The organism is Phycicoccus flavus (assembly GCF_004025965.2).
GTDB lineage: Bacteria > Actinomycetota > Actinomycetes > Actinomycetales > Dermatophilaceae > Phycicoccus > Phycicoccus flavus.
Window position 1 is genome coordinate 1 of sequence record NZ_SAYU02000010.1, and the last position, 55723, is coordinate 55723.

Below are 55723 nucleotides of genomic sequence, written 5' to 3' on the forward strand. Positions count from 1 at the left end.
TTCGACCCCGGACACACCTCCAGCGCGACCCCCGCCCCGACGACCCGCTCCAGCACCCGCGGGTCCTCGACGGACCGCACCCCGTGCCCGAGGCGGTCCGGCGCCGTCGCGTCGAGGGTCGCGGCCACGGCCGGCGCCCCCAGCAGCTCGCCGGCGTGCGGCACCGACGCCAGCCCCGCCCGGTGCGCGATCCGGAACGCGGTACCGAACTCCGCCGTGTCGCCGCGCCGCTCGTCGTTGGACAGCCCGAACCCGACGACCGTCCCCGCCCCCTCGCCCGCGTGGCGCGCCGCCAGCCGGGCCAGGGTCCGCGCCTCCAGCGGGTGGCGCATCCGCGAGGCCGCGACGACGACGGCCACCGACGCCGCCTCCGGCAGGGCCGACACCGCGGCGGCCTCGTCGAGGACGATCTCCAGCGCCGGCGTGATCCCGCCGACGAAGGGCGCGTACGACGTGGGGTCGACCTGGATCTCCAGCCAGCGCGAGCCCTCCGCGCCGTCGTCCAGCGCCGCCTCGCGTACGATCCGCCGCATGTCGGCCTCGCCCCGCACGCACGCCCGCGCCGCGTCGTAGAGGCGCTGGAAGCGGAACCAGCCGCGCTCGTCGGCGGCCGCGAACCGGGGCGGGTAGTCGCCCCGTAGCGACGCGGGCAGCCGCAGACCGTGCTCGTCCGCGAGCTCGCGGACCGTCCCGACCCGCATCGAGCCGGTGAAGTGCAGGTGCAGGTGCGCCTTCGGCAGCGTCGTCAGCGCGCGCCCATCGGCCCCCGCCGACGACCCCGGACCGGCCCCGCTCACTCCTCGGCGGTCTCCTCGTCGACGACGTGCACGGCGGCCTCCTCGGCCGACGCGCCCGCACCGTCGACGCCGACGTCCTCGCTGACCAGGTCCTTCTCGACGTCCGTGCCGGCGCCCTCGTCCGGGGCGACGAGGCGGCCGGAGCGGTCGTCGCCGACCTCGGCGTCGCCGAGCCAGTCCTCGCCGGCGTCGATCGAGTCGGGGTCGTCGCCGCCGACCCGCTCCTCGTCGGGCTCCTCGAGCTCCTCCTCGGGACGGCCGTACGCCGTGCCGTCCTCGGGCTGCTCCTGGAGGACCCGGTCCTCGATGGTCTCGCCCTCGAGCTGCTCCTCGACCGTGGGGCCGTGCAGCTCGGAGCGGTCGACGTCCGGCGGGGAGTAGCCGCGATCGAGGACGTCGTCGACGTCCTCCTGGACGAGGGTGTCCTCGGGCTGCAGCTGGCTCTGGTCGAGCGGGGCGGGGGAGTCGTGGTGCTGGGGGGTCTCCGACATGTCCGTCACCCTACGTCGCCCACCAGCTGCTCGGCCGCGGCGAGGGCGACGCAGGTGGCGACCCCGGCCATCGCGGTCTCGACCTCCTCGAGCACCGGGAACGACGGGGCCAGGCGGATGTTCCGGTCACGCGGGTCGGTGCCGTACGGGAAGGACGCGCCGGCGGGCGTCAGCGCGATCCCGGCCTCCTTGGCCAGCCCCACGACGCGGCCCGCGCAGCCGTCGGGGACGTCGAGGCTCACGAAGTAGCCCCCGCGCGGACGCGTCCACTCGGCGACGCCGAGGCCGTCCAGCTCGGCGGTCAGCGCGGCGTCGACGGCCGCGAACTTCGGCGCGAGGATCTCGCGGTGGCGGCCCATGTGCTCCCGGACGCCGTCGGGGGAGCCGAAGAACTGGACGTGCCGCAGGTGGTTCACCTTGTCCGGCCCGATGGAGGCGTACTTCAGGTGCCCGAGGTACCAGCGGACCGTCTCGCGCGAGCCGGCGAGGAAGGCGACCCCGGCGCCGGCCAGGGTGATCTTGCTCGTCGAGGCGAAGACGACCGGCCGGTGCGGGTGCCCGGCGGCCGAGCCCAGGGACAGCACGTCCGCCGACTTCGCCTCGTCCTCGGTGAGGTGGTGCAGCGCGTAGGCGTTGTCCCAGAAGATCCGGAAGTCGGGGGCCGCGGTGGGCATGGCCGCGAGCCGGGCGGCGACCTCCTGGGTGACGACCGACCCCGCCGGGTTCGCGTACGTCGGGACGATCCACATCCCCTTGACGCTCGGGTCGTCCCGCACGAGCGCCTCGACGGCGTCGACGTCCGGCCCGTCCTCGAGCATCGGCACCGTCACCATGTCGATGCCGTAGTGCTCGAGCATCGTGTAGTGCCGGTCGTAGCCGGGGACCGGGCAGACGAAGGTGACCTTCTCCTCGTCCTTCCACGGCCGGGGCGAGTCCACGCCGCCGTGGAGCAGGTGGAAGACGAGGACGTCGTGCATCATCGTCAGGCTCGCGTTGCCCCCGGCCACGATCTGGTCGGCGTCGACGCCCAGCAGCTCGGCGAACATCTCGCGCAGCTCGGGCATGCCCTCCAGCCCCCCGTAGTTGCGGACGTCGGCGCCCGCGCGGTCGCGGTGGCCCTCGGGCAGGGTGAGCAGCCGCTCGGAGAGGTCCAGCTGCTCGGCGCTGGGCTTGCCGCGGGTGAGGTCCAGCGAGAGCCCGCGCCCGACGAGCTCGTCGTAGTCGGCCCGCCGCGCCTCGAGGAACGAGCGCAGCTCGTCGGGGGAGCGGTCGGCCAGGGGGGTGCGTGCGGTGACGTCGGTGCTCACCCGTCCATCGTCGCAGAGCGCCCGCGGCCCCGGCCGCCCCCGTTCGCGGATCGGCCACCGCCGTCGGACGCCGGCCGGTGGGTCCTCGGGCACCGCGCGGTTCGCGCCCGCCCCGGGGCGTCCCGTATGCTGACCGTTCGGCGTCCACGATCTCGGCGTGCCCGCGATCGGCCGGCGCCGGGGTCCCGACCCAACAGGGGCCCACAGGGCAGTGGCTCAATTGGTAGAGCACCGGTCTCCAAAACCGGCGGTTGGGGGTTCGAGTCCCTCCTGCCCTGCGTCGCACGTGTGGTACGTCCACGATCCGCGGTCCTCCCCGGGCTGCCGTCGCCGGTCGTGCCGCGCGCGGCACCGACCAGCAGCACGAGGTGAAGAGGAACCGTGACCGACGTAGGGCAGACCAGGACCCCCTCCACGCCCGCCAAGGGCAAGGAGAAGGCCGGCAACCCCGTGTCCCGGCGGTTCCGTGCCCTCGCGCTGTTCGTCAGCCAGATCCTCGACGAGCTCCGCAAGGTCGTGCGACCTACGCGCGCCGAGCTGTGGCAGTACACGATCGTCGTCATCGTGTTCGTCACGGTGATGATGGCGCTCGTGTCCGGCATGGACTTCGGCTTCAGCAAGCTCGTCGGGCTCGTCCTCGGCTCCTGACGCCGACCCGCGCCCCGCCCGACGTCCCGGGCCACCCCCGCACCACGAAGGAAGAGGTCATCCGTGTCCGAGCAGTGGACCGACACCCCCGAGCAGGCGTCCGACGCCGACGCTCCGGTCGGCGACACCACCGTGCAGGAGGCCGACCTCGCGGCCGCCGAGTCCTACGACGAGCAGGTCGAGGCCGGCAACGCGCCCGAGGAGCAGGAGGCGTCCGCGCCGGAGACCTCGCTCCTCGCTGATCCCGAGACGCCCGTCGACGACGACGGGGCCGAGTCCGACGAGGTCGCGGTCGGCGAGGACGCCGAGCCCGCCCCCACCGTCGACGAGGACGGCGACTCGCTGGCCGCCGTCGACCCCGTCCAGGCGTTCAAGGACGACCTGGCCGGCAAGTTCGGCGACTGGTACGTCATCCACTCCTACGCGGGCTACGAGAACCGCGTGAAGGCCAACCTCGAGAACCGGACCCAGTCCCTCAACATGGAGGACTACATCTTCGAGGTCCAGGTCCCGATGGAGGAGGTCGCCGAGATCAAGGGCGGCCAGCGCAAGATGGTGCGCCGCGTCCGGATGCCCGGCTACGTCCTCGTCCGCATGGACCTCACCGACGAGTCCTGGGGCGCCGTGCGGCACACCCCAGGCGTCACCGGCTTCGTCGGCAACGCCCACCAGCCGGTGCCGCTCACCCTCGACGAGGTCTTCACGATGCTCAAGCCCGCCGACCTGGAGTCCCCGGCGCCCGCCGCGGCCTCCGGGGGCGGCACGGGCGGCGGCTCGGGCTCGGCCACGGAGACGACGGTCGTCGACTTCGAGGTCGGCGAGTCCGTCACCGTCATGTCGGGCCCCTTCGAGACGCTCCCGGCGACGATCTCCGAGATCAACGCCGAGACCCAGAAGCTCAAGGTGCTCGTCTCCATCTTCGGCCGGGAGACCCCGGTCGAGCTCTCCTTCGGCGACGTCGCGAAGATCTGACCCGCCAGGAGCCCTGCCCCGGGGTCCCGGGGCTGCAAAGGGGTCATCGCCCACGGCGTCGGCCCACCACCACCCACTGAAGGACAGTCATGCCCCCCAAGAAGAAGGTCTCCGGGTTCATCAACCTGCAGATCCAGGCCGGTGCCGCGACGCCGGCGCCGCCCGTCGGCCCCGCGCTCGGTCAGCACGGCGTCAACATCATGGAGTTCGTCAAGGCGTACAACGCGGCGACCGAGCACCAGCGCGGCAGCATCATCCCCGTCGTCATCACGGTCTACGAGGACCGCTCGTTCACCTTCATCACGAAGACCCCGCCGGCCAGCGAGCTCATCAAGAAGGCCGCGGGCGTGCAGAAGGGCTCCGGCGAGCCGCACAAGACCAAGGCCGGCAAGCTCAGCAAGGACCAGCTCCGCGAGATCGCGGAGACCAAGATGCCCGACCTCAACGCCAACGACGTCGACGCCGCGATGAAGATCATCGCCGGCACGGCCCGGCAGATGGGCATCGAGACCGAGCTCTGAGCCGGTCCGCGCCCGGGCCACCGGCCTCGGCGCAAACCCCCCAGTGGCAGGGCCGGCGCTGGCCCGACGACCACGACTCCACCACCACTCCCCAGGAGCAGCACATGAAGCGCAGCAAGGCCTACCGCGCCGCGTCGGCCACGGTCGACCCGGAGAAGGTCTACACCCCGATGGAGGCCGTCCGGCTCGCCAAGGGCACGGCGTCGGCCAAGTACGACGAGACCGTCGAGGTCGCCATGCGGCTCGGCGTCGACCCCCGCAAGGCCGACCAGATGGTCCGCGGCACCGTCAACCTCCCGCACGGCACGGGCAAGACCGCCCGCGTCCTCGTCTTCGCCAACGGCGACAAGGCGGCGGCGGCCGAGGCGGCCGGTGCGGACTACGTCGGCTCCGACGACCTGCTCGAGCGGGTGGCCGGCGGCTGGCTCGACTTCGACGCCGTCGTCGCGACGCCCGACCTCATGGGCAAGGTCGGCCGGCTCGGCAAGGTCCTCGGTCCCCGCGGTCTCATGCCGAACCCGAAGACCGGCACCGTGACGATGGACACCGGCAAGGCCGTGTCCGACATCAAGGGCGGCAAGATCGAGTTCCGCGTCGACAAGCACGCGAACCTCCACTTCATCATCGGCAAGGTCTCCTTCGACGAGAAGGCGCTCGTCGAGAACTTCGCCACCGCGCTCGAGGAGGTGCTGCGGCTCAAGCCGTCGTCCTCCAAGGGCCGGTACATCACGAAGGCGACCCTGTCGACGACGATGGGCCCGGGCATCCCGCTGGACGCCAGCAAGACCCGCGGCCTCACCGAGGAGACCGTCGACGCCTGAGCGTCCGCGAACGCCGCACGCGAGCCCGCCGTCCCGCCCGGGGCGGCGGGCTCCGTCGTGCCCGAGGACGTCACCGACCGGTGACCGCGCGGCCCCGGCACCCGTACCCTGGCGGCCAGGACGGTGACATCCGGCCGTCCACGAACCACCCACCGGGGGAGCACCGTGAAGCGCGCAGTCCTCAGCACCGTCGCCCTGTGCGGCGCCCTGGCCCTCGGGGCCTGCGGCAGCACGGGGTCCACGGCCACCACCGGCGGCGACACCGCCGCCTCGTCCTCGCCCAGCGCCGCCGCGAGCGCGCAGGACGCGGCCGCCGTCGCCGAGGGCGACACCGTCCCGGTCTCCGAGCTCGGGAAGCGCAGCACCGCCGCCGTCGAGGCCGAGGGCACCGCGCACCTGACGATGACCGCGGGCGACGCCCAGGACATGGAGGCCCGGCTCGATTACAGCGGCAAGGCCCCGAAGATGTCGATGACCATGACCAATCAGGGCGAGACCGTCGACATGGTCTACCTCGGCAACGTCATGTACCTCGGCAGTGAGTCCTTCGCCGAGATGACCGGCGGCAAGCGGTGGATCAAGATCGACCCCGACGGGACGGACATGATGTCCAGGATGATGGGGCCGCTCCTGGACGAGATGGCCTCCTCGATGGGCAACCCGGCGACGCAGCTGGAGACCTACGGGGACTCCGACGCCACCGTCGTGTCCGTCGAGGACGGGGTGACCACCTACGAGATCACCGTCACCAAGGCGCAGATGAAGAAGGCGCTGAAGAACAGCGAGGCGACGATGCCCGGGGTCACCGAGGAGACCCTCGAGCACATCCCGGCCGAGGGCCTGACGTACACGATGTCCTTCGACGAGCAGGACCTGCCCGTGACGATGAGCATGGAGGTCCAAAGCCAGTCCTTCGAGATGACGTACTCGAAGTGGGGAGAGCCGGTGGACATCGCCGCCCCGCCCGCGAAGGACGTCGGCACCCTCGAGCTGCCGACCGACGCCGGCTGATCCCCGCGGGCCCGGCCCGGGCCACGACGCGTGCGGCGGTCTCCCCGACGGGAGGCCGCCGCCCGCGATTTGGGGCCCGGCCGGGCGTCCCGTACGATCGAGCCTGACCGAAGACCGCCGGTTGTCGCGTGCACCCGCACGAGACCGAAGGCTCCGCGACGAGCGGGCGACCAGCGCAGGCCACGACGTACCGGACCACGGGCGCCATCGCGCGCCGCCGTGCCACCCGAGCCCCGTGCCCTGCGCCGGGGCTCGTGCTCTGTCCCGGGCCCTCCGCCGACGGTCCCGACCCGACGGAAGGAGGCCCGGATGTCACGTGCCGACAAGGCCGCGGCCGTCGCCGAGATCTCGGAGAAGCTCCAGAGCTCGCAGGCGGCCGTCCTCACGGAGTACCGGGGACTCTCGGTGGCCCAGCTCACCGAGCTGCGCAACTCCCTGCGTGGCAACGCGACCTACGCCGTGGTCAAGAACACGCTCACCGAGCTCGCCGCGAAGGACGCCGGTGTCACGGCGTTCGACGGCCAGCTCGTCGGCCCCACCGCCATCGCCTTCGTCGAGGGCGACCCGGTGGAGGCCGCCAAGGGTCTGCGTGACTTCGCCAAGGCGAACCCCCTCCTCGTGATCAAGGGTGGCGTCATGGAGGGCCGTGCGCTCTCCGCCGCCGAGATCACGAAGCTCGCGGACCTCGAGTCCCGCGAGGTGCTCCTCGCGAGGCTGGCGGGCGCCATGAACGCCTCGCTCAGCAACGCCGTCTCCCTCTTCGCCGCTCCGCTCTCGCAGGCCGCTCGCGCGGTCGAGGCGCTGCGCGCGAAGGTCGAGGCCGAGGGGCCGGCGGCCGCCGACGCCCCGGCCGAGGCCGCGGAGACCCCTGCCGAGGCGACCGCCGAGGCCACCGACGTCGCCGAGGGTGGCGACGAGAGCTGACCCTCCGGGTCGGCTCACCCCCGATAACCGCCACTCACGGCACGAAACAGCACCAGAAAGGACGCCAGACATGGCCAAGCTCAGCACCGACGAGCTCCTTGACGCCTTCAAGGAGATGACCCTCATCGAGCTCTCCGAGTTCGTCAAGCAGTTCGAGGACACCTTCAACGTCACCGCGGCCGCCCCGGTCGCGGTCGCCGCGGCCGCCCCGGCCGGTGGCGACGGTGGCGCCGAGGCCCCCGCCGAGCAGGACGAGTTCGACGTGGTCCTCGAGGCCGCGGGCGACAAGAAGATCGCCGTCATCAAGGAGGTCCGCGCGCTGACCTCCCTCGGTCTCAAGGAGGCCAAGGACCTCGTCGACGGCGCCCCCAAGGCCGTCCTCGAGAAGGTCGACAAGGCCGCGGCCGAGAAGGCCAAGGAGCAGCTCGAGGGCGCCGGCGCCACCGTCACCCTCAAGTGATCCCGTCCCCCGCTGGGGGATGATCTGCGCCCGGTGGGGCCCGACCGCACGGTCGGGCCCCACCGGCGTGTCCGGGCCCGGCCGCAGCCCGTCCCGGGCCGCCGACGGGGTGGCTTCGGGCCGTGCGACGCGCGCGGAAATCCGGTTCTGCTTGACGGGGCGCGGTCCGGGGGCCATTCTGTTCGCGTCGCCCGCTCCGGTGGGCGGCCGCACCGGGAGTCGGGGGACTTGACCCGGTTGGACGGTGCTGCCTTCTTCGGGTATGCTAGCCCTTTGCGCTGCCCTCTTCCTGTCTCCGCTCGTCGCCGAGCCGTCTCGTCGCCATGCTCCCGGCTGTCCCGGGAGACCCGCGCCGGAGCGGCCGTCGTCGTCGAGCAGGGCGGGAGCAGCCGAACCGCAACGCCCACCAGGCCCGTGGAAGGAAGTCTCCTTGGCTGCCTCGCGCACCACTGCGAACACCGTGAACTCCGCTCGGACGGCTTCGGGCCGTCTGTCCTTCGCCAAGATCCGGGAGCCTCTCGAGGTTCCCGACCTCCTGGCCCTCCAGACCGAGAGCTTCGACTGGCTGCTCGGCAACGAGCGCTGGCAGGAGCGCGTCGCCCAGGCCCTCGAGGCCGGTCGTGACGACGTCCCCGAGCGCTCCGGCCTCGAGGAGATCTTCGAGGAGATCTCGCCCATCGAGGACTTCAGCGGCTCGATGTCGCTGAGCTTCCGCGACCACCGCTTCGAGGAGGTCAAGTACTCCATCGAGGAGTGCAAGGAGCGGGACCAGACCTACTCCGCCCCGCTGTTCGTCACCGCGGAGTTCATGAACAACACCACCGGCGAGATCAAGAGCCAGACGGTGTTCATGGGCGACTTCCCGCTGATGACCGAGCGCGGGACGTTCATCATCAACGGCACCGAGCGCGTCGTCGTCTCCCAGCTCGTCCGCAGCCCGGGCGTCTACTTCGAGCGCACCCCGGACAAGACCTCCGACAAGGACGTCTACTCGGCCAAGGTCATCCCGAGCCGCGGCGCGTGGCTCGAGTTCGAGGTCGACAAGCGCGACATGGTCGGCGTCCGCGTCGACCGCAAGCGCAAGCAGTCGGTCACCGTCCTCCTGAAGGCCCTCGGCATGAGCGAGGCCGAGATCCTCGAGCAGTTCGGCCAGTACGAGTCGATGCGCGTCACCCTGGAGAAGGACAACACCACCGACCAGGACGACGCCCTGCTCGACATCTACCGCAAGCTGCGTCCGGGCGAGCCGCCGACCAAGGAGGCCGCGCAGACGCTGCTGGAGAACCTCTACTTCAACGGCAAGCGCTACGACCTGGCCAAGGTCGGCCGCTACAAGATCGACAAGAAGCTCGGCGTCGACGCCGACCTGTCGCAGTCGACCCTCTCCCTCGACGACATCGTGGCGACGATCCACTACATCGTCGCGCTGCACGCCGGCGAGGAGACGATGACGGGCCACCGCCGCGGCGAGGAGGTCGAGGTCCGCGTCGAGACCGACGACATCGACCACTTCGGCAACCGCCGCCTGCGCAACGTCGGCGAGCTCATCCAGAACCAGGTCCGCACCGGCCTGTCCCGGATGGAGCGCGTCGTCCGCGAGCGGATGACGACCCAGGACGTCGAGGCCATCACGCCGCAGACGCTCATCAACATCCGGCCGGTCGTCGCCTCCATCAAGGAGTTCTTCGGCACCAGCCAGCTCTCGCAGTTCATGGACCAGAACAACCCGCTCGCGGGCCTGACGCACAAGCGGCGTCTGTCGGCCCTCGGCCCGGGTGGTCTCTCCCGGGACCGCGCCGGCATGGAGGTCCGCGACGTCCACCCGAGCCACTACGGCCGGATGTGCCCGATCGAGACCCCGGAAGGCCCGAACATCGGCCTCATCGGCTCGCTCGCGTCCTACGGGCGGATCAACTCCTTCGGGTTCATCGAGACCCCGTACCGCAAGGTCGACAAGGGCGTCATCACCGACGACGTCCACTACCTCTCGGCCGACGAGGAGGACGAGCACGTCATCGCGCAGGCGAACGCCACGCTGAGCGAGGACGGCCGCACCTTCGGCGACGAGCGCGTGCTCGTGCGGGTCAAGGGCGGCGAGGTCGAGAACGTCCCGGCCGACGAGGTCGACTACATCGACGTCTCGCCGCGCCAGATGGTCTCGGCGGCCACCGCGCTCATCCCGTTCCTCGAGCACGACGACGCCAACCGCGCCCTCATGGGCTCGAACATGCAGCGTCAGGCCGTGCCGCTGGTGCGTGCTGAGGCGCCGCTCGTCGGCACCGGCATGGAGTTCCGCGCCGCGGTCGACTCCGGTGACGTCGTCGTCGCCGAGAAGGCCGGGGCGGTCACCGAGGTCTCCGCGGACCTCGTGACGGTCGCCGCCGACGACGGCACCCAGCGCACCTACCGGATCGCGAAGTTCGACCGGTCCAACCAGGGCAACAGCTACAACCAGGTCGTCCGGGTCGAGGAGGGCCAGCGGGTCGAGGCCGGCCAGCTCATCGCCGACGGTCCCGCCACCGAGGGTGGCGAGATGGCGCTCGGGCGCAACCTGCTCGTGGCGTTCATGCCGTGGGAGGGCCACAACTACGAGGACGCGATCATCCTCAGCCAGCGCCTGGTCCAGGACGACGTCCTGTCCTCGATCCACATCGAGGAGCACGAGGTCGACGCCCGCGACACCAAGCTCGGCCCGGAGGAGATCACCCGCGACATCCCGAACGTCAGCGAGGACGTCCTCGCCGACCTCGACGAGCGCGGCATCATCCGGATCGGCGCCGAGGTCCGCGACGGCGACCTCCTCGTCGGCAAGGTCACGCCCAAGGGCGAGACCGAGCTCACCCCCGAGGAGCGGCTGCTCCGCGCGATCTTCGGCGAGAAGGCGCGCGAGGTCCGCGACACCTCCCTCAAGGTCCCCCACGGCGAGACCGGCACCGTCATCGGCGTCAAGGTCTTCGACAAGGACGAGGGCGACGAGCTCCCGCCGGGCGTCAACCAGCTGGTCCGCGTCTACGTCGCGAACAAGCGGAAGATCACCGACGGCGACAAGCTCGCCGGCCGCCACGGCAACAAGGGCGTCATCTCCAAGATCCTCCCGGTCGAGGACATGCCCTTCCTCGAGGACGGCACCCCGGTCGACATCGTGCTCAACCCGCTCGGTGTCCCCGGCCGCATGAACGTCGGCCAGATCCTCGAGCTGCACCTCGGCTGGGCCGCCAGCCGCGGCTGGAAGATCGAGGGCGAGCCGGAGTGGGCCCAGCTCATCCCGCAGGACGCCCGCGAGGCGCCCGCCGGGACGCGCGTGGCCTCCCCGGTGTTCGACGGTGTCCGCGAGAACGAGATCGTCGGGCTGCTCGACAGCACGCTGCCGACCCGCGACGACGTCCGCCTCATCGACGGCTCCGGCAAGGCCCGGCTCTTCGACGGCCGCTCCGGCGAGCCGTTCCCCGAGCCGGTGTCCGTCGGCTACATGTACATCCTCAAGCTGCACCACCTCGTGGACGACAAGATCCACGCGCGCAGCACGGGTCCGTACTCGATGATCACCCAGCAGCCGCTCGGCGGTAAGGCCCAGTTCGGCGGCCAGCGCTTCGGTGAGATGGAGGTCTGGGCCCTCGAGGCGTACGGCGCGGCCTACGCGCTGCAGGAGCTGCTCACCATCAAGTCCGACGACGTCAACGGCCGCGTCAAGGTGTACGAGGCCATCGTCAAGGGCGACAACATCCCCGAGCCCGGCATCCCCGAGTCCTTCAAGGTGCTCATCAAGGAGATGCAGAGCCTCTGCCTCAACGTCGAGGTGCTGTCCAGCGACGGCTCCACGATCGAGATGCACGACGCGGAGGACGACGTCTTCCGCGCCGCCGAGGAGCTCGGTATCGACCTGTCCCGGCGGGAGCCGAGCAGCGTCGAAGAGGTCTGACAGGTGACCCCGGCCCGGGCGCCCACCAGCGCCCGGGCCGGGGAGCCCGCCCGACTGCCAGTCAGACCACAGATTTCGTATCACTGAGAGAAGGAACCACGTGCTCGACGTCAACTTCTTCGACGAGCTCCGGATCGGTCTCGCGACGGCCGACTCCATCCGTGCCTGGAGCCACGGTGAGGTCAAGAAGCCCGAGACGATCAACTACCGCACCCTGAAGCCCGAGAAGGACGGCCTCTTCTGCGAGAAGATCTTCGGCCCGACCCGGGACTGGGAGTGCGCCTGCGGCAAGTACAAGCGGGTCCGCTTCAAGGGCATCATCTGCGAGCGCTGCGGCGTCGAGGTCACCCGCGCCGCCGTCCGGCGTGAGCGGATGGGCCACATCGAGCTCGCCGCGCCCGTCACCCACATCTGGTACTTCAAGGGCGTCCCGAGCCGGCTCGGCTACCTCCTGGACCTGGCCCCGAAGGACCTCGAGAAGGTCATCTACTTCGCGGCGTACATGATCACCTCCGTCGACGAGGACCAGCGGCACGCCGACCTGCCCTCGCTCGAGGCGCAGATCCAGGTCGAGAAGAAGGAGATCGAGAACCGGCGCGACGCCGACGTCGAGACCCGGGCCAAGAAGCTCGAGGCCGACATCGCGGCGCTCGAGGCCGAGGGCGCCAAGTCCGACGCCAAGCGCAAGGTCCGCGACTCCGCCGAGCGCGAGATGAACGCCATCCGCCGCCGGGCCGACCAGCAGGTCGAGCGGCTCGAGCAGGTCTGGGACCGCTTCAAGAACCTCAAGGTCCAGGACCTCGAGGGCGACGAGGTCCTCTACCGCGAGATGCGCGACCGGTTCGGCCTCTACTTCGAGGGCGGCATGGGCGCCGCGGCGATCCAGAAGCGTCTCGGCACCTTCGATCTCGAGGCCGAGGCCGAGTCCCTCCGCGAGACGATCGCCACGGGCAAGGGCCAGCGCAAGACCCGGGCCCTGAAGCGCCTCAAGGTCGTCTCGGCCTTCCAGACGACGACGAACCAGCCGGCCGGCATGGTCCTCGACGCGATCCCGGTCATTCCGCCGGACCTGCGTCCGATGGTCCAGCTCGACGGTGGCCGCTTCGCGACGTCCGACCTCAACGACCTCTACCGCCGGGTCATCAACCGGAACAACCGCCTCAAGCGGCTCCTGGACCTCGGTGCGCCGGAGATCATCGTCAACAACGAGAAGCGGATGCTCCAGGAGGCCGTCGACAGCCTCTTCGACAACGGCCGTCGCGGCCGCCCCGTCACGGGCCCGGGCAACCGTCCGCTGAAGTCGCTGTCCGACATGCTCAAGGGCAAGCAGGGCCGGTTCCGCCAGAACCTGCTCGGCAAGCGCGTCGACTACTCCGGCCGTTCGGTCATCGTCGTCGGCCCGCAGCTGAAGCTGCACCAGTGCGGCCTGCCCAAGCAGATGGCGCTCGAGCTGTTCAAGCCGTTCGTCATGAAGCGGCTCGTCGACCTCGACCACGCCCAGAACATCAAGTCGGCCAAGCGCATGGTCGAGCGCCAGCGCCCGGTCGTCTGGGACGTGCTCGAGGAGGTCATCACCGAGCACCCGGTGCTGCTCAACCGCGCACCCACGCTGCACCGCCTCGGCATCCAGGCCTTCGAGCCGCAGCTCGTCGAGGGCAAGGCCATCCAGATCCACCCGCTCGTCTGCACCGCGTTCAACGCGGACTTCGACGGTGACCAGATGGCCGTGCACGTGCCGCTGTCGGCGGAGGCGCAGGCCGAGGCCCGCATCCTCATGCTGTCCTCGAACAACATCCTCAAGCCGGCCGACGGCCGGCCGGTGACGATGCCGACCCAGGACATGATCATCGGCCTGTACCACCTCACCTCCCAGGTCGAGGACGGCAAGGGCGCCGGGCGCAGCTTCAACAGCCCGGCCGAGGCGCGGATGGCGTTCGACGCCGGCGAGATCGAGCTCGGCTCCACCGTGCGGATCCGGCTCCAGCACCTGGTGCCGACCCCGGCGACCGACCTGCCCGAGGGCGTCAGCCTCGACGACGACGGCTTCGTCGCGTCGATGACGCTCGAGACGACGCTGGGCCGGGCGCTCTTCAACGAGACGCTCCCGGAGAACTACCCCTACGTCAACGACCAGGTCGACAAGAAGCGCCTCTCGACGATCGTCAACGACCTCGCCGAGCGGTACTCGAAGGTGGAGGTCGCGGCGAGCCTGGACGCGCTCAAGGAGTACGGCTTCCACTGGGCCACCCGGTCCGGCACCACGGTCGCCATCTCCGACGTCGTCACCCCGCCGCGCAAGATCGAGATCCTCGAGGGCTACGAGAGCAAGGCGACGAAGGTCCAGGCGCAGTACGAGCGCGGTCTCATCACCGACGACGAGCGCCGTCAGGAGCTCATCGAGATCTGGACCCAGGCGACGAACGAGGTCGCCAAGGAGATGGAGGCGAACATCCCGCGCACGAACACCATCTACCGGATGGTGAGCTCGGGTGCTCGCGGTAACTGGATGCAGCTCCGGCAGATCGCCGGCATGCGTGGCCTGGTGTCCAACCCGAAGGGCGACATCATCCCGCGGCCGATCCGCGCGAACTTCCGCGAGGGCCTCACGGTGCTGGAGTTCTTCATCTCCACGCACGGCTCGCGCAAGGGTCTCGCGGACACCGCCCTGCGGACCGCGGACTCCGGGTACCTCACCCGGCGTCTCGTCGACGTCTCGCAGGACGTCATCATCCGCGAGGACGACTGCGGCACCGTCCGCGGCCTCACGATGCCGATCGCGTCGACCGACGAGCGCACGGGCAGCCGGACGCTCCACGACGACGTCGAGACCTCGGTCTACGCCCGGTCGCTGGCCCAGGACGTCGCCCACGACGGCGAGACCCTGGCCGAGGCCGGCATCGACCTCGGGGACGTCGTCATCGGCTCGCTGTTCGCGGCGGGCGTCGACGAGGTCAAGGTGCGCTCCGTGCTCACCTGCGACTCCAAGGTCGGGACCTGCGCGAAGTGCTACGGCCGCTCGCTGGCCACCGGCAAGCTCGTCGACATCGGCGAGGCCGTCGGGATCATCGCGGCCCAGTCCATCGGCGAGCCCGGCACCCAGCTGACGATGCGCACCTTCCACACCGGTGGTGTGGCCGGTGACGACATCACCCAGGGTCTGCCGCGTGTCGTCGAGCTCTTCGAGGCGCGCACCCCGAAGGGTGTCTCGCCGATCGCCGAGGCCTCCGGCCGGGTGACCATCGAGGAGACGGACAAGGCGCGACGCATCCTCGTCACGCCGGACGACGGCTCCGACGACCACGCCTACCCGGTGACCAAGCGGGCCCGCCTGCTCGTCTCCGACGGCGAGCACGTCGAGGTCGGCACGCAGCTGACGCAGGGGTCGATCGACCCCAAGCAGGTGCTGCGCATCCTCGGCCCGCGCAAGACCCAGGAGCACCTCGTCGACGAGGTGCAGCGGGTCTACCGCCAGCAGGGTGTGTCGATCCACGACAAGCACATCGAGGTCATCGTGCGGCAGATGCTGCGCCGGATCACGATCATCGAGGCCGGCGACGCCGAGCTGCTCCCGGGCATGCTCGCCGAGCGTGGCCGCTTCGAGGCCGAGAACCGTCGCGTCGTCTCCGAGGGCGGCAAGCCGGCCTCGGGTCGTCCGGAGCTCATGGGCATCACCAAGGCCTCGCTGGCCACCGAGTCGTGGCTGTCGGCCGCGTCCTTCCAGGAGACGACCCGCGTCCTCACGGAGGCGGCGATGGAGGGCAAGTCCGACCCGCTGCTCGGCCTCAAGGAGAACGTCATCCTCGGCAAGCTCATCCCGGCGGGCACCGGCCTGCCGCGGTACCGCAACATTGCGGTCGAGCCCACCGAGGAGGCCAAGGCGGCGATGTACTCGATGCCGAACTACGAGGACTACGCGTTCTCGTTCGGCCCGGGGTCCGGCGAGGCCGTGCGCCTCGACGACTCCGAGCTCGGTCTCGACCGGCTCTGAGCGGCAGGTCCCGCTGACGGCGGGCGTCCCGGTGGTCTGCACCGGGGCGCCCGCCGTCGCCGTTCCGGGGGCAGGATGGGCGGATGCGGGCACGGTGGGTCATGGGCGTCGGGGTGCTCCTCGCCCTCGCGGCCGCCGTCCTGCTGCTGCGGCTGCCGATGTACGACGTCGCCGCCGGGGGGACGGTCGGCGGGGTGGTGACCGACTCGGCGCGGCGGGCGACGATGGTCGAGGTGGAGGGGCTGTCGGTGCTGCCGCCGATGCTCCTGCCGGTGCTCGTCGCGCTCGTCGCCTGGGCCTCGCCGTGGACCTGGCTGCGCTGGACCCTCGTGGCGCTGCTCGCCCTGTTCTGCCTCCTGGGGCTGCTCACCGTCGGGCTGTTCTACCTCCCGGCCGCGGTCGCGCTCGCCGCGGGCGCGGCGCTGGCGCAGGCCGGCCCGCGCACCGGGCCACGGACGGCCGAGGGGTCGGCGTGGACGGCCCCCTGACCCTCGCGCACGAGAGCGACGAGGGCGGCGAGGTCGCGCTGCGCCGCCGCGGCGAGATCCTCGAGCTCGTCGTCGACGGTGTCTTCGCGATGGACAGCCTCGACCCCAGCACCGAGCGGGACCTCGCGACGCAGGCCCTCGCCCGCCACGACCGGCCCCGCACCGTGCTCGTCGGCGGCCTCGGCCTGGGGTTCACGACGCGGGCCGTCCTCGCCGACCCGCGCGTGGAGCACGTCGACGTCGTCGAGCTGTCGGCGCCGCTGGTCCGCTGGGCCCGTGCGGGGCTCGTGGCCGAGCTCGCCGGGCTCGAGGAGGAGCGCTGCCGGCTGCACGTCGCCGACGTCGCCGACGTCCTCACGGGCGGGCACGAGCCGCCCGGGCCGTGGGACCTGGTCCTCCTCGACGTCGACAACGGTCCGGGGTTCCTCGTCCACGCCGAGAACGCCGACCTGTACCGCGTCCCGGGACTGGCGCGGGCCCGCGACGCCCTCGAGCCCGGCGGCGTGCTCGTCGTGTGGTCCTCGCACGTCGCACCGGACCTGCACGCCCACCTGCAGGACGTCGCCGCGCCGGGCGAGACGGTCGCGGAGGTCCCCATCCGGGTCCGGCGCGACGGGCGGTCCTTCACCTACGCGCTCTACGTCCTGCACCGCGGCGCCGCGGCCTGACGGGCCGCCGGGCGGAACATCCGGCCCGGGCCCGGCGTTGACCCCCAGTGCCGCCGTCCCGCGGCCTGCGCAGCGCACCGATTTGGAGCGCCCGCGCGCGGGCCGGTATTCTCGACTGCTGTGTCTGGCTAGGTCCGGACCAGGAGCCGGGACCGTCGCCGGGAGGCGACGGACACGGCACACGCCCACCTCTTGCCGGGCGCCCCGTCACCACCGTCCTCACGAGGATGACGCATGGGGAGTGCAGGGAGGAGCAGCCGGTGCGACACACCCGAGCGCGGGGGTCGCGGCGGCCATGACAAGGAGCCGGGGCACCGACGCCCCCGGCTTGACCAGACGACACGAAGGACTCAGGTTGCCTACCATCAACCAGCTGGTGCGCAAGGGCCGGCAGGACAAGACCACCAAGGTCAAGACTCCTGCCCTCAAGGGCTCCCCGCAGCGCCGCGGCGTGTGCACGCGCGTGTACACGACCACCCCGAAGAAGCCGAACTCCGCCCTCCGCAAGGTCGCCCGCGTGCGCCTCACGAGCGGCATCGAGGTCACCGCCTACATCCCCGGCGTCGGCCACAACCTCCAGGAGCACTCGATGGTGCTCGTGCGCGGTGGCCGGGTGAAGGACCTCCCCGGCGTCCGCTACAAGATCATCCGCGGCGCCCTGGACACCCAGGGTGTGCGCGACCGCAAGCAGGCACGCAGCCGCTATGGCGCGAAGAAGGTGAAGGGCTGATGCCGCGCAAGGGTCCCGCCCCGAAGCGACCGCTCGTCGTCGACCCGGTCTACGCGAGCCCGCTCGTGACCGCGCTCGTCAACAAGGTCCTCCTCGACGGCAAGAAGTCCACCGCCGAGCGCATCGTCTACGGCGCGCTCGAGGGCTGCCGCGACAAGACCGGCACCGACCCGGTGCAGACGCTCAAGCGCGCGCTCGACAACATCAAGCCGACCCTGGAGGTCAAGCCCCGCCGCGTCGGTGGTGCCACCTACCAGGTCCCCATCGAGGTCAAGCCGAACCGCGCGACGACGCTGTCGCTGCGCTGGCTCGTCGGCTACTCGCGCCAGCGTCGCGAGAAGACCATGACCGAGCGGCTCATGAACGAGATCCTCGACGCCTCCAACGGCCTCGGCGCCGCTGTCAAGCGCCGCGAGGACACGCACAAGATGGCCGAGTCCAACAAGGCCTTCGCCCACTACCGCTGGTGACCACCACCCGGGAGCCGGCCGCACCACCCCCGCGGCCGGCCCCGGGGCACCGGTGACACCACCGCGCACCGACACCGCACCCGAAGCGACGAGACGAGAGCACCGAACGTGGCACAGGACGTCCTGACCGACCTCACGAAGGTCCGCAACATCGGCATCATGGCGCACATCGACGCCGGCAAGACGACGGCGACGGAGCGCATCCTCTTCTACACCGGCGTCAACCGGAAGATGGGCGAGACGCACGACGGCGCCTCGACCACCGACTGGATGGAGCAGGAGAAGGAGCGGGGGATCACCATCACCTCCGCGGCGGTCACCTCCTTCTGGGAGGGCCACCAGATCAACATCATCGACACCCCCGGGCACGTCGACTTCACGGTCGAGGTCGAGCGCTCGCTGCGCGTCCTCGACGGTGCCGTCGCCGTGTTCGACGGCAAGGAGGGCGTCGAGCCGCAGTCCGAGACGGTGTGGCGCCAGGCCGACAAGTACAACGTGCCGCGCATCTGCTTCGTCAACAAGATGGACAAGCTCGGCGCGGACTTCTACTTCACCGTCGACACCATCAAGGACCGCCTCGGCGCGGAGCCGCTCGTGCTCCAGCTGCCGATCGGCGCCGAGAACGACTTCGTCGGGGTCGTCGACCTCATCTACAAGCGCGCGCTCGTCTGGGAGGGCGACGCCAAGGGTGACGTGACCCTCGGCGCGAAGTACGAGATCCAGGACATCCCGGCCGACATGGTCGAGAAGGTCGAGGAGTACCGCCACCACCTCATCGAGCGGGTGGCCGAGTCCGACGACGCGCTCATGGAGAAGTACCTCGAGGGCGAGGAGCTCACGCCCGAGGAGATCAAGGCCGGCATCCGCAAGCTCACGATCGCCTCCGAGCTCTACCCGGTGCTGTGCGGCTCCGCGTTCAAGAACCGCGGCGTGCAGCCGATGCTCGACGCCGTCGTCGACTACCTGCCGGCGCCGGTCGACGTCCCCGCGATGCACGGGCACGCCCCGGGCAACGAGGAGGAGGAGATCACCCGCAAGCCGAGCAAGGACGAGCCGTTCTCCGCGCTCGCCTTCAAGGTCGCCGCGCACCCGTTCTTCGGCACGCTCACCTTCATCCGCGTGTACTCGGGCCACATCAGCTCGGGCACCCAGGTCATCAACAGCACGAAGATGAAGAAGGAGCGCATCGGGAAGCTCTTCCAGATGCACGCCAACAAGGAGAACCCGGTCGAGGAGGCCATGGCGGGCCACATCTACGCCGCCATCGGCCTGAAGTCCACGACGACGGGTGACACCCTCTCCAACATCGACCACCCGGTCGTGCTGGAGTCGATGACCTTCCCCGAGCCGGTCATCCAGGTGGCCATCGAGCCCAAGACCAAGGGCGACCAGGAGAAGCTGTCGACGGCCATCCAGCGTCTCGCCGAGGAGGACCCGACCTTCCAGGTCACCCTCGACGACGAGACCGGCCAGACGATCATCGCCGGCATGGGCGAGCTCCACCTCGACATCCTCGTGGACCGGATGAAGCGCGAGTTCAAGGTCGAGGCCAACGTCGGCAAGCCGCAGGTCGCCTACCGCGAGACCATCAAGCGCGGCATCGACCGCTACGACTACACCCACAAGAAGCAGACGGGTGGGTCGGGCCAGTTCGCGAAGGTCCAGATCGCGCTGGCGCCGCTGGACACCGCCGAGGGCGAGCTCTACGAGTTCGACAACAAGGTCACCGGTGGCCGCGTCCCGCGCGAGTACATCCCGTCGGTCGACGCCGGCATCCAGGACGCCATGCAGTACGGCATCCTCGCCGGCTACCCGATGGTCGGGGTCAAGGCGACGCTCCTCGACGGTGCGGCGCACGACGTCGACTCCTCGGAGATGGCGTTCAAGATCGCCGGGTCGATGGCGTTCAAGGAGGCCGTCCGCAAGTGCGAGCCGGTCCTCCTCGAGCCGATGATGGCCGTCGAGGTGCGCACGCCCGAGGACTACATGGGCGACGTCATCGGCGACATCAACGCCCGGCGCGGCCAGATCCAGGCGATGGAGGACATCAGCGGCGCGAAGATCGTCCGCGGTGTCGTCCCGCTGTCGGAGATGTTCGGGTACGTCGGCGACCTGCGGTCCAAGACCCAGGGTCGGGCGAACTACTCGATGGAGTTCGACTCCTACGCCGAGGTCCCCAAGTCGGTGGCCGAGGAGATCATCAAGAAGGTCAGGGGCGAGTGACCGCTAGAGTGGTCGCCGGTCCCGGCTGAGAAGCACAGCACCACCCCCATAGACGACGCCACGTCCTGCTGGTCGTAACGGCGTTCCCTGAAGAGAAGTCCTGAGGAGGACAAGCAAGTGGCGAAGGCAAAGTTCGAGCGGTCCAAGCCGCACGTCAACATCGGAACCATCGGTCACATCGACCATGGCAAGACGACGCTGACGGCCGCGATCTCCAAGGTCCTGCACGACAAGTACCCGGACCTCAACGAGGCGTCGCCGTTCGACCAGATCGACAAGGCGCCCGAGGAGAAGCAGCGCGGCATCACGATCTCGATCGCGCACATCGAGTACCAGACCGAGCAGCGCCACTACGCGCACGTCGACTGCCCGGGTCACGCCGACTACGTGAAGAACATGATCACGGGTGCGGCGCAGATGGACGGCGCGATCCTCGTGGTCGCGGCGACCGACGGTCCGATGCCGCAGACGAAGGAGCACGTCCTCCTGGCCCGCCAGGTCGGCGTCCCCTACATCGTCGTGGCCCTCAACAAGGCCGACATGGTCGACGACGAGGAGATCCTCGAGCTCGTCGAGATGGAGGTCCGCGAGCTGCTGACCTCCTACGAGTTCCCGGGCGACGACCTGCCGGTCGTCAAGGTCTCGGCGCTCAAGGCGCTCGAGGGCGACGCCGAGTGGGGCCAGTCGGTCCTCGAGCTCATGGACGCCGTGGACACCTACATCCCGGAGCCGGAGCGCGAGACGGACAAGCCGTTCCTCATGCCCGTCGAGGACGTCTTCACGATCACCGGTCGTGGCACCGTCGTCACCGGCCGTGTCGAGCGCGGCATCCTCAAGGTCAACGAGGAGGTCGAGATCGTCGGCATCCACACCGGCCCGGCCACCAAGACCACGGCCACCGGCATCGAGATGTTCCGCAAGCTCCTCGACGAGGGCCGTGCGGGCGAGAACGTCGGTCTGCTCCTGCGCGGTGTGAAGCGCGAGGACGTCGAGCGTGGCCAGGTCGTCGTCAAGCCGGGGTCGATCACCCCGCACACCGACTTCGAGGCCAACGTCTACATCCTGTCCAAGGACGAGGGTGGCCGGCACACGCCGTTCTACGACAACTACCGTCCCCAGTTCTACTTCCGGACCACGGACGTGACGGGCGTCGTGCACCTGCCCGAGGGCACCGAGATGGTCATGCCGGGTGACAACACCGAGATGTCGGTCGAGCTCATCCAGCCGATCGCCATGGAGGAGGGCCTGCGCTTCGCCATCCGCGAGGGCGGCCGCACCGTCGGCGCCGGCCGGGTCACCAAGATCAACAAGTGACCCCTCGCCGGTCCTGACCGGCAGCGTCTCCAAGGGCCCCGTTCCACCGCTCGGTGGGGCGGGGCCCTTCGCGTGCCCGGCGGCCGCGCACGGTTACGGTCGACCGGACCGGGGTAGGGACGGGGGCAGGCCGGCGCACGGCGTGCTGCGACGTGCCCGTGGCCCGACCGACCCGAGCCCGGTGAGGAGACCCGTGACGGAGCCCGACGCCCTCGTCGCCGGTCGCTACCGCCTCGTGCGCCGCATCGGCACCGGGGGGATGGGCACGGTCTGGCTCGCCCATGACGAGCGGCTGGACCGGGACGTCGCCGTCAAGCGGCTGCACCCGGACCGGACGGCCGACGAGGAGGAGGCCGCGCTCGGCGCCCGGCGCGCGATGCGCGAGGCGCGGATCACCGCCCGGCTGCACCACCCGCACGCCGTCACCGTCTACGACGTCGTCGAGCACGAGGGCCGGCCCTGCCTGGTGATGCAGCACTTCCCGTCGGTGAGCCTCGCCGAGCTGAGCGCGAGGGAGCAGCCGCTCGGCCTCGAGGCCGTCGCCGCCATCGGCGGGGAGGTGGCGTCGGCGCTCGCCGCGGCCCACGAGGAGGGCATCGTCCACCGGGACGTCAAGCCCGGGAACGTCCTCGTCGGACCGGACGGGACGGCCAAGATCAGCGACTTCGGCATCGCCCACGCCCTCGACGACGTCTCGCTGACGAGCACCGGGCTGGTCAGCGGCACCCCGGCCTACCTGGCACCCGAGGTGGCGCGCGGGGAGGTGTCGACGCCGGCGTCCGACGTGTTCTCGCTCGGCTCGACGCTGTACACGGTCCTCGAGGGCCGGTCGCCGTTCGGCACGGACGAGAACCCGATGGCGCTGCTGTACCGGGTGGCCTCGGGGGAGGTCGAGCCGCCCGTCCGGTCCGGCAGCCTGACCCCGCTGCTGCTCTCGATGCTCGCGCTCGACCCCGCCGACCGGCCGCCGATGGCGCAGGTGGCGGCCCGGCTGTCCTCGCGCGGCGGCCCGGTGGCGTCGACCCCGGCCGTCGCGGCGGCGACCGCCGCGCTGCCGCAGGGCGCCGCCGGGTCCGAGGGCGCACCGGACGACGACCCGCTCTCGTCGTTCTGGGCGGAGCCGTCCGCACCGCCGGCCGGAGCGGGCACCGGCCGGGGACGGGGCGGTGGGCGGCGCGTGCTGCCGGCGCTCGCCGTCGTGGCGGTCGTCGCCGGCCTGGTCGCCCTCGTGCTCACGCAGCGGTCGGACGACCCGAGCACGGCGTCGCCGCCGTCGTCGACGTCCTCGGCCACGCCCAGCCCGACGCCGTCGACCACGGCGAGCCCGTCGGCCACGCCGAGCCCGTCGGCCACCCGGCGTCCGTCGGCCACGCCGAGCCCGTCGGCCACGTCGAGCCCGTCACCGACGCCGACACCGGCGCCGTCCACCCCGCCCCCGAGCGCGTCGTCCGGCACCCCGACGGCGGCGGAGCTGTCCCAGGCGGTGGCGGGGTACTACGGGCTGCTCCCGGGCGACCTCGACGCCGGCTGGCAGCGGCTCACCCCGCGCTACCAGCGCACGACGGCCGCGAACCGGGACACCTACGACCGGTTCTGGGGCGCCATCGACCGTGTGGGTGTCGCCGACGTCGAAGCGCAGGCGCCCTCCTCGGTCACCGCGACGATCACCTACGACTACGCCGACGGCCGCACCTACGTCGAGCGCACCGCCTACCGGCTCGTGCGGGACGACGGCCTGCTGAAGATCGACGGCTCCGAGGTGCTCAGCAGCACCCAGCGGTGACCCGCAGGCGACCGAGGGCCTCCTCCAGGCCCCCGGCTGTGCCGGGCTCGTGGAGTGGCGGAGGACCCGGACCCCGAGGCAGGGCTGCGCGACGCCGGGCTCACCGACGAGGGGCTGACCGCGGTGCTCGGCCTGGCCCGGCCGTCCGTGCTCCTGGCCCCCCGGCCGGAGGGTCCCTCCCGCGTCGGGGGGAGCCGCATCGGTGGCCTCCCGGACCTGCCGACGGGGACGTCCTGGCCGCAGCGCCCGACGGTGGAGCTCGATCGCGGGAGCGACGAGGACCGGCCGCCGCTGTCCTTCGTCGCCCAGGTCGACCTGGCCGAGGTGGCCGCGGCGGGGAGGCCCTCCCCGAGCTGCCGTCCACCGGTCGCCTGCTGCTGTTCTACGACGTCCAGGAGATGCCCTGGGGCTTCGACCCGGCCGACCGGGTGGGATGGCTGCTCCTCCACGACGACACCCCGGAGGACGACCTGGCCCCCGTCGAGCCCCCCGCGGTGCTGCGCACGCCGGACCCCGACGGTGTCCTGCCCGAGCTGCCGCTGACCGCGACGGCGGCGAGGACCCTCCCCGAGGGCTTCACGCCCGCCGTGGAGGACGCCCTCGGCGCGTCGGACCGCGATGCGTACCGGGAGTGGTGGGTCGAGAGCATGGACCGGGCGTTCTTCGACACCCACCGGGTCGGCGGCCGGCCGAGCCAGGTCCAGGGGGAGATGACCGTGGAGTGCGCGCTGGGCTCCGCCGGGCATTCGACCGGCGACAGCAGCGCCTACGACGACGAGGAGGTGCTGGCCGCCGCACAGGCCGAGGCGCCGGAGTGGCGGCTGGTCCTCCAGGTCGCCTCCGACGACGACCGCGGGTTCATGTGGGGCGACTCCGGGTTCCTCTTCGTGTGAATGAGGCGCGCGGACCTGGTCGCGCGTCGATTCGACCGCGCGCACCTGGTCCTCCAGTGCTGCTGACCCGCGCTCCCGGCCGGCCCGGGTGGCCTCGGGCTCAGACCGTCGCCGGCTCCGGCTGCGCGACCCGGGGGAGGGTGCGCACCGACCGGGCGGCGAGCAGCCCGAGGGCGACCGCGAGGTAGAGGACGCCGGCCGCCGTGACGACGGGGGCGAGACCGAACCGGTCCCCGAGGGGGCCGAAGAGCAGCTGGCCGACCGGCACCGCGACCATCGACCCCAGTGCGTCGTAGGAGTAGGCCCGGGAGAGATGCTGCTCGGGCAGGTGCTCCTGCATGGCGAGGTTCCACCCCATCCCGAAGACCTCCAGCCCGACGCCGGCGACGGCCGCGGCCGCGACGAGCAGGACCACGTGGGGTGCCGCGCCGAGGACGACGAGGGGGACGCCGAGCAGCGACACGGCGACCACCCCGAGGAGCAGCGGGCGCGGCAGCCGCACCCGCAGCAGCACCGCGGTCGCCACGAGGGCGCCGACCGCCTCGGCGGAGATCACCCACCCCCACTCCTGGCGGCCGATCGTCCGCTCCGCGAGGGCGGGGCCCAGGGTGAGCCAGGCGCCGCCGGTGATGGCGTTGAGGACCCCGAACGCGGCGACGACGAGCCAGAGCCACGTCGTGGAGCGGAACAGGTCCCACCCCTCGCGCAGCTCGGTGACGACGCCGGCCCGCGGGGCGGCCGGTCGCGCCGTGACGTCGGCGAGCCGGCGCACGGGGACGAGCAGCAGCGCGGCCACGCCCCAGGTGGCGGCGTCCGCGAGGACCGCCCAGCCGGAGCCGGCGGTGACGACGAGCAGTGTGCCGAGGCTCGGGCCGGCGATGGCCGTGAGGCCGCGCGACATGCTCACCAGGGCGTTGGCCCGCTGCAGCTCGGCGGCCGGGACGAGAGCGGGGACCATCGCGGCCATGGCCGGGAAGCCGACGCCGTTGGCCGCACCGAGCAGGGCCTGGAGGACGACGACCCCCCAGAGGGGCGCGTGCCCGGTGAGCAGGAGCACCGCCGTCACCCCCTGCAGCAGGGCGCTCGCGACGTTCGAGGCCTGGAGGACGAGCGCCCGGGGCAGCCGGTCGGCGAGGACCCCGCCGAAGAGGAGGAGGAGGACCATCGGCAGGGTGCGGGCCGCGAGCACCTGGCCGAGCGCCGTCGCCGAGCCCCCGAGGTCGAGCACCGCGAAGGCCAGCGCGACCGTGGCGGCCGTGGACCCGAGCAGGCCGACGGTCCGCGACCCGAGGTACCAGCGGAAGGCGGCGTACCGGAGCGGGGCGAGCGACGGGGACGACGTCACGCCCGTTCGCCCATCTCGAAGGCGAAGAGCGAGACCCCGACGCGCCGGGCGCCCTCGGTCCGCGGCGGCAGGGCCCGGTCGTGGACGAGGGCGGAGGCCTCCTCGAGCAGCGCCCGGGCCCGGGCCCAGGTGTCGTCGTCGACCCACAGCTCGGCGTCGGTGACGAGGCCGCCGCTGTCGGGGACCCGCTCGGCGTAGCGGCGCTGGACCTCGCCCGCCGCCGCTCGCACGAACAGGTCCGCGGCCTCGCGACGCTCGCCCGGCGTCGCCCCGGGCGCCCGGGCGGACCCGGCCGACCCCTCCACGCCACGCCAGTGGTGGCGGTAGCGCTTGGCGCGGCCGCCGCGGATCGTCTCCTCGCCGCTGACGACGACCTCGCCCGCGTTCTCGAGGAAGCGCAGGTGGTAGGAGGCGTTGGCGTGCGTCGTGCCGAGCTCGCGGGCGACGTCGGCCGCGGTGAGGTCGGCGCCGGTCAGCAGCGAGAGGATGCGCAGCCGGAGGGGATGGGCCAGGGCCCGGAGCCGGTCGCGGTCGTCGGGGGCCACGTCTACCTCCAAAGAAGTGTTGGACTGTCGCCGGCAGCCTGCCACGGCCGACGGCGACCGTCAAGCACATGTTGGGGGGTGACCGACGCGCCACGGTGGCGGGGCTGCCGGGGGAGGGGCGCGGCCTGATGTATCGGCCGATTTGGACACCCCCGCCGCGCTCTGGCACACTGACCAGGTTGCTTGGCGCGCGTGAGTGACCCTGCTGGGTCCTCCACGCCCACCGCCTCGAGAAGACGAACCGCCCTCGGGCGGGGCGGCTCGGGCGAAGAGCCAGGCCCCGGTCCCACCGGGCAGACGATCCCACGGACGTGGTGCGGGTTCCCGCACGCCGCTCGTGAGCGGAGCGAGGGCGACACGCCCGACCTCGGGGGTCGGAGGCGCGAGGGACCGGCACACAGACCAGTTGGACGGCGAGAGAGAGACGGAACATCAGATGGCGGGACAGAAGATCCGCATCCGGTTGAAGTCGTACGACCACGAGGTCATCGACAGCTCGGCGCGCAAGATCGTCGACACCGTGACCCGGGCCGGCGCGACCGTTGTCGGCCCGGTGCCGCTGCCGACCGAGAAGAACGTGTTCTGCGTCATCCGGTCGCCGCACAAGTACAAGGACAGCCGCGAGCACTTCGAGATGCGCACGCACAAGCGCCTCATCGACATCGTCGACCCGACGCCCAAGGCCGTCGACTCGCTGATGCGCCTCGACCTCCCGGCCGACGTCAACATCGAGATCAAGCTCTGAGGCTCGCGATGACCACCACTGCCACGAAGACCCAGAAGGGTCTGCTGGGCACCAAGCTCGGCATGACCCAGGTGTGGGACGAGGACAACCGCCTCGTGCCCGTCACCGTGATCCAGGCCGGCCCGAACGTCGTGACCCAGGTCCGCGCCGCCGACACCGACGGCTACGCCGCCGTGCAGCTCGGCTTCGGCGCCATCGACCCGCGCAAGGTCACCAAGCCGCTGGCCGGTCACTTCGACAAGGCCGGCGTCACGCCGCGCCGCTACCTCATCGAGATCCGCACCGCGGACGCCGCCGAGTACACCCTCGGCCAGGAGCTCGGTGCCGACACCTTCGAGCCCGGCTCGTCCGTCGACGTCAGCGCGACGACGAAGGGCAAGGGGTTCGCCGGCGTCATGAAGCGCCACGGCTTCCACGGCGTGTCGGCCTCGCACGGTGCCCACCGCAACCACCGCAAGCCCGGCTCGATCGGCGGGTGCGCCACCCCCGGTCGCGTCTTCAAGGGCATGCGCATGGCCGGCCGGATGGGCGGGGTGCGGCACACGACGCAGAACCTCACGATCCACGCCGTCGACGCCGACAAGGGCCTGCTGCTCGTCAAGGGCGCCGTCCCCGGTCCCCGCGGTGCGGTCGTCCTCGTCCGCTCGGCCGCGAAGGGGGCCTGACCCACATGGCTACCAAGACCCTCGACGTCACCCTCCCCTCGGAGATCTTCGACGTCCAGACCAACGTCCCGCTGATCCACCAGGTCGTCGTCGCCCAGCTCGCGGCCGCCCGCCAAGGCACGCACGCGACGAAGACGCGTGGTGAGGTCCGCGGTGGCGGTCGCAAGCCGTACCGGCAGAAGGGCACCGGCCGCGCCCGCCAGGGCTCGACCCGCGCGCCGCAGTTCGCCGGCGGTGGCACCGTCCACGGCCCGCAGCCGCGCGACTACGCCCAGCGGACCCCGAAGAAGATGAAGGCCGCCGCCCTCCGCGGCGCCCTCTCGGACCGGGCCCGTCACGGCCGCATCCACGTCGTCGAGGCCATCGCCTCGGGTGACGCCCCCTCGACCAAGGCCGCGCGCGAGCTGTTCGCCGGCCTCACCGAGCGGCCGAACGTGCTCGTCGTCCTCGACCGGGCCGACGTCGTGTCGCTGAAGTCCGTGCGCAACCTCGCCGAGGTCCACGTGCTCGCGGTCGACCAGCTCAACACCTACGACGTGCTGTGCGCCGACGACGTCGTCTTCACCCAGGCCGCCTACGAGGCGTTCACGGGCCAGACGGTCGCCGGCAGCGGCAACGGGGAGGACCAGAAGTGAGCCAGACCAAGAACCCCCGCGACATCCTCATCGCGCCGGTCGTGTCGGAGAAGTCCTACGGGCTGCTCGACGAGGGCAAGTACACCTTCCTCGTCGACCCGCGCTCGAACAAGACGGAGATCAAGATCGCCGTCGAGCAGGTCTTCGGCGTCAAGGTCGACTCGGTCCACACGATGAACCGGCAGGGCAAGTCCCGCCGCACCCGCTTCGGGGCCGGCAAGCGCAAGGACACCAAGCGCGCCATCGTCACCCTCCGCGAGGGCTCGATCGACATCTTCGGCAGCGCGGTCTGAGAAGCGACAAAGGACTGAACAGACATGGCAATCCGTAAGTACAAGCCGACGACGCCCGGGCGTCGCGGGTCGAGCGTGGCCGACTTCGTCGAGGTCACCCGCACGACCCCCGAGAAGTCCCTCGTCCGCCCGCTGTCCAAGAGCGGCGGTCGCAACAGCAGCGGTCGCATCACGACCCGCCACATCGGTGGGGGCCACAAGCGCGCCTACCGCGTGGTCGACTTCCGTCGCCACGACAAGGACGGCATCCCCGCGAAGGTCGCGCACATCGAGTACGACCCGAACCGCACCGCGCGGATCGCGCTCCTGCACTACGCTGACGGCGAGAAGCGCTACATCCTCGCGCCGCGCGGGCTCGAGCAGGGCATGGCGATCGAGAACGGCCCCGGCGCCGACATCAAGCCCGGCAACAGCCTCCCGCTGCGCAACATCCCCACGGGTACGGTCGTCCACGCGGTCGAGCTCAAGCCCGGTGGCGGCGCGAAGATCGCCCGCTCGGCCGGGGTGCGCGTGCAGCTCGTCGCCAAGGACGGCCCGTACGCCCAGCTGCGGATGCCCTCGGGCGAAATCCGCAACGTCGACGCGCGCTGCCGCGCCACCGTCGGCGAGGTCGGCAACGCCGAGCAGTCCAACATCAACTGGGGCAAGGCCGGCCGCATGCGGTGGAAGGGCAAGCGCCCGACCGTCCGCGGTGTCGTCATGAACCCCGTCGACCACCCGCACGGTGGTGGTGAGGGCCGCACCTCCGGTGGACGCCACCCGGTGTCGCCGTGGGGCCAGCCCGAGGGCCGCACCCGTCGTCCTGGCAAGCCCAGCGACAAGCTCATCGTCCGTCGCCGCCGTACCGGCAAGAAGCGCTGAGGAGCCTGACCCATGCCTCGTAGCCTGAAGAAGGGCCCCTTCATCGACGACCACCTCCAGAAGAAGGTGGACGCCCAGAACGAAGCGGGCACGAAGAACGTCATCAAGACCTGGTCGCGCCGGTCGGTGGTCTCCCCCGACATGCTCGGCCACACCCTCGCCGTCCACGACGGCCGCAAGCACGTCCCGGTGTTCGTCACCGAGGCGATGGTCGGCCACAAGCTCGGCGAGTTCGCACCGACGCGGACCTTCAAGGGTCACGTCAAGGACGACAAGAAGGGGCGTCGTCGCTGATGGCCACCGAGACCACCACCGTCGAGTCGCGGGCGGTCGCCCGCCACGTGCGGATCACGCCGATGAAGGCGCGCCGGGTCGTCGACCTCATCCGCGGCAAGAACGCCGCCGAGGCCGTGTCGGTCCTGCGCTTCGCCCCCCAGGGCGCGAGCGAGCAGGTCCGCAAGGTCCTCGAGTCCGCGATCGCCAACGCCCGCGTCCGCGCCGACGCCACGGCCGAGCGGTTCGACGAGCGCGAGCTCGTCGTCGCCAAGGCCTTCGTCGACGAGGGTCCCACGATGAAGCGGTTCCGCCCCCGGGCGCAGGGCCGCGCCAGCCGGATCAACAAGCGCACGAGCCACATCACCGTGGTCGTCGCCCCCAAGCCCACGACCCAGAACGGAGGCACTCGCTGATGGGCCAGAAGGTCAACCCGCACGGCTTCCGTCTCGGGATCACCACGGACCACAAGAGCCGCTGGTTCGCCGACTCCACCAAGGAGGGTCAGCGCTACCGCGACTACGTCAAGGAGGACGTGGCGATCCGCAAGCTCATGTCCACGGGCATGGACCGCGCCGGCATCGCCCGCGTCGACATCGAGCGCACCCGGGACCGGGTCCGCGTCGACATCCACACCGCGCGTCCGGGCATCGTCATCGGCCGCCGCGGCGCCGAGGCCGACCGCCTGCGCGGCGAGCTCGAGAAGCTCACCGGCAAGCAGGTCCAGCTGAACATCCTCGAGGTCAAGAACCCCGAGCAGGAGGCCCAGCTCGTCGCGCAGGGCATCGCCGAGCAGCTGTCGGCCCGTGTCTCCTTCCGCCGCGCCATGCGCAAGGGCATGCAGTCCGCCACCCGCGCCGGCGCCAAGGGCATCCGGGTCCAGGTCTCCGGCCGTCTCGGCGGCGCCGAGATGAGCCGCACCGAGTTCTACCGCGAGGGCCGGGTGCCGCTGCACACGCTCCGCGCGCAGATCGACTACGGCCTGTACGAGGCCAAGACCACCTTCGGGCGCATCGGCGTCAAGGTGTGGATCTACAAGGGCGACATGACCGCGCGCGAGCTCGCGGCCCAGCAGGCCACCGCGCCGCGCCAGGGTCGTGGACCGCGTCGTGACGGCGCCGACCGCCCCGCCCGGGCCCGCCGGAACGCCCCCGCCGCCGCGGAGGGCCAGACCGAGCAGGCCCCGGCCGCGAAGACCGAGGAGTCCTGACCATGCTGATTCCCCGACGGGTGAAGCACCGCAAGCAGCACCACCCCGGACGCTCCGGGATGGCCAAGGGCGGCACGACCCTCGCGTTCGGTGACTACGGGATCCAGGCGCTCTCGCCGGCCTACGTCACGAACCGGCAGATCGAGTCCGCCCGTATCGCCATGACGCGGTACATCAAGCGTGGCGGAAAGGTCTGGATCAACATCTACCCGGACCGTCCGCTGACCAAGAAGCCGGCCGAGACCCGCATGGGCTCCGGCAAGGGCTCGCCCGAGTGGTGGGTGGCCAACGTCAAGCCCGGCCGGATCATGTTCGAGCTCTCCGGTGTCCCGGAGGACGTCGCGCGCGAGGCCATGCGCCTCGCCATGCACAAGCTGCCGATGAAGTGCCGCTTCGTCCAGCGTGAGGGTGGTGAGTACTGATGGCAGTCGGTTCCAAGGACCTGAGCCCGAAGGAGCTGCGCGGCTTCGAGGACGACCGGTTGGTCGACGAGCTGCGCAAGGCCAAGGAGGAGCTGTTCAACCTCCGGTTCCAGTCGGCCACCGGCCAGCTGGACAACCACGGCCGGCTGCGCGCCGTCCGGAAGGACATCGCCCGCATCTACACCGAGATGCGGGAGCGCGAGCTCGGCATCGGCGTGAAGGGTGGAGCGAAGTGAGCGAGACGACGAAGGACGAGATGACCGGCACCGACCGCAGCTACCGCAAGACCCGTCAGGGCTACGTGGTGAGCGACAAGATGGACAAGACCGTCGTCGTCGAGGTCGAGGACCGCGTCAAGCACGCCCTCTACGGCAAGGTGCTGCGCCGCTCGAGCAAGGTGAAGGCGCACGACGAGGGCAACAGCGCCGGCGTCGGCGACCGCGTCCTCATCATGGAGACCCGACCGCTGTCCGCCACCAAGCGCTGGCGCGTCGTCGAGGTCCTCGAGAAGGCCAAGTAATGCCCTGCGGGGGCGCGTGCGCCCCCGCAACCCCAAGGCCCCCGTTCGGCCAGGCTCCGCCCCCGCGGGCGGAGAACCAGCACGACATCTAGGAGATAACAGTGATCCAGCAGGAGTCGCGACTGCGAGTCGCCGACAACACCGGTGCGAAGGAGATCCTCTGCATCCGTGTTCTCGGTGGCTCCGGTCGTCGGTACGCCGGTATCGGCGACACGATCGTCGCCACCGTCAAGGACGCGATCCCGGGCGGCAACGTCAAGAAGGGCGACGTCGTCAAGGCGGTCGTCGTGCGGACCAAGAAGGAGCGCCGTCGCGCCGACGGGTCCTACATCCGCTTCGACGAGAACGCCGCGGTGATCCTCCGAGGCGATGGCGACCCGCGCGGCACGCGCATCTTCGGCCCCGTCGGCCGCGAGCTGCGCGAGAAGCGCTTCATGAAGATCATCAGCCTGGCGCCGGAGGTGCTCTGACCATGGCCACGAAGATCAAGAAGGGCGACACCGTCCAGGTGCTCGCCGGCAAGGACAAGGGCAGCACCGGCAAGGTCATCGCCGTCGACCGGGAGCGCGGACGCGTCACCGTCGAGGGCGTCAACCGGGTGACCCGGCACACCAAGGCCGGCGAGTCCAGCCGCGGCAGCCGCACCGGTGGCCTCGTCGTCCAGGAGGCGCCGGTCCACGTGAGCAACGTGGCCGTCGTCGACCCGTCGGACAAGAAGCCCACCCGCGTCAAGACCCGCGTCGAGACCGTCGAGCGCGACGGCCGCCAGAAGGCGAGCCGCGTCCGCGTCGGCGTGCGCTCGGGCAAGGACCTGTGAGAGAGATGGCAGACACCGCGACCAAGCCCCGCCTCAAGGCGCGCTACCAGGACGAGATCAAGTCCACGCTCCGGGACCAGTTCGGCTACCCGAACGTCATGCAGGTCCCCGGCGTGACCAAGGTCGTCGTCAACATGGGTGTCGGCGACGCCGCCAAGGACAGCAAGCTCATCGAGGGTGCCGTCCGTGACCTCACGGCGATCACCGGCCAGAAGCCGGTCGTCACCCGGGCCCGCAAGTCCATCGCCCAGTTCAAGCTGCGGGAGGGCATGCCCATCGGCACGCACACGACCCTGCGCGGCGACCGGATGTGGGAGTTCCTCGACCGGCTCGTCACCATCGCCCTGCCGCGCATCCGCGACTTCCGCGGGCTGTCGCCCAAGCAGTTCGACGGACGCGGCAACTACACCTTCGGTCTCACCGAGCAGTCGATGTTCCACGAGATCGACCAGGACAGGATCGACCGCGTCCGCGGCATGGACATCACGGTCGTCACGACCGCGACGAACGACGACGAGGGTCGTGCGCTGCTCAAGGCGCTCGGCTTCCCGTTCAAGGAGAACTGAGATGGCCAAGACCGCGCTGGTCAACAAGTCCAACAAGAAGCAGAAGTTCGGGGTCCGGGCCTACACGCGCTGCCAGCGCTGCGGCCGCCCGCACTCGGTCTACCGCAAGTTCGGCCTGTGCCGGATCTGCCTGCGGGAGATGGCCCACCGCGGCGAGCTCCCCGGCGTGACCAAGAGCAGCTGGTAACAGACCCCCGCCGCACTCCCGCGGCACCCCCACGACCACACCATCTACATCGCAGGTCCGCCCGGCCGCACGGCCGGGAGGAAACCGCGGTGAGAGAGGGCGGAGAAGCCCAATGACCATGACAGACCCGATCGCGGACATGTTGACCCGCGTCCGGAACGCCAACTCGGCGCACAAGGACACCGTCTCCATGCCGTTCTCGAAGCTCAAGAGCCACATCGCCGAGATCCTCGAGGCCGAGGGCTACATCGCCGGCTGGACCGTCGAGGACGCCGAGGTGGGCAAGACCCTCACGGTGAACCTCAAGTACGGCCCCAACCGGGAGCGCTCCATCGCCGGCCTGCGCCGCGTGAGCAAGCCCGGCCTGCGCGTGTACGCCAAGTCCACGAACCTGCCGAGGGTGCTCGGCGGGCTCGGCGTCGCGATCATCTCGACGTCCTCCGGCCTGCTCACCGACAAGCAGGCCGCCAACAAGGGTGTGGGTGGGGAAGTCCTCGCCTACGTCTGGTAAGGGGTAGCAGCCATGTCGCGAATCGGACGTCTCCCCGTCACCGTCCCCTCCGGTGTCGACGTGACCATCGACGGTCAGCACGTCACCGTGAAGGGCCCCAAGGGCGAGCTCTCCCACCTCGTCGCCACGCCGATCACGGTCGAGCAGGCCGACGGCACCGTCGAGGTCAAGCGGCCGGACGACGAGCGCGAGTCGCGCTCGCTCCACGGCCTCACCCGCTCGCTCATCAACAACATGGTGCTCGGCGTCACCCAGGGCTACGAGAAGAAGCTGGAGATCCACGGCACCGGGTACCGCGTGCTCGCCCGGGGCTCCAACCTCGAGTTCGCCCTCGGCTACTCGCACTCGATCACCGTCGAGCCGCCGGCCGGGATCACCTTCACCGTCGAGAACCCCACCCGGTTCACGGTCCAGGGGATCGACAAGCAGCTCGTCGGCGAGGTCGCCGCGAACATCCGCAAGCTCCGCAAGCCCGACCCGTACAAGGGCAAGGGCGTCCGCTACGCGGACGAGCGCATCCGCCGCAAGGTCGGGAAGGCTGGTAAGTAACCGATGGCACTCATCACCAAGCGCGCCAAGGGCAAGACGGCCGCCCGCACCCGTCGGCACGTCCGCGTCCGCAAGCAGGTCACCGGCACCGCGGTCCGTCCGCGCCTCGTCGTGACCCGCTCCGCCCGCCACGTCTTCGTCCAGGTCGTCGACGACACCGCCGGCACCACCGTCGCGTCCGCGTCGACGATGGAGGCCGACCTGCGCTCCTTCGACGGTGACAAGGTCGCCAAGGCCAAGAAGGTCGGCGAGCTCGTCGCCGAGCGGGCCAAGGCCGCCGGCGTCGAGGCCGTCGTGTTCGACCGCGGGGGCAACAAGTACCACGGCCGCGTCGCCGCCATCGCGGACGGCGCTCGGGACGGAGGGCTGTCGCTGTGATCGCTCCCCGGACCACCACGAACGTCGAGAAGAGGAACATCTGATGCCAGGACCCCAGCGTCGAGGCACCCAGACCGGTCCCAACGACCGCAACAACGACCGTCGCGGCGGCCGCGACGACCGTCGCGGCGGGCGTGACGGTCGGGACGCCGAGAAGAACCAGTACCTCGAGCGCGTCGTGACCATCAACCGCGTCGCCAAGGTCGTCAAGGGCGGCCGGCGGTTCAGCTTCACCGCGCTCGTCGTCGTCGGTGACGGCGACGGCACCGTGGGCGTCGGCTACGGCAAGGCCAAGGAGGTGCCCGCGGCGATCGCCAAGGGTGTCGAGGAGGCGAAGAAGAACTTCTTCCGCGTCCCCCGCATCCAGGGCACCATCCCCCACCCCGTCCAGGGTGAGGCCGCCGCCGGTGTCGTCATGCTCCGCCCCGCCAGCCCCGGTACCGGTGTCATCGCCGGTGGCCCGGTCCGTGCGGTGCTCGAGTGCGCCGGCATCCACGACGTGCTGTCCAAGAGCCTCGGCTCGGACAACGCGATCAACATCGTCCACGCGACCGTCGAGGCCCTGCGCGGCCTGGAGCGCCCGGAGGCCGTCGCGGCCCGCCGCGGGCTCCCCGTCGACCAGGTCGCCCCGGCCGCCATGCTGCGGGCCCAGGCCGCCGGTCTGGCCGAGGCGAAGGCGGGTGCGTGATGGGTCGTCTCAAGGTCACCCAGACCCGGTCCGGCATCGGAGGGAAGCAGAACCAGCGGAACACGCTGCGCTCCCTCGGCCTGAAGCGGATCGGTGACGTCGTCGTCAAGGAGGACCGCCCCGAGATCCGCGGCATGGTCCGCACGGTCACGCACCTCGTGGCCGTCGAGGAGGTTGAGTGAGCATGGCCGACACCACGGCCGACACCACGTCGGACAAGGTCGCGACGCGTCAGGCGTCCGCGCTGAAGGTCCACCACCTGCGCCCGGCCCCGGGTGCCAAGTCCGCCAAGGTCCGCGTGGGCCGTGGTGAGGGTGGCAAGCGCGGCAAGACCGCCGGTCGCGGCACCAAGGGCACCAAGGCCCGCTACCAGGTGCCCGCGGGCTTCCAGGGCGGCACGACGCCGCTGCACATGCGGTTCCCGAAGCTCCGCGGCTTCAAGAACCCGTTCAAGACCGAGTACCAGGTCGTGAACCTCGACAAGCTGTCCGCGCTCTACCCCGACGGTGGGGACGTGACGGTCGAGGACCTCGTGGCCAAGGGCGCCGTCCGCGACGGTCACCCGGTCAAGGTCCTCGGCACGGGCGAGATCGGCGTCAAGGTCGCCGTGACCGCCCACGCGTTCTCGGCCAGCGCCAAGGACAAGATCGAGGCGGCGGGCGGTTCGGCGACCACCGCCTGAGCCCCCACCATGACCGCGGGTCGCAGGGCCTGCTCCGACCGACCGGTCGGAGCCGGCCCTGCGCCGCGTTCACCCCGCCGCTGCGTTCCGGGTGTCCCGGGACCGGCAGGTATGTTGTGACGGATCGCTGACGACGCGGTCACCGACGACGTTCGGGACCGCACTCCTGGAGGACCCTGTGCTCACCGCTTTCGGCCGCGCGTTCCGGACGCCGGACCTGCGCAGGAAGCTGCTCTTCACGCTGTTCATCATCGTGATCTTTCGGCTGGGCTCGCACGTGCCGACCCCGGGCGTCAGCTACCCGCTGATCCAGCGGTGCATCGACGGCGCGGACAACAGCAACCAGCTGCTCGGGCTCATCAACCTCTTCAGCGGCGGCGCGCTGCTGCAGCTGTCGATCTTCGCGCTCGGGATCATGCCGTACATCACGGCGAGCATCATCGTGCAGCTCCTCACCGTCGTCATCCCGCGGTTCGAGGCCCTGAAGAAGGAGGGGCAGGCCGGTCAGGCGAAGATGACGCAGTACACGCGCTACCTGACCATCGGGCTCGCCGTCCTGCAGAGCTCGACGCTCATCACCTTCGCCCAGAACCCGGCGACGCTGTTCAACAACCCGTCGTGCACGAACATCCTCACCGACGACTCCATCGTCACCGTCCTCATCATGGTGCTGACGATGACCGCCGGCACCGGCATGATCATGTGGCTCGGCGAGCTCATCACCGACAAGGGCGTCGGCAACGGGATGTCGCTCCTGATCTTCACCTCGATCGCTGCCCAGTTCCCGGTCTCCCTCTGGGGCATCCAGCAGCGCTCGGGCTGGGGCATCTTCCTCGCCGTCATCCTCCTCGGCTTCGTCGTCATCGCCCTCGTCGTCTTCGTCGAGCAGAGCCAGCGCCGCATCCCGGTGCAGTACGCGAAGCGGATGGTCGGGCGCCGGGTCTACGGCGGCACCTCGACGTACATCCCGCTCAAGGTCAACATGGCCGGCGTCATCCCCGTGATCTTCGCCAGCTCGCTGCTGACCCTGCCGACGCTGCTCGCGCAGTTCAACCAGAGCTCGACCGGCGTCAACTCCGGGTGGGTGGACTGGATCAACGCCCACCTCGTGCGCGGGGACCACCCGTACTACATGGCGCTCTACACCGCGCTCATCCTCTTCTTCACGTTCTTCTACGTGAGCATCACGTTCAACCCCACCGAGGTCGCCGACAACATGAAGAAGTACGGCGGCTTCATCCCGGGTATCCGGGCCGGGCGACCCACGGCCGAGTACCTGCAGTACGTCCTCACCCGGATCACCGTGCCGGGCGCGATCTACCTCGCGCTCATCTCCCTCCTCCCGCTCATCGCGCTGGTCCTCATCGAGGCCAACCAGAACTTCCCCTTCGGCGGCACCTCGATCCTCATCATCGTCGGTGTCGGCCTGGAGACGGTGAAGCAGATCGAGGCCCAGCTGCAGCAGCGTCACTACGAAGGGTTCCTCCGTTGACGACTCCGCTCCCGCCCCGTCCCGCCCGTCGCGGAGGTGCCGCCTGATGCGTCTCATCATCCTCGGCCCGCCCGGGGCGGGTAAGGGCACGCAGGCCTCGCGGATCGCCGAGCACTACGGCATCCCCGCGATCTCCACCGGCGACATCTTCCGCGCCAACATCAAGGACGAGACCGACCTGGGCAAGCAGGTCAAGGAGATCCTCTCCAGCGGCGGCTACGTCTCGGACGACATCACGAACGCGATCGTCGCCGACCGCCTCGCGCAGGACGACTGCGAGCCCGGGTTCCTCCTGGACGGCTACCCGCGCACCCTCGCGCAGGTCGACGCCCTCGACGCCGTACTCGCCGGACAGGGCCACGCCCTGGACCGGGTGCTCGAGCTCGTCGTCGACGACGAGGTCGTCGTCGACCGGCTCATGAAGCGCGCGGAGACCGAGGGGCGCGAGGACGACACCGAGGAGGTCGTCCGCGAGCGGATGGCCATCTATCACCGCGAGACCCGGCCGCTGTCGGACACCTACCGCGAGCGGGGGCTCCTCGTCGACGTCGACGGCGACGGCCCGGTGGACGAGGTCTTCGGGCGGATCACCACCGCCCTGGGCTGAGCCCGCTCAGGCGTCGCCCGCCGGCGGCCGGCGCGCCACGTAGACGGTGTTCGCGGCCTCGCCCCCGGCGAGGTGGTTGCGGAAGGTCACGACGTGGGCCTCGGCGGGCCCGAGGGCCGCACCGAGCAGGTCGACGACGTCCGGCTCCGGCGGCTCGTCCGACCACAGCGCGAAGACCCCGCCCGGCGTGAGCAGGTCGGCGAGGCGGGCCAGGCCCGGGGCCGTGTACAGGTCGGCGTGGTCCGGGCGCAGCAGCCAGTCGGGGGCGTGGTCGATGTCGAGCAGCACGGCGTCGTAGCGCCCGTCGCCCCGCCCCGTGCGCACGAGGTCGAAGAAGTCGTCGAGCACGAGGGCGACCCGTGGGTCGGCGGCGAGCCCCCGGGTGTCCTCGAACAGGTCGCGCTCGTGCCACGAGACCACCGGGGCCAGCGCCTCGACCACGGTGAGGCTCGTGACCCGGGGGTCCTCCAGGGCGGCGCGGGCGGTGTAGCCGAGCCCGAGGCCGCCGACGAGCACCCGCAGGGAGTCCCCGTCGTGCGCGGCCAGGCCGATCCGGGCCAGCTCCTCCTCGCCGACGGTGAACTGGCTGGACATGAGGTAGTCCTCGCCGAGCCGCACCTCGTGGACGAGGCGCCGAGTCACCGGGTCGGTGCGGCGGCGCAGGGTGACCGTGCCCCAGTCGGTGTCCGCCCGGTCCAGCTCCTCGATCCTCATCCGGCGAGGCTAGCCCGCGCCCCGACGGCCCCGGGGGAGCGGCGCCGGCCGGCGGGTATCGTGCGCGCCATGGGACTGTTCACGCGTGACCGCTGCGAGGGCAAGACGGCCGTGCAGCTGGCCGGCATGCGCACCGCCGGGCTGCTCGTCGGCCGGACGCTCGCGCTGCTCGCCGACGCGGTGCGCCCCGGCATGACGACCCTCGAGCTCGACACCCTGGCCGAGACCCACATCCGCGACCACGGCGGCGTCCCGAACTTCCAGCTCGTGCCCGGCTACCGGCACACCCTGTGCACGTCGGTCAACGACGAGATCGTCCACGGCATCCCGGGCAGCCGGGTCCTCCAGGAGGGCGACCTGCTCTCGATCGACTGCGGCGCCCAGGTCGGCCGGTGGAACGGCGACGCGGCGATCAGCCTCGTCGTCGGCGGCCGGGAGCACGGCCGCCCCGAGGACCTCGAGCTCGTCGACGACACCGAGGCCTCGCTGTGGGCCGGCATCGGCGCCCTGCGCACCGGCGGCGCGCTCTACGACGTCGGCGCGGCGGTCGAGGACTCGCTCACCGCGTCCGGGTCCCGCCGCGGGCGGCAGTACGGCATCGTCGAGGACTACGTCGGCCACGGCATCGGCACCTCGATGCACATGGACCCGCAGGTCCCGAACTACCGGGTGTCCGGGCGCAGCCCGAGGGTCGTCGACGGCACGACGATCTGCATCGAGCCGATGGTCACCCTCGGCGACCAGGACAACACCGTGCTGGACGACGACTGGACCATCGTCACCAAGGACGGCTCGCGGGCCGCGCACTGGGAGCACTCGGTGGCGGTCACCGACGCCGGGCTGCACGTCCTCACGGCGCTCGACGGCGGGGCCGAGCGGCTGGGGGCGATGGGGCTCCCCTTCGCCGCCATCGACCCCGCGTAGGCCCGGCGCCGCGGCGGGTGACCCATCTCTCGCCGGCGTCCGCACCGGGCGTGGCTAGGGTGACAGGCGGACACCACGCCGACGAGGAGGCTGCGATGACGCGCTCGCCCGACGGAGGGCTCCTCGCCCTCGCCGACGGCTTCGAGCCCCGCACCCGGGCCGACTGGCAGCGTCTCGTCGCGGAGGTCCTCGACCGCCGGCGGACCGACGACGGGCACACCGCGCCGGAGGACGCCGAGCGGGCCCTCGTCACCGCCCTCGACGGTGGCCTGACGACCGACGGCCTCTACCTGCGCACCGACCGCGCCCTCGGCCGGCCCGGCGCCATGCCCTTCGTGCGCGGGCGGGTCGTGCGCGACGGCGCGGCGCCGTGGGACGTCCGGGCGCTGCACGACGACCCCGACGCCGCCCGCAGCCGTGCGCACGTCCTCGACGACCTCGAGCACGGCGTGACCTCGGTCTGGGTGCACGTGGGGGAGGACGGCGTGGCCGCCGCCGACCTGCCCGAGGTGCTCGCCGACGTCCGGCTCGACCTCGCACCAGTGCACGTGTCGTCCGTCACCGACCAGCCGGGTGCGGCCCGGGCCCTGCTGGACCACGTCGGGGACGCCCCGAGCGCCGGCGGCGGGCTCGGGCTGGACCCGCTCGGCGCCGCGTTGCGCACCGGCGCCGCCCCCGACCTCGACCCGCTCGCCGACCTGGCCCGCGCACTGGACGGGCGGACGGGGTGGAGCGCGCTCACCGTCGACGCGCGCGTCCTGCACGACGCCGGGGCCGCCGAGGTCGACGCCCTCGCGGCCGGTGTCGCCACCGCCGCCGTCTACGTCCGGCACCTGGCGGACGCCGGACTGGACCTCGCGCGGGCGTTCACGCTCGTCGACCTGCGGCTGCCGGCGACCGCCGACCAGTTCCTCACCGCCGCCGTGCTGCGGGCCGCGCGCCGGCTCTGGGCGCGCGTGGGCGAGGTCGCGGGCGTCCCGGAGGAGGTCCGCGGGCTGCGGACCCACGCCGTGACGAGCCTGCGGATGGCGACCCGCGAGGACCCGTTCGTCAACGTCCTGCGCAGCACCCTGGCCGTCATGGGCGCCTCGGTCGGGGGCGCCGACGCCGTCACCGTCCTGCCGCACGACACCGTGGCGGGCCTGCCCGAGCGGTTCTCGCGCCGGCTGGCCCGCAACACCCAGATCCTCCTGGCCGCCGAGTCCAACGTCGGTCGGGTCACCGACCCCGGCGGCGGGTCCTGGTACCTCGAGACCCTCACCGACGACGTCGCCCGCCGGGCCTGGGCCCGGGTGCAGGAGGTCGAGCGGGCCGGTGGGGCCCTCGCGGCCGCCGGCGACGGGGTGTTCCACCGCTGGGCCGAGGACGCGCGCTCGGACCGCGACCGGCTGCTCGCCACCCGGGCCCGCCCCCTCACCGGCGTCTCGATGTTCCCGAACCTCCAGGACACCGCCGCCCCGCGCCGCCCCCGGCGGGAGCCGCGGACCGGCGACGGCGCGCTCGTGCCGCACCGCGACGCCGCCGCCTACGAGGCGCTGCGCGACCGGGCCCGGGCCCTCGACCACCCGGTCGTCACCGTCCGCACCCTCGGCGAGCAGCGCGACTCCGGCCCGCGCCAGGGCTTCGTGCTCAACCTGCTCGCGGCGGGCGGGATCGCGGCCACCGAGGACCCCACCCCCGTCGCGGTCCTCGCCTCGAGCGGCCGGCAGTACGCCGAGCACGGCCGCGCCGCCGTCCAGGAGTTGCGGGCGGCCGGCGCGAGGCACGTCCTCGTCGCGGGTCGGGCCACCGAGCTGGGCGAGGCCGCGGACGCCGTCGACGGCGAGGTCCACGACGGCATGGACGTCGTCGCCCTCCTCGGCGGGCTGCTCGACCGCCTCGGCGCCCCGGCGGACGGACCGGAGCCGGCCGCCCCCGACCCCGCCGAGACGGCCGTCCCCGGCGGGACGGACGGCGCCGGCGAGGAGGACCCGCGATGAGCGGCGTGCCCGACCTGTCGGACGTCGACCTCGGCGACGCCGCCCCGGCGCCCCCACCCGAGCACGCCGAGCGCCCCGCGCCGTGGCTCACCCCCGAGCAGATCCCGGTGGACGCCGTCCACACCGAGGCCGACCTCGAGGGCCTGGACTTCCTCGACACCGTGCCCGGTGCGCCGCCGTACCTGCGCGGGCCGTACCCGACGATGTACACCACCCAGCCGTGGACCATCCGCCAGTACGCCGGCTTCAGCACGGCCGAGGAGTCCAACGCCTTCTACCGTCGCAACCTCGCGGCCGGGCAGAAGGGCCTGTCGGTGGCCTTCGACCTCGCGACCCACCGCGGCTACGACTCCGACCACCCGCGCGTCGCCGGCGACGTCGGGATGGCCGGGGTGGCCATCGACTCCATCGCCGACATGCGCGTCCTCTTCGACGGCATCCCGCTGGACCGGATGTCGGTGTCGATGACGATGAACGGCGCCGTCGTGCCCGTGCTCGCGCTCTACGTCGTCGCGGCCGAGGAGCAGGGGGTGAGCCCGGACCGCCTCACGGGGACCATCCAGAACGACATCCTCAAGGAGTTCATGGTCCGCAACACCTACATCTACCCGCCCGAGCCCTCGATGCGGATCATCAGCGACATCTTCGCCTACACGAGCCAGGAGATGCCGCGCTTCAACTCCATCTCCATCTCCGGCTACCACATGCAGGAGGCCGGGGCGACGCAGGACCTCGAGCTCGCCTACACCCTCGCCGACGGCGTCGAGTACATCCGGGCGGGCAAGGCCGTCGGCCTGGACGTCGACCGCTTCGCCCCCCGGCTGTCGTTCTTCTGGGCCGTCGGGATGAACTTCTACATGGAGGTCGCGAAGCTGCGCGCGGCCCGGCTGCTGTGGGCGCGGCTCGTGCGCGACCAGGGCGGCACCCACCCGAAGTCGCTGTCGCTGCGCACGCACTGCCAGACCTCCGGCTGGTCCCTCACCGCGCAGGACGTCTTCAACAACGTCGTGCGCACCTGCGTCGAGGCGATGGCCGCCACCCAGGGCCACACCCAGAGCCTGCACACCAACGCCCTCGACGAGGCCATCGCGCTCCCGACGGACTTCTCGGCCCGGATCGCCCGCAACACCCAGCTGGTCCTCCAGCACGAGTCGGGGACGACGCGGACCATCGACCCGTGGGGCGGGTCGGCGTTCGTCGAACGGCTCACCCACGACCTCGCCCGCCGGGCCTGGCAGCACATCGAGGAGGTCGAGGCGGCCGGCGGCATGGCCAGCGCCATCGGGGCCGGCATCCCCAAGATGCGCATCGAGGAGGCCGCCGCCCGCACCCAGGCCCGGATCGACGCCGGCCTGCAGTCGGTCATCGGCGTCAACACCTACCCGGTCGACGAGGACGAGCCCATCGAGGTGCTGAAGGTCGCGGGCGACGAGGTGCGCCGCGGCCAGGTCGCCCGGCTGGAGCGGCTGCGGGCCGAGCGCGACGAGGAGGCCTGCCGGGCCGCGCTGGCGCGGATGACCGAGGCCGCCCGGGCGGGGTCGGACGGCTCGCTCGGGACCAACCTGCTGGCGCTCGCCGTCGACGCCGCCCGGGCGCAGGCGACCGTGGGGGAGATGTCGGCCGCCATGGAGGAGGCCTTCGGCCGCTACACCGCCCAGATCCGTACGATCGGGGGCGTGTACGGCGCCGAGGCGGGGGAGGACGAGGCGGTCCGCGAGGCGCAGGCCGCGGTCGAGGCGTTCGAGGAGGCCGAGGGGCGGCGTCCGCGCATCCTCGTCGCGAAGATGGGCCAGGACGGGCACGACCGCGGGCAGAAGGTCATCGCCACCGCCTTCGCCGACCTCGGCTTCGACGTCGACGTCGGCCCGCTGTTCCAGACCCCCGAGGAGGTGGCCCGGCAGGCGGTGGAGGCCGACGTCCACGTCGTCGGGGTCAGCTCGCTGGCGGCGGGCCACCTCACCCTCGTCCCCGCCCTCCGGCAGGCGCTGGACGACCTCGGCCGCGAGGACCTCGTCATCGTCGTCGGCGGCGTCATCCCCGACCAGGACCACGACGCGCTGCGGGCGGCCGGCGCGGACGCGATCTACCCTCCCGGCACGGTCATCAGCCGGGCGGCCCTCGCCCTCGTCGCCGACCTGCGCGAGCGGCTCGGGTGAGGCCGGTCCCGACCTCGGACCTCGTCTCGGGGGTGCGCGACGGCTCGCGCCAGGCGGTCGCCCGGGCCATCACGCTGCTGGAGTCGCGCCGTCCCGACCACCGCGAGCAGGCCCGCGAGCTGCTGGCCGCCCTCGCCGACCGCACCGGTGGCGCCGTCCGGGTGGGGGTCTCCGGGGTGCCCGGCGCGGGGAAGTCGACCTTCGTCGACGCCCTCGGCACCCGCCTGGTCGAGGCCGGGCACCGGGTGGCGGTCGTCGCCGTCGACCCCAGCTCGCGGCGCACCGGGGGCTCGATCCTCGGGGACCGCACCCGGATGGCGCGGCTGGCGGCCAGCGACGACGCGTTCGTGCGCCCCAGCCCCGCCGGTCGCCACCTCGGCGGGGTGGCCCGGGCGACCCGGGAGTCGATGCTCGTCCTCGAGGCCGCGGGCTTCGACGTCGTCGTCGTCGAGACCGTCGGGGTGGGCCAGAACGAGATCGCCGTGTCCGAGATGGTCGACACCTTCGTGCTGCTCACCCTGGCCCGGGCCGGCGACCAGCTCCAGGGCATCAAGCGCGGCATCCTCGAGCTCGCCGACGTCATCGCCGTGAACAAGGCCGACGGCGATGGCGAGACCCCGGCCAAGGGCGCCGCCCGCGAGCTCGCCGGGGCGCTGCGGATCATGCTGCCGGGGGCGGACGTGCGCAGGCCGCCGGTCCTCACCTGCTCGGCGCTCACCGGGTCCGGGCTGGACGAGGTCTGGCAGGCGGTGCTCGACCACCGCGCGCACATCGAGGAGCACGGGTCGCTGGCCGCGCGGCGCGCCGGGCAGCAGGAGGACTGGATGTGGGCGATGGTCGACGCCGCCCTCGCCGACGGGGTCCGCGACTCCGCCGGCGTCCGGGCCGAGCGCGCGGACCTCGAGCGCGCCGTCCGTGAGGGGTCGCTGAGCGCGGTCGAGGCGTCGGCGCGGGTCCTCGCGCTCTACGCCGCCGACCTGCGGGCCGCGAGCGAGCACCCGCCGGAGGGCTGAGCGCGGCGGCGCCGGCGCCGCCGCACACCGGATCCGCGCGCTCCGTCGCAGCGGAACGCGGCGGACACCGTCCCAACGGCCGATGGCGCGGCGTCAACGGCCGATGTGCGCGGGTCCGAAGGGACCGATGTGACGGCGAGTGGCGTCCGGGCGTGTCGTCCCGTCGGAATCATCCATCCCAGCGACAACGACGACGGTCCCGACCTCCGCATCAGGCGCATCCCCTGCACCACCTCTGCCTCTCGCCGCGGATCGAGGGACCGACCGGCTCGCCCCCGGTGCTCCGAGTCGCCATTCCCTGCACCCATTCCTCAAGGAGCCCTGCCGTGCGTACCTCCACCATGTCCCGGGTGACCGCTGCCCTCGCAGCCTCGCTCGTCCTCCTCGCCGGCGCCGCCGGATCCGCCGAAGCCGCCAAGGGCGGCAACGGCGGCGGCGGCAAGGGCGGGGGCAAGCCCTCGTCCACCACCACCACCCTCACCGGCCCGGCCGCCATCCAGGCCGCGCACGACGCCACCTGCCGCGTCGTCGTCGAGTACACCTCGTGCGCCTCGCTGACCGTGAAGATCGCCGACTTCGGCAACACCGGCTGGGCCGCCCAGTCCAGCCCGGCCACCGGCACCGTCACGTACAACAGCTACTACAAGACCGCCACCCAGGCCGACTGGAGCCACGTCGTCGCCCACGAGGTCGGCGGCCACGTCGACACCTGGAACGAGATCGTCGCCAAGGTCGGCGTCACCCAGGCCTGGACCGACTACTACGACGTGGACCGCTTCGCGCAGGGCTGGGCCACGACCTCGTGGGGCACCCTCTCCACCGGCGCCCGGTCGTTCTCGACCTCCGACGCCAAGGAGGCCTTCCTCGACTGCGTCGGCCCGGTGGCCCACGGCTACCGCGGAAACTACCTCTACACCTGGGGCCTCACGACGAGCACCCAGCAGAAGCGGTTCTGCACCGGCGTCGACACCGTGCTGAGCGCCGCCCTCACCTCCTCGCCGAGCTGACGAGGACCTGACGGGGCCCCCTGCACCCCGTCCCCGACGGGCCCCCTGCACCCGTCGACCGGGCCGGCCACGCACCCGCGTGGCCGGCCCTTCGTCGCGTCCCCGCCGATTTCCGCTTCCGGCGCGTCCTGGCGTACCATCGAATGTCGGTCACGTGTGCGATCCGCATCGGGCAACCTCGCGGCAGCAGCACGGGACCGATTTCCATGGGCGGCCTCATGCATCGATGGGCCGCCCACCAAGCGGATTGAGAGGGTATGGCCAAGAAGGACGGCGTCATCGAGATCGAGGGCACGATCGTCGAGGCTCTTCCGAACGCGATGTTCCGCGTGGAGCTGACGAACGGTCACAAGGTGCTCGCGCACATCTCCGGCAAGATGCGACAGCACTACATCCGGATCCTCCCCGAGGACCGCGTGGTGGTGGAGCTGAGCCCGTACGACCTGACCCGCGGCCGCATCGTCTTCCGCTACCGCTGAGACACCAGACCGACGAGACAGCAAAGGCACCATGAAGGTTCAGCCGAGCGTCAAGAAGATCTGTGACAAGTGCAAGGTGATCCGCCGCAACGGGCGGGTCATGGTGATCTGCGACAACCTGCGCCACAAGCAGCGCCAGGGCTGACCGGAGTCAGCCGCAGGACACCGCCCCGTCCGGGGCCGCACGGGTCACGGAGACTCGAGCAACGCAGCACAGAAGAAGCACGCAGTACCCGATCCCCGTCGAGCCACCTGTAGGAGGTGGGCGCGGGACGTCACCCCCGGCCCGGAGGCCGGGGACCGGACCAGGATGGGCCGGACCGGTACTGCACCAGACCTCCGGACACCACAGAACAGGAAACCATCCGCATGGCACGTCTGATGGGCGTCGACCTCCCGCGCGACAAGCGCGCCGAGGTCGCACTGACCTACATCTTCGGAGTCGGGCGCACGAGCGCCCAGAAGGCCCTCGCGGCCACCGGCGTCAGCCCGGACACCCGGGTCAAGGACCTCGGCGACGACGACCTGGTCAAGCTGCGCGACTGGATCGAGGACAACCTGCGGGTCGAGGGCGACCTCCGCCGCGAGGTCGCGTCCGACATCCGCCGCAAGGTCGAGATCGGGTCCTACGAGGGTCTGCGGCACCGCCGTGGCCTCCCGGTGCGCGGTCAGCGCACCAAGACCAACGCGCGCACCCGCAAGGGCCCCAAGCGCACCGTGGCCGGCAAGAAGAAGGCCGGTAAGTGACCTGCGCCTCCCCGCGCGTCACGCCACCTCATCCGAAGACTTCGTAGGAGAACACGCTTATGCCTCCCAAGGGCCGCACGACCGGCGCCAAGAAGGTGCGCCGCAAGGAGAAGAAGAACGTCGCCGTGGGCCAGGCCCACATCAAGAGCACGTTCAACAACACGATCATCTCGATCACCGACCCCACCGGTGCCGTCATCTCCTGGGCCTCCGCGGGCCAGGTCGGCTTCAAGGGGTCCCGCAAGTCCACGCCGTTCGCCGCGCAGACCGCCGCCGAGGCCGCTGCGCGCCGTGCCATGGAGCACGGGATGCGCAAGGTGGACGTCTTCGTCAAGGGCCCGGGGTCCGGTCGTGAGACCGCCATCCGCTCCCTGACCGCGGCCGGCCTCGAGGTCGGCTCGATCCAGGACGTCACGCCGCAGCCGCACAACGGTGTCCGCCCGCCCAAGCGCCGCCGCGTCTGAGCGCCGACAGACTTCGCGAAAGGTAAGAGAGAGACATGGCCCGTTACACCGGACCCATCACGAAGAAGTCGCGTCGCCTCAAGACCGACCTCGTCGGTGGTGACAAGAACTTCGACCTCCGCCCGTTCCCGCCCGGCCAGCACGGCCGCCGCCGGATGCAGGAGAAGGAGTACCTGACCCAGCTGCAGGAGAAGCAGAAGGCCCGCTTCACCTACGGCGTCATGGAGAAGCAGTTCCGTCGGTACTACAAGGAGGCGGCCAACCGCCCCGGCAAGACCGGCGAGAACATCCTGACGATCCTCGAGTCCCGGCTCGACAACGTCGTCTACCGCGCCGGCCTGGCCCGGACCCGCCGCCACTCGCGCCAGCTCGTGAGCCACGGCCACTTCGAGGTCAACGGCGTGCGCGTCGACGTCCCGAGCTACCGGGTCGAGCAGTTCGACATCATCACCGTGCGCAAGCAGTCGGTGGAGTCCTTCCCGTTCCAGCTCGCCCGCGAGACCTTCGGCGACCGCCCCACCCCGGCCTGGCTCCAGGTCGTCCCGGGCTCGCTGCAGATCCTCGTCCACCAGCTGCCGACGCGTGAGCAGATCGACACGGTCCTCACCGAGCAGCTCATCGTCGAGTTCTACTCCAAGAACTGACCCTCGGGGGCCCCGCGCCCCCGCCCCGGGTCGCCCGGTGCCCCACGCACCGGGTGGCCCGTCCCAGGCCCGGCCACGGACGGATGTGGCCGGGACGGCCGGTCGGACCGGCAGCGTGCGAGTCATATAGCGGGCCGCACGAGAAAGAGAGATCCACCGTGCTCATCGCACAGCGTCCCGTCCTCAGCGAGGACGTCGTCTCCGACGCCCGGAGCCGTTTCGTCATCGAGCCGCTCGAGCCGGGCTTCGGCTACACCCTCGGCAACAGCCTCCGCCGCACCCTGCTCTCGAGCATCCCGGGGGCCGCGGTCACGAGCATCCGCATCGACGGCGTGCTCCACGAGTTCTCCACGATCCCGGGCGTCAAGGAGGACGTCACCGAGATCATCCTCAACATCAAGAGCCTCGTCGTGTCCTCCGAGCACGACGAGCCGGTCGTCATGTACCTGCGCAAGCAGGGCGCCGGCGCCGTCACCGCCGCGGACATCGCGCCGCCGGCCGGGGTCGAGGTGCACAACCCCGACCTGCACATCGCGACGCTCAACGACAAGGGCACCGTCGAGATGGAGCTCACCGTCGAGCGCGGCCGCGGGTACGTCTCCGCCGTGCAGAACAAGGCCGGCGACCAGGAGATCGGCCGCATCCCGGTCGACTCCATCTACAGCCCGGTCCTCACCGTGACCTACAAGGTCGAGGCCACCCGTGTCGAGCAGCGCACCGACTTCGACCGCCTCGTCGTCGACGTCGAGACCAAGAGCTCGATGGCCCCGCGCGACGCGCTCGCCTCCGCCGGCAAGACCCTCGTCGAGCTCTTCGGCCTGGCCCGCGAGCTCAACGTCGAGGCCGAGGGCATCGACATGGGCCCCTCGCCCACCGACGCCGCCCTGGCCGCCGACCTCGCGCTGCCGATCGAGGACCTCGACCTCACCGTCCGGTCCTACAACTGCCTCAAGCGTGAGGGCATCCACACCGTCGGCGAGCTCGTCGGCCGCAGCGAGGCCGACCTGCTGGACATCCGCAACTTCGGCGCGAAGTCCATCGACGAGGTCAAGGCCAAGCTGGCCGGCATGGGCCTGGCGCTCAAGGACAGCCCGCCCGGGTTCGACCCGAGCATGATCGCGGACCGGTACGACGACTTCACCTTCGGTGAGGGCGAGGACGACTCGGCGTACGCCGAGGACGAGCAGCTCTGACGCTCCCGCCTCCCGGCACTGTCACTGTCACAAGGAGAGATACGCAATGCCCACCCCCACCAAGGGTCCCCGTCTCGGAGGCGGTCCCGCCCACGAGCGGCTCATCCTCGCGAACCTCGCGACCTCGCTGTTCGAGCACGACCGCATCACGACCACCGAGGCCAAGGCCAAGCGGCTGCGCCCGCTGGCCGAGCGGCTCGTCACCTTCGCCAAGCGCGGTGACCTCTCGGCCCGTCGCCGGGTCATGACCGTCGTCCGCGACAAGGGCGTCGTCCACCGGCTGTTCGTCGAGATCGCCCCGGACATGGCCGAGCGCAACGGCGGCTACACCCGGATCACGAAGGTCGGCCCGCGCAAGGGCGACAACGCCCCGATGGCCGTCATCGAGCTCGTCCGCGAGCCGGTCGCGAAGAAGGCCACCGTCAAGGAGGCCGAGGCCGCGATCAAGCGCTCGGCCAAGGACCGTGACGACGAGGCCGCCAAGCGCGAGGCCGCGCAGGAGGCCTCGAAGGAGGCCGCCGCCGAGACCGCCGCGGCCGAGGCCGACGCTCCCGAGGCCGACGCACCGGAGGCCGGCGACGAGACGGCGGCGGAGGTGCCCGCGGGCGCCGTCGCCGCGAACGAGGACGGTTCCAGCCCCGACGCCGACCACACCGTCAAGGGCAACGCGGACTCGATGAAGTACCACGAGCCCGACGGCCAGTGGTACGAGCAGACCCAGGCCGAGTTCTGGTTCCGGACCGCGGCCGACGCCGAGGCCGCCGGCTACACCAAGGCCGGCTCCTGAGCCGTCGCGCCACACCACGACGAGGGCCGTCTCCCCGACCGGGAGGCGGCCCTCGCCGCGTCCGGTCCTAGGCTGACCCGCGTGAGCGTGCGGCTGCGGATCGACCTCGCCTACGACGGGTCCGCGTTCTCCGGCTGGGCCGCCCAGCCCGGCCTGCGTACCGTCGAGGGCGTGCTCGGCGAGGCGCTGGCCACCGTCCTGCGCAGCCCGGCCCCGGTGCGCCTCGTCGTCGCCGGACGCACCGACGCCGGCGTCCACGCCCGCGGCCAGGTGGTGCACGCCGACGTCGACGAGGCCGCCTTCGCGGCGCTGCCCGGACGCTCGGACCGGGCGCCGGAGGTGGCGGCCGTCGCCCGGCTGGCCGGAGTGCTGCCGGACGACGTCGTCGTGCGGCGGGTCACGGTGGCCGCCGACGGCTTCGACGCCCGCTTCGCCGCGCTGCGCCGCCGCTACCGCTACCGGCTGGCCGACGACCCCACGGCGCTCGACCCGCTGCGCCGCCACGACACCGCCGTCGTCCGCGGCCCGCTCGACGTCACCGCGATGGACGACGCCGCCGGCCGGCTCGTCGGCCTGCGCGACTTCGCCGCGTTCTGCAAGCGGCGGGAGGGGGCCGGGACCGTGCGCACCCTGCTGGAGTACCGCTGGGTCCGCGGCGAGGACGGCGTGCTCGAGGCCGCCGTCGTGGCCGACGCCTTCTGCCACTCCATGGTCCGCGCACTCGTCGGTGCCGTCGTCCCGGTGGGGGAGGGCCGCGCGCCGGTCGGCTGGCCGGCGCACGTGCTGGCCGCCGGCGTCCGCGACCCCCGGGTCAGAGTGATGCCGGCCCGCGGGCTGTCGCTGGAGGAGGTCGTCTACCCCGCCGATGGCGCGCTCGCCGACCGGGCGCGGGAGGCCCGCGCCGTCCGCACCCTCCCCGGCGAGGCGTCCGCCGGCTAGGTCCGACCGGCCCCTCGCGCCCGGAGCAGCAGGCCGCGGCGGGTGCCGAACGTCGCCTCGTCCCACACCGTGGCCGCGACGTAGAGATCCCCGTCCTCGGTCGCGGCGCACGAGAAGCCCCCGCGGTCCAGCGCCACCTCGGCGAGCACCTCACCGCCCTCGCGGACCCGCCGGCAGCACCGGTTCGGGACGTCCGCGTACCAGACGGACCCGTCGGCGGTGAGGGCGATGCCGTCCGGCGCCGACCCGGGCACCTCGGCGAAGACCCGGCGGTCCGTGAGCCCGTCCGCGGTCACGGTGAAGGCGGTGATGCGGGACGCGTGCGACTCGGCGACGAGCAGCGTCGCGCCGTCGGGACCGAGGGCCATCCCGTTGGGGAAGGCGAGGTCCCCGGCGACCTCGCGCACCGTGCCGTCGTCGGTGACGAGGGCGATCTGACCGGGGCCCGCGGGAGCGCCGCGCATCATGTCGAAGCCGATCCCGTTGACGAAGGCCGTGCCGGAGGGGTGGCCGACGACCTCGTTCCACGGGTACGGGGACACCGCCCCGAGGTCGGCGACGACGTCCGGCTCGCCGCCGCCGGCGTCGACCCGCAGGAGGCGGCCGCGCGCCCCCTCGACGACGAGCAGGCGGCCGCGGGCGTCCCAGTCGACGCAGACCGGCCCCGCCGAGACCGTGGCGTGCACGGTGCGGTCGCTCCCGTCGGGACGGACGCTGACGACCTCGCCGTCGCCCCAGTCGCAGAACCACACCCGTCCGTCGTGCCAGCGCACGGACTCGCCGAACGCGAGGTCCTCGACGACGGTCTCCAGGGGGTGCTCGGTCATTGCGTCGACCCTTCCGTCACGGGGTGAGTCCCCGCGGGTGGGGCGGGTCCGTCCGATCCTCGCCGGTGCGGCGACTCGGCGCTACCGTCGGGGGATGGCCCACCCGCCCCGGTTCGAGGAGGACGACCCGCTGCTCGCCCGGGTCCGGCAGATCGCGCTGGCCCTCCCGGGGGCGAGCGAGAAGGTGAGCCACGGTCGCCCGACGTTCTTCACGACGAAGGTGTTCGCCATCTTCGGCGGCGTCGTCAAGGGCGACCACGGCTCGGACGCGCTGCGGCAGGCCCTGGTCTTCCGGCCCGACGACGACGAGCGCCCCGCGCTGCTGGAGGACCCGCGGGTCAGCGTCCCCGGGTACGAGGGCGCCTCGGGGTGGCTGGCGCTGGACCTGCGCGCCACGCCCGACTGGGCCGAGGTCGCCGAGCTCGTCGAGTCCTCGTACCGGGCCACCGCGCCCGCCCGGCGCGTCGCCGAGCTCGACGCCCGCGGCACCGGATAACCGGGTGATCGAGGCGGCCCGCGTCCGGGAGGATGGTCGCTCGTGGGACATCTGGACATCGGCGCCGTCGGCTTCTCCCTGCCCGACGGGCGCCCGCTGCTGCGGGAGGTGACCCTGCGCGTCGCGGACGGCGCCAAGGTCGCGCTCGTCGGCCCGAACGGCACCGGCAAGACGACGCTGCTGCGCATCCTCGCGGGAGACCTCACCGGCCACGACGGGGCCGTGACCCGCAGCGGCGGTCTCGGGGTCATGCGCCAGTTCGTCGGCAGCGTCCGGGACGACTCCACCGTCCGCGACCTGCTCGTCTCCGTCGCGCCCGAGCGGGTGCGCCGGGCCGCCGCCGAGGTCGACCGCACCGAGCTGGCGATGATGGAGCGCGAGTCCGAGCAGGACCAGCTCGACTACGCCCAGGCGCTCGCCGACTGGGGCGACGTCGGCGGTTACGAGTGGGAGACGCTCTGGGACGTCTGCACCGTCGCGGCGCTCGGGACGCCGTTCGAGTCGGCGCAGTGGCGCAAGGTCACGACCCTGTCCGGCGGCGAGCAGAAGCGGGTCGTCCTCGAGGCGCTGCTGCGCGGCCCCGACGAGGTGCTGCTGCTCGACGAGCCGGACAACTACCTCGACGTGCCGGCCAAGCGCTGGCTGGAGGAGCGGCTCGTGGAGTCGCCGAAGACCGTCCTGTTCGTCAGCCACGACCGCGAGCTGCTCGACCGGGTCGCCACCCGCATCGCCACCCTGGAGCCCGGCAGCGCCGGCAACACGGTCTGGGTGCACCCCGGACGCTTCGCCACGTACGACGACGCCCGCGCCGACCGCAATGCCCGGCTCGACGAGCTGCGCCGCCGCTGGGACGAGGAGCACGACAAGCTCAAGGCGCTCGTCGTCATGTACCGGCAGAAGGCGGCCTACAACGACGGCATGGCCTCGCGGCTGCAGGCGTCCGAGACCCGGCTGCGCAAGTTCGTCGAGGCCGGACCCCCGGAGGCCGTCCCGCTGCGGCAGAACGTCCGGATGCGGCTGACCGGCGGACGGACGGCCAAGCGGGCCGTCGTCGCCACCGGGCTCGAGCTGCGGGTCGAGGGGCAGCGCCTCGTCGCCCCCTTCGACGACGAGGTCTGGTTCGGCGAGCGGCTCGGGGTGCTCGGCAGCAACGGGTCGGGCAAGAGCCACTTCCTGCGGCTGCTCGCCGCCGGCGGCAGCGACCCCGACCGCGAGCACGAGCCCGTCGGCGACCTGCGGCCGGCCCCGGTCGAGCACGCCGGCCGGGTCGTCCTCGGGTCGCGGGTGCGGCCGGGGTGGTTCGCGCAGACCCACGACCACGCGGCGCTGCACGGACGGACCCTGCTGGAGATCCTCCACCGCGGCGACGAGCACCGCTCGGGGATGCCGCGCGACCTCGCGGCCCGGGCGCTGGACCGGTACGGCCTGGCCCGGGCCGGGGAGCAGACCTTCGACTCGCTGTCCGGCGGGCAGCAGGCGCGGCTGCAGATCCTCCTGCTCGAGCTGTCCGGCGCGACGCTGCTCCTGCTCGACGAGCCGACCGACAACCTCGACCTGCACTCGGCCGAGGCGCTGGAGGACGCGCTCGCCGCGTTCGAGGGCACCGTCGTCGCCGTCACCCACGACCGCTGGTTCGCCCGTGGGCTGGACCGCTTCCTCGTCTTCCGCCAGGACGGCACGGTGGTGAGCAGCGACACCCCGGTCTGGGACGAGGGGCGGGTCGTGCGACCACGCTGACCTGCGGAGCCGCCGACCCACCGCCCGGGTAAAGACTTCAGAAGAAGTCTGTACGGGCTCTTCATGTAAAGCGTTTACACCTCTAGGTTCCTCCTCGGACCACCCCACCGGACGCCAGGACAGCCGTCCGGACCGACCTCCCGAGGAGCAACGATGCTTCGAGCCCGTCGCCGCCTGCCCGTGATCGTCGCGGGAGCCCTGCTCCTCGGGACGCCGGGGATGCTCGCCGCCACGCCCGCGGCCGCCGCGGCCGACTCGGTGGCCCTCGTCGGCGACCTGCAGTCCGAGCTCGGGTGCCCCGAGGACTGGATGCCGCAGTGCCCCGACACCGAGCTGACCCGCGAGGCGGGCAGCGACCGGTGGAGCGCCACCTTCGAGGTGCCGAAGGGCACCTGGCAGTTCAAGGTCGCGCTCGACGACGGCTGGGCCGAGAACTACGGCGCCGGGGGTCAGGCCGACGGCTCGAACCTGTCGTTCACCCTGGCCGGCGACGCGCAGGTCGAGTTCGCCTACGACGACGCCACGCACGCCGTCACCTGGACCCCCGTCCTCACCGGCGGCACGAGCGCGACCGACCGGTCGCTGGCGCTGGACAGCCTGCGCGAGCCGCTGACCCGCGAGCGGTTCTACTTCGTCATGGCCGACCGCTTCGCCAACGGCAGCACCGCGAACGACCGCGGCGGCCTCACCGGCGGCAAGCTGACGACCGGCTTCGACCCCAGCGACAAGGCCTTCTACCACGGCGGCGACCTCAAGGGCCTCACCGGCAAGCTCGACTACATCAAGGGCCTGGGCACGACGGCGATCTGGCTGACCCCGAGCTTCAAGAACAAGCCGGTGCAGGGCGGTCCCGGCCAGGAGAGCGCCGGCTACCACGGCTACTGGATCACGGACTTCACCCGCATCGACCCGCACCTGGGCACGAACGCGGACATGAAGACCCTCATCGACGCCGCACACGCCAAGGGGATGAAGGTCTTCTTCGACATCATCACCAACCACACCGCGGACGTCATCGACTACCGCGAGGGCACCTACGGGTACCGGACGAAGAAGAACTACCCGTACAAGGACGCCGACGGCACGGTCTTCGACGACCGCGACTACGTCAACCAGACCTTCCCCGAGCTCGACCCGAAGGTCTCCTTCCCCTACACCCCGTTCCTGCACCCGGGTGACGAGGACGCCAAGACCCCGG

General features: G+C 71.7%; 62 protein-coding genes, 1 tRNA gene and 2 pseudogenes (1 of these 65 cut by a window edge). 58 read left to right on the forward strand and 7 right to left on the reverse strand.

The genetic code is table 11. From position 1 onward, the window contains the following. The 3 genes from EPD83_RS04615 to EPD83_RS04625 form a co-directional block, all read right to left on the reverse strand. Positions 1–701: amidohydrolase family protein (locus EPD83_RS04615; protein ID WP_235950350.1), on the reverse strand; the 701-nt coding region annotated here is incomplete at its 3' end. Positions 702–793: 92 nt separating this feature from the next. Next, positions 794–1288: a DUF5709 domain-containing protein gene (locus EPD83_RS04620; protein ID WP_128366809.1), complete on the reverse strand. Its 495-nt coding sequence runs from the start codon at positions 1286–1288 to the stop codon at positions 794–796. 5 nt (positions 1289–1293) lie between these two features. After that, positions 1294–2595, reverse strand: a complete 1302-nt coding sequence (locus EPD83_RS04625) for an aminotransferase class I/II-fold pyridoxal phosphate-dependent enzyme (RefSeq protein ID WP_128366810.1) — start codon at positions 2593–2595, stop codon at positions 1294–1296. A 205-nt stretch (positions 2596–2800) separates the two neighbouring features. Here EPD83_RS04625 and EPD83_RS04630 point away from each other — a divergent pair. From EPD83_RS04630 to EPD83_RS21030, 19 genes and pseudogenes are all read left to right on the forward strand, one after another. After that, positions 2801–2873: transfer RNA gene (locus EPD83_RS04630), tRNA-Trp, on the forward strand. Positions 2874–2976: 103 nt separating this feature from the next. Further along, positions 2977–3243, forward strand: coding sequence for a preprotein translocase subunit SecE (gene secE / locus EPD83_RS04635; protein WP_128366811.1), 267 nt, complete (start codon positions 2977–2979; stop codon positions 3241–3243). A 63-nt stretch (positions 3244–3306) separates the two neighbouring features. Beyond that, the gene (locus tag EPD83_RS04640) at positions 3307–4215 is read left to right on the forward strand and encodes a transcription termination/antitermination protein NusG (RefSeq protein WP_235950347.1); all 909 of its coding nucleotides are present in this window, start codon (positions 3307–3309) and stop codon (positions 4213–4215) included. 89 nt (positions 4216–4304) lie between these two features. Next, positions 4305–4736 carry a 50S ribosomal protein L11 gene (rplK, locus tag EPD83_RS04645; protein WP_128366812.1) on the forward strand — a complete coding sequence of 144 codons (432 nt, stop codon included), beginning with the start codon at positions 4305–4307 and terminating at the stop codon, positions 4734–4736. 104 nt (positions 4737–4840) lie between these two features. After that, positions 4841–5557 (forward strand): 50S ribosomal protein L1, encoded by a 717-nt coding sequence (gene rplA / locus EPD83_RS04650; protein ID WP_128366813.1) that lies wholly within the window; start codon positions 4841–4843, stop codon positions 5555–5557. 165 nt (positions 5558–5722) lie between these two features. Next, on the forward strand, positions 5723–6568 hold the full coding sequence (locus tag EPD83_RS04655; protein ID WP_165566274.1) for a hypothetical protein: 846 nt from the start codon (positions 5723–5725) through the stop codon (positions 6566–6568). Positions 6569–6877: 309 nt separating this feature from the next. Then, the gene (gene rplJ / locus EPD83_RS04660; protein WP_128365663.1) at positions 6878–7492 is read left to right on the forward strand and encodes a 50S ribosomal protein L10; all 615 of its coding nucleotides are present in this window, start codon (positions 6878–6880) and stop codon (positions 7490–7492) included. Positions 7493–7562: 70 nt separating this feature from the next. Beyond that, on the forward strand, positions 7563–7952 hold the full coding sequence (gene rplL, locus EPD83_RS04665) for a 50S ribosomal protein L7/L12 (protein WP_128365664.1): 390 nt from the start codon (positions 7563–7565) through the stop codon (positions 7950–7952). A gap of 430 nt (positions 7953–8382) precedes the next feature. Continuing rightward, the gene (rpoB, locus tag EPD83_RS04670; RefSeq protein WP_128365665.1) at positions 8383–11871 is read left to right on the forward strand and encodes a DNA-directed RNA polymerase subunit beta; all 3489 of its coding nucleotides are present in this window, start codon (positions 8383–8385) and stop codon (positions 11869–11871) included. A 100-nt stretch (positions 11872–11971) separates the two neighbouring features. Next, a complete protein-coding gene (locus tag EPD83_RS04675) occupies positions 11972–15859 on the forward strand; it encodes a DNA-directed RNA polymerase subunit beta' (RefSeq protein ID WP_128365666.1) in 3888 nt (1295 codons plus the stop codon). An 83-nt stretch (positions 15860–15942) separates the two neighbouring features. Beyond that, positions 15943–16347, forward strand: a complete 405-nt coding sequence (locus EPD83_RS04680) for a hypothetical protein (RefSeq protein ID WP_128365667.1) — start codon at positions 15943–15945, stop codon at positions 16345–16347. Further along, the gene (locus EPD83_RS04685; protein ID WP_205859415.1) at positions 16332–17015 is read left to right on the forward strand and encodes a spermidine synthase; all 684 of its coding nucleotides are present in this window, start codon (positions 16332–16334) and stop codon (positions 17013–17015) included. The genes EPD83_RS04680 and EPD83_RS04685 overlap by 16 nt, the downstream gene beginning before the upstream one ends. Before the next feature lie 355 nt (positions 17016–17370). After that, positions 17371–17745 (forward strand): 30S ribosomal protein S12, encoded by a 375-nt coding sequence (gene rpsL / locus EPD83_RS04690; protein ID WP_128365668.1) that lies wholly within the window; start codon positions 17371–17373, stop codon positions 17743–17745. Then, on the forward strand, positions 17745–18215 hold the full coding sequence (rpsG, locus tag EPD83_RS04695) for a 30S ribosomal protein S7 (RefSeq protein ID WP_128365669.1): 471 nt from the start codon (positions 17745–17747) through the stop codon (positions 18213–18215). The genes rpsL and rpsG overlap by 1 nt, the downstream gene beginning before the upstream one ends. A gap of 108 nt (positions 18216–18323) precedes the next feature. Continuing rightward, positions 18324–20438: an elongation factor G gene (gene fusA, locus EPD83_RS04700; RefSeq protein WP_128365670.1), complete on the forward strand. Its 2115-nt coding sequence runs from the start codon at positions 18324–18326 to the stop codon at positions 20436–20438. 117 nt (positions 20439–20555) lie between these two features. After that, a complete protein-coding gene (gene tuf, locus EPD83_RS04705; RefSeq protein ID WP_128365671.1) occupies positions 20556–21752 on the forward strand; it encodes an elongation factor Tu in 1197 nt (398 codons plus the stop codon). Positions 21753–21945: 193 nt separating this feature from the next. Further along, positions 21946–23535, forward strand: a complete 1590-nt coding sequence (locus EPD83_RS04710) for a serine/threonine-protein kinase (protein ID WP_205859416.1) — start codon at positions 21946–21948, stop codon at positions 23533–23535. Positions 23536–23682: 147 nt separating this feature from the next. Further along, positions 23683–23859, forward strand: a pseudogene (locus tag EPD83_RS21025) (DUF1963 domain-containing protein); the annotation flags it as partial. A 29-nt stretch (positions 23860–23888) separates the two neighbouring features. Next, positions 23889–24428: a DUF1963 domain-containing protein gene (locus EPD83_RS21030; protein WP_407676012.1), complete on the forward strand. Its 540-nt coding sequence runs from the start codon at positions 23889–23891 to the stop codon at positions 24426–24428. A gap of 100 nt (positions 24429–24528) precedes the next feature. Here the strand turns inward: EPD83_RS21030 and EPD83_RS04725 are convergent, their stop codons facing one another. Next, on the reverse strand, positions 24529–25773 hold the full coding sequence (locus tag EPD83_RS04725) for an MFS transporter (protein WP_128365659.1): 1245 nt from the start codon (positions 25771–25773) through the stop codon (positions 24529–24531). Then, the gene (locus EPD83_RS04730; RefSeq protein WP_128365658.1) at positions 25770–26318 is read right to left on the reverse strand and encodes an ArsR/SmtB family transcription factor; all 549 of its coding nucleotides are present in this window, start codon (positions 26316–26318) and stop codon (positions 25770–25772) included. Before EPD83_RS04730 ends, EPD83_RS04725 begins: the two co-directional genes overlap by 4 nt. Positions 26319–26754: 436 nt before the next feature. On the opposite strand from EPD83_RS04730, the gene rpsJ reads away from it, so the two are divergent. The 23 genes and pseudogenes from rpsJ (at position 26755) to EPD83_RS04845 (ending at position 38419) form a co-directional block, all read left to right on the forward strand. After that, a complete protein-coding gene (gene rpsJ / locus EPD83_RS04735) occupies positions 26755–27063 on the forward strand; it encodes a 30S ribosomal protein S10 (protein WP_006946210.1) in 309 nt (102 codons plus the stop codon). A gap of 8 nt (positions 27064–27071) precedes the next feature. After that, positions 27072–27728, forward strand: coding sequence for a 50S ribosomal protein L3 (rplC, locus tag EPD83_RS04740; RefSeq protein WP_205859417.1), 657 nt, complete (start codon positions 27072–27074; stop codon positions 27726–27728). 5 nt (positions 27729–27733) lie between these two features. Further along, positions 27734–28363 carry a 50S ribosomal protein L4 gene (gene rplD / locus EPD83_RS04745; RefSeq protein WP_128365657.1) on the forward strand — a complete coding sequence of 210 codons (630 nt, stop codon included), beginning with the start codon at positions 27734–27736 and terminating at the stop codon, positions 28361–28363. Next, entirely contained in the window at positions 28360–28656 is a 297-nt protein-coding gene (gene rplW / locus EPD83_RS04750; protein ID WP_128365656.1) for a 50S ribosomal protein L23, read from the forward strand. Before rplD ends, rplW begins: the two co-directional genes overlap by 4 nt. A 24-nt stretch (positions 28657–28680) precedes the next feature. Then, on the forward strand, positions 28681–29517 hold the full coding sequence (gene rplB, locus EPD83_RS04755) for a 50S ribosomal protein L2 (protein ID WP_128365655.1): 837 nt from the start codon (positions 28681–28683) through the stop codon (positions 29515–29517). Between the two features lie 12 nt (positions 29518–29529). Next, complete coding sequence (rpsS, locus tag EPD83_RS04760; protein ID WP_128365654.1) at positions 29530–29811, forward strand: 30S ribosomal protein S19; 282 nt, start codon at positions 29530–29532, stop codon at positions 29809–29811. Beyond that, the gene (gene rplV, locus EPD83_RS04765; RefSeq protein ID WP_128365653.1) at positions 29811–30206 is read left to right on the forward strand and encodes a 50S ribosomal protein L22; all 396 of its coding nucleotides are present in this window, start codon (positions 29811–29813) and stop codon (positions 30204–30206) included. The genes rpsS and rplV overlap by 1 nt, the downstream gene beginning before the upstream one ends. After that, a complete protein-coding gene (rpsC, locus tag EPD83_RS04770) occupies positions 30206–31000 on the forward strand; it encodes a 30S ribosomal protein S3 (RefSeq protein ID WP_128365652.1) in 795 nt (264 codons plus the stop codon). Before rplV ends, rpsC begins: the two co-directional genes overlap by 1 nt. A gap of 2 nt (positions 31001–31002) precedes the next feature. Then, positions 31003–31422 carry a 50S ribosomal protein L16 gene (gene rplP / locus EPD83_RS04775; protein WP_128365651.1) on the forward strand — a complete coding sequence of 140 codons (420 nt, stop codon included), beginning with the start codon at positions 31003–31005 and terminating at the stop codon, positions 31420–31422. Next, positions 31422–31634 (forward strand): annotated as a pseudogene (gene rpmC, locus EPD83_RS04780) (50S ribosomal protein L29); the annotation flags it as partial. The gene rplP and the pseudogene rpmC, both read left to right, overlap by 1 nt. Positions 31635–31678: 44 nt before the next feature. Further along, on the forward strand, positions 31679–31942 hold the full coding sequence (gene rpsQ / locus EPD83_RS04785) for a 30S ribosomal protein S17 (RefSeq protein ID WP_128365661.1): 264 nt from the start codon (positions 31679–31681) through the stop codon (positions 31940–31942). 101 nt (positions 31943–32043) lie between these two features. Then, the gene (gene rplN / locus EPD83_RS04790) at positions 32044–32412 is read left to right on the forward strand and encodes a 50S ribosomal protein L14 (RefSeq protein WP_128365649.1); all 369 of its coding nucleotides are present in this window, start codon (positions 32044–32046) and stop codon (positions 32410–32412) included. A 2-nt stretch (positions 32413–32414) separates the two neighbouring features. Next, entirely contained in the window at positions 32415–32759 is a 345-nt protein-coding gene (rplX, locus tag EPD83_RS04795; RefSeq protein WP_128365648.1) for a 50S ribosomal protein L24, read from the forward strand. Between the two features lie 5 nt (positions 32760–32764). Continuing rightward, the gene (gene rplE, locus EPD83_RS04800) at positions 32765–33325 is read left to right on the forward strand and encodes a 50S ribosomal protein L5 (protein WP_128365647.1); all 561 of its coding nucleotides are present in this window, start codon (positions 32765–32767) and stop codon (positions 33323–33325) included. A gap of 1 nt (position 33326) precedes the next feature. Continuing rightward, positions 33327–33512 carry a type Z 30S ribosomal protein S14 gene (locus EPD83_RS04805; protein ID WP_128365646.1) on the forward strand — a complete coding sequence of 62 codons (186 nt, stop codon included), beginning with the start codon at positions 33327–33329 and terminating at the stop codon, positions 33510–33512. Between the two features lie 112 nt (positions 33513–33624). Beyond that, entirely contained in the window at positions 33625–34023 is a 399-nt protein-coding gene (rpsH, locus tag EPD83_RS04810; RefSeq protein ID WP_128365645.1) for a 30S ribosomal protein S8, read from the forward strand. A gap of 12 nt (positions 34024–34035) precedes the next feature. Next, entirely contained in the window at positions 34036–34572 is a 537-nt protein-coding gene (gene rplF, locus EPD83_RS04815; protein WP_128365644.1) for a 50S ribosomal protein L6, read from the forward strand. A 3-nt stretch (positions 34573–34575) separates the two neighbouring features. Next, positions 34576–34950: a 50S ribosomal protein L18 gene (gene rplR / locus EPD83_RS04820; RefSeq protein ID WP_128365643.1), complete on the forward strand. Its 375-nt coding sequence runs from the start codon at positions 34576–34578 to the stop codon at positions 34948–34950. A gap of 43 nt (positions 34951–34993) precedes the next feature. Next, positions 34994–35638, forward strand: coding sequence for a 30S ribosomal protein S5 (gene rpsE, locus EPD83_RS04825; RefSeq protein WP_128365642.1), 645 nt, complete (start codon positions 34994–34996; stop codon positions 35636–35638). Beyond that, complete coding sequence (rpmD, locus tag EPD83_RS04830; protein ID WP_128365641.1) at positions 35638–35820, forward strand: 50S ribosomal protein L30; 183 nt, start codon at positions 35638–35640, stop codon at positions 35818–35820. The genes rpsE and rpmD overlap by 1 nt, the downstream gene beginning before the upstream one ends. Positions 35821–35822: 2 nt before the next feature. After that, positions 35823–36320, forward strand: coding sequence for a 50S ribosomal protein L15 (gene rplO, locus EPD83_RS04835; RefSeq protein WP_128365640.1), 498 nt, complete (start codon positions 35823–35825; stop codon positions 36318–36320). 178 nt (positions 36321–36498) lie between these two features. Further along, positions 36499–37812 carry a preprotein translocase subunit SecY gene (gene secY, locus EPD83_RS04840; protein WP_128365639.1) on the forward strand — a complete coding sequence of 438 codons (1314 nt, stop codon included), beginning with the start codon at positions 36499–36501 and terminating at the stop codon, positions 37810–37812. Between the two features lie 46 nt (positions 37813–37858). After that, positions 37859–38419: an adenylate kinase gene (locus tag EPD83_RS04845; protein WP_128365638.1), complete on the forward strand. Its 561-nt coding sequence runs from the start codon at positions 37859–37861 to the stop codon at positions 38417–38419. A gap of 6 nt (positions 38420–38425) precedes the next feature. On the opposite strand, the gene EPD83_RS04850 is transcribed toward EPD83_RS04845, so the two are convergent. Beyond that, positions 38426–39133 carry a spermidine synthase family protein gene (locus EPD83_RS04850; RefSeq protein ID WP_128365637.1) on the reverse strand — a complete coding sequence of 236 codons (708 nt, stop codon included), beginning with the start codon at positions 39131–39133 and terminating at the stop codon, positions 38426–38428. A gap of 69 nt (positions 39134–39202) precedes the next feature. Between EPD83_RS04850 and map the strand changes: the two genes are divergently transcribed. The 13 genes from map (at position 39203) to truA (ending at position 51465) form a co-directional block, all read left to right on the forward strand. Then, positions 39203–40057 (forward strand): type I methionyl aminopeptidase, encoded by an 855-nt coding sequence (gene map / locus EPD83_RS04855; protein WP_128365636.1) that lies wholly within the window; start codon positions 39203–39205, stop codon positions 40055–40057. 95 nt (positions 40058–40152) lie between these two features. Beyond that, positions 40153–42036: a methylmalonyl-CoA mutase family protein gene (locus EPD83_RS04860; RefSeq protein WP_165566275.1), complete on the forward strand. Its 1884-nt coding sequence runs from the start codon at positions 40153–40155 to the stop codon at positions 42034–42036. After that, a complete protein-coding gene (gene scpA, locus EPD83_RS04865) occupies positions 42033–44192 on the forward strand; it encodes a methylmalonyl-CoA mutase (RefSeq protein ID WP_128368130.1) in 2160 nt (719 codons plus the stop codon). Before EPD83_RS04860 ends, scpA begins: the two co-directional genes overlap by 4 nt. After that, positions 44189–45205 carry a methylmalonyl Co-A mutase-associated GTPase MeaB gene (gene meaB, locus EPD83_RS04870; RefSeq protein WP_165566276.1) on the forward strand — a complete coding sequence of 339 codons (1017 nt, stop codon included), beginning with the start codon at positions 44189–44191 and terminating at the stop codon, positions 45203–45205. The genes scpA and meaB overlap by 4 nt, the downstream gene beginning before the upstream one ends. Before the next feature lie 326 nt (positions 45206–45531). After that, entirely contained in the window at positions 45532–46212 is a 681-nt protein-coding gene (locus EPD83_RS04875) for a hypothetical protein (protein WP_128366904.1), read from the forward strand. Positions 46213–46469: 257 nt separating this feature from the next. Next, positions 46470–46691, forward strand: a complete 222-nt coding sequence (infA, locus tag EPD83_RS04880) for a translation initiation factor IF-1 (RefSeq protein WP_006946284.1) — start codon at positions 46470–46472, stop codon at positions 46689–46691. 31 nt (positions 46692–46722) lie between these two features. Beyond that, positions 46723–46836, forward strand: coding sequence for a 50S ribosomal protein L36 (rpmJ, locus tag EPD83_RS04885; protein ID WP_007928044.1), 114 nt, complete (start codon positions 46723–46725; stop codon positions 46834–46836). Positions 46837–47060: 224 nt separating this feature from the next. Next, a complete protein-coding gene (rpsM, locus tag EPD83_RS04890; protein ID WP_128366905.1) occupies positions 47061–47438 on the forward strand; it encodes a 30S ribosomal protein S13 in 378 nt (125 codons plus the stop codon). A 59-nt stretch (positions 47439–47497) separates the two neighbouring features. After that, positions 47498–47902, forward strand: a complete 405-nt coding sequence (gene rpsK, locus EPD83_RS04895) for a 30S ribosomal protein S11 (RefSeq protein ID WP_128366906.1) — start codon at positions 47498–47500, stop codon at positions 47900–47902. Between the two features lie 35 nt (positions 47903–47937). Continuing rightward, entirely contained in the window at positions 47938–48546 is a 609-nt protein-coding gene (gene rpsD, locus EPD83_RS04900) for a 30S ribosomal protein S4 (protein ID WP_128366907.1), read from the forward strand. A 158-nt stretch (positions 48547–48704) separates the two neighbouring features. Next, positions 48705–49739, forward strand: a complete 1035-nt coding sequence (locus tag EPD83_RS04905) for a DNA-directed RNA polymerase subunit alpha (protein ID WP_128366908.1) — start codon at positions 48705–48707, stop codon at positions 49737–49739. Between the two features lie 46 nt (positions 49740–49785). Then, positions 49786–50526: a 50S ribosomal protein L17, sunset domain variant gene (rplQ, locus tag EPD83_RS04910; RefSeq protein WP_128366909.1), complete on the forward strand. Its 741-nt coding sequence runs from the start codon at positions 49786–49788 to the stop codon at positions 50524–50526. 87 nt (positions 50527–50613) lie between these two features. Then, a complete protein-coding gene (gene truA / locus EPD83_RS04915; RefSeq protein WP_165566286.1) occupies positions 50614–51465 on the forward strand; it encodes a tRNA pseudouridine(38-40) synthase TruA in 852 nt (283 codons plus the stop codon). Here the strand turns inward: truA and EPD83_RS04920 are convergent. Beyond that, positions 51462–52292, reverse strand: coding sequence for an SMP-30/gluconolactonase/LRE family protein (locus EPD83_RS04920; protein WP_165566277.1), 831 nt, complete (start codon positions 52290–52292; stop codon positions 51462–51464). The genes truA and EPD83_RS04920 overlap by 4 nt on opposite strands. Positions 52293–52386: 94 nt before the next feature. On the opposite strand from EPD83_RS04920, the gene EPD83_RS04925 reads away from it, so the two are divergent. The 3 genes from EPD83_RS04925 to EPD83_RS04935 all read left to right on the forward strand — a co-directional run. Next, entirely contained in the window at positions 52387–52788 is a 402-nt protein-coding gene (locus tag EPD83_RS04925) for an MmcQ/YjbR family DNA-binding protein (RefSeq protein ID WP_165566278.1), read from the forward strand. Positions 52789–52830: 42 nt separating this feature from the next. Beyond that, positions 52831–54525, forward strand: coding sequence for an ABC-F family ATP-binding cassette domain-containing protein (locus EPD83_RS04930; RefSeq protein ID WP_128367039.1), 1695 nt, complete (start codon positions 52831–52833; stop codon positions 54523–54525). Positions 54526–54678: 153 nt separating this feature from the next. After that, positions 54679–55723: the start of a pullulanase X25 domain-containing protein gene (locus tag EPD83_RS04935; protein WP_165566279.1), read on the forward strand. Its footprint extends 2159 nt past the window's final position; only the first 1045 of its 3204 coding nucleotides appear in the window; it begins with the start codon at positions 54679–54681; its stop codon lies beyond the right edge, outside the window.

Excerpts from the sequence above, each read along its gene's own strand:
- rpsE (WP_128365642.1), top strand. The coding sequence starts at position 34,994 with ATGCCAGGACCCCAGCGTCGAGGCACCCAGACCGGTCCCAACGACCGC.
- EPD83_RS04920 (WP_165566277.1), bottom strand. The coding sequence starts at position 52,292 with ATGACCGAGCACCCCCTGGAGACCGTCGTCGAGGACCTCGCGTTCGGC.
- rpsH (WP_128365645.1), top strand. The coding sequence starts at position 33,625 with ATGACCATGACAGACCCGATCGCGGACATGTTGACCCGCGTCCGGAAC.
- rplV (WP_128365653.1), top strand. The coding sequence starts at position 29,811 with ATGGCCACCGAGACCACCACCGTCGAGTCGCGGGCGGTCGCCCGCCAC.
- rplR (WP_128365643.1), top strand. The coding sequence starts at position 34,576 with ATGGCACTCATCACCAAGCGCGCCAAGGGCAAGACGGCCGCCCGCACC.
- rplJ (WP_128365663.1), top strand. The coding sequence starts at position 6,878 with ATGTCACGTGCCGACAAGGCCGCGGCCGTCGCCGAGATCTCGGAGAAG.
- EPD83_RS04680 (WP_128365667.1), top strand. The coding sequence starts at position 15,943 with ATGCGGGCACGGTGGGTCATGGGCGTCGGGGTGCTCCTCGCCCTCGCG.
- rpsM (WP_128366905.1), top strand. The coding sequence starts at position 47,061 with ATGGCACGTCTGATGGGCGTCGACCTCCCGCGCGACAAGCGCGCCGAG.
- EPD83_RS04860 (WP_165566275.1), top strand. The coding sequence starts at position 40,153 with ATGACGCGCTCGCCCGACGGAGGGCTCCTCGCCCTCGCCGACGGCTTC.
- rplK (WP_128366812.1), top strand. The coding sequence starts at position 4,305 with ATGCCCCCCAAGAAGAAGGTCTCCGGGTTCATCAACCTGCAGATCCAG.
- EPD83_RS04805 (WP_128365646.1), top strand. The coding sequence starts at position 33,327 with ATGGCCAAGACCGCGCTGGTCAACAAGTCCAACAAGAAGCAGAAGTTC.
- rpsD (WP_128366907.1), top strand. The coding sequence starts at position 47,938 with ATGGCCCGTTACACCGGACCCATCACGAAGAAGTCGCGTCGCCTCAAG.
- infA (WP_006946284.1), top strand. The coding sequence starts at position 46,470 with ATGGCCAAGAAGGACGGCGTCATCGAGATCGAGGGCACGATCGTCGAG.
- rplF (WP_128365644.1), top strand. The coding sequence starts at position 34,036 with ATGTCGCGAATCGGACGTCTCCCCGTCACCGTCCCCTCCGGTGTCGAC.
- rpsQ (WP_128365661.1), top strand. The coding sequence starts at position 31,679 with ATGACCGGCACCGACCGCAGCTACCGCAAGACCCGTCAGGGCTACGTG.
- rplB (WP_128365655.1), top strand. The coding sequence starts at position 28,681 with ATGGCAATCCGTAAGTACAAGCCGACGACGCCCGGGCGTCGCGGGTCG.
- scpA (WP_128368130.1), top strand. The coding sequence starts at position 42,033 with ATGAGCGGCGTGCCCGACCTGTCGGACGTCGACCTCGGCGACGCCGCC.
- map (WP_128365636.1), top strand. The coding sequence starts at position 39,203 with ATGGGACTGTTCACGCGTGACCGCTGCGAGGGCAAGACGGCCGTGCAG.
- rplC (WP_205859417.1), top strand. The coding sequence starts at position 27,072 with ATGACCACCACTGCCACGAAGACCCAGAAGGGTCTGCTGGGCACCAAG.
- rplD (WP_128365657.1), top strand. The coding sequence starts at position 27,734 with ATGGCTACCAAGACCCTCGACGTCACCCTCCCCTCGGAGATCTTCGAC.
- EPD83_RS04845 (WP_128365638.1), top strand. The coding sequence starts at position 37,859 with ATGCGTCTCATCATCCTCGGCCCGCCCGGGGCGGGTAAGGGCACGCAG.
- rplX (WP_128365648.1), top strand. The coding sequence starts at position 32,415 with ATGGCCACGAAGATCAAGAAGGGCGACACCGTCCAGGTGCTCGCCGGC.
- rplO (WP_128365640.1), top strand. The coding sequence starts at position 35,823 with ATGGCCGACACCACGGCCGACACCACGTCGGACAAGGTCGCGACGCGT.
- rplL (WP_128365664.1), top strand. The coding sequence starts at position 7,563 with ATGGCCAAGCTCAGCACCGACGAGCTCCTTGACGCCTTCAAGGAGATG.
- rpsC (WP_128365652.1), top strand. The coding sequence starts at position 30,206 with ATGGGCCAGAAGGTCAACCCGCACGGCTTCCGTCTCGGGATCACCACG.
- rplE (WP_128365647.1), top strand. The coding sequence starts at position 32,765 with ATGGCAGACACCGCGACCAAGCCCCGCCTCAAGGCGCGCTACCAGGAC.
- EPD83_RS04620 (WP_128366809.1), bottom strand. The coding sequence starts at position 1,288 with ATGTCGGAGACCCCCCAGCACCACGACTCCCCCGCCCCGCTCGACCAG.
- rpmD (WP_128365641.1), top strand. The coding sequence starts at position 35,638 with ATGGGTCGTCTCAAGGTCACCCAGACCCGGTCCGGCATCGGAGGGAAG.
- EPD83_RS04925 (WP_165566278.1), top strand. The coding sequence starts at position 52,387 with ATGGCCCACCCGCCCCGGTTCGAGGAGGACGACCCGCTGCTCGCCCGG.
- EPD83_RS04850 (WP_128365637.1), bottom strand. The coding sequence starts at position 39,133 with ATGAGGATCGAGGAGCTGGACCGGGCGGACACCGACTGGGGCACGGTC.
- rplA (WP_128366813.1), top strand. The coding sequence starts at position 4,841 with ATGAAGCGCAGCAAGGCCTACCGCGCCGCGTCGGCCACGGTCGACCCG.
- rpmJ (WP_007928044.1), top strand. The coding sequence starts at position 46,723 with ATGAAGGTTCAGCCGAGCGTCAAGAAGATCTGTGACAAGTGCAAGGTG.
- rpsJ (WP_006946210.1), top strand. The coding sequence starts at position 26,755 with ATGGCGGGACAGAAGATCCGCATCCGGTTGAAGTCGTACGACCACGAG.
- rpsS (WP_128365654.1), top strand. The coding sequence starts at position 29,530 with ATGCCTCGTAGCCTGAAGAAGGGCCCCTTCATCGACGACCACCTCCAG.
- rplQ (WP_128366909.1), top strand. The coding sequence starts at position 49,786 with ATGCCCACCCCCACCAAGGGTCCCCGTCTCGGAGGCGGTCCCGCCCAC.
- rplP (WP_128365651.1), top strand. The coding sequence starts at position 31,003 with ATGCTGATTCCCCGACGGGTGAAGCACCGCAAGCAGCACCACCCCGGA.
- rpsK (WP_128366906.1), top strand. The coding sequence starts at position 47,498 with ATGCCTCCCAAGGGCCGCACGACCGGCGCCAAGAAGGTGCGCCGCAAG.
- rpsG (WP_128365669.1), top strand. The coding sequence starts at position 17,745 with ATGCCGCGCAAGGGTCCCGCCCCGAAGCGACCGCTCGTCGTCGACCCG.